This is a genomic window from Mucilaginibacter sp. PPCGB 2223, assembly GCF_001705515.1.
In the GTDB taxonomy this organism is placed as follows: Bacteria; Bacteroidota; Bacteroidia; order Sphingobacteriales; family Sphingobacteriaceae; genus Mucilaginibacter.
This window is the reverse complement of the sequence record NZ_MDJS01000001.1, coordinates 2,363,440-2,421,110: the sequence shown is the minus strand read 5'-3', so window position 1 is coordinate 2,421,110 and position 57,671 is coordinate 2,363,440. Positions and strand designations below refer to the sequence as shown.

At 46.1% G+C, this 57,671-nt stretch carries 44 protein-coding genes and 1 tRNA gene (2 of these 45 only partly in view); 22 read left to right on the top strand and 23 right to left on the bottom strand.

Annotated elements, in window-relative coordinates:
• Positions 1 to 130, bottom strand: partial view of a 5'/3'-nucleotidase SurE gene (gene surE / locus BEL04_RS10515; RefSeq protein WP_066003103.1) — the 5' portion only. The gene continues 644 nt to the left of window position 1, outside the view; only the first 130 of its 774 coding nucleotides appear in the window; it begins with the start codon at positions 128 to 130; the stop codon falls past the left edge of the window.
• A 492-nt stretch (positions 131 to 622) separates the two neighbouring features.
• On the opposite strand from surE, the gene BEL04_RS10510 reads away from it, so the two are divergent.
• Both BEL04_RS10510 and BEL04_RS10500 read left to right on the top strand, forming a co-directional pair.
• Positions 623 to 696 (top strand) — tRNA-Ala (locus tag BEL04_RS10510).
• A 178-nt stretch (positions 697 to 874) separates the two neighbouring features.
• Positions 875 to 1,348 carry a hypothetical protein gene (locus BEL04_RS10500; protein WP_175404046.1) on the top strand — a complete coding sequence of 158 codons (474 nt, stop codon included), beginning with the start codon at positions 875 to 877 and terminating at the stop codon, positions 1,346 to 1,348.
• Positions 1,349 to 1,361: 13 nt separating this feature from the next.
• On the opposite strand, the gene BEL04_RS10495 is transcribed toward BEL04_RS10500, so the two are convergent.
• From BEL04_RS10495 to BEL04_RS10475, 5 genes are all read right to left on the bottom strand, one after another.
• Positions 1,362 to 1,679 carry a hypothetical protein gene (locus BEL04_RS10495; protein ID WP_066003096.1) on the bottom strand — a complete coding sequence of 106 codons (318 nt, stop codon included), beginning with the start codon at positions 1,677 to 1,679 and terminating at the stop codon, positions 1,362 to 1,364.
• A gap of 229 nt (positions 1,680 to 1,908) precedes the next feature.
• Positions 1,909 to 2,163: a hypothetical protein gene (locus tag BEL04_RS10490; protein ID WP_066003093.1), complete on the bottom strand. Its 255-nt coding sequence runs from the start codon at positions 2,161 to 2,163 to the stop codon at positions 1,909 to 1,911.
• A gap of 413 nt (positions 2,164 to 2,576) precedes the next feature.
• On the bottom strand, positions 2,577 to 3,371 hold the full coding sequence (locus tag BEL04_RS10485; RefSeq protein ID WP_066003090.1) for an SDR family NAD(P)-dependent oxidoreductase: 795 nt from the start codon (positions 3,369 to 3,371) through the stop codon (positions 2,577 to 2,579).
• A 217-nt stretch (positions 3,372 to 3,588) separates the two neighbouring features.
• Entirely contained in the window at positions 3,589 to 4,410 is an 822-nt protein-coding gene (locus BEL04_RS10480; RefSeq protein ID WP_066003087.1) for a DUF5995 family protein, read from the bottom strand.
• 137 nt (positions 4,411 to 4,547) lie between these two features.
• The gene (locus BEL04_RS10475; RefSeq protein WP_066003086.1) at positions 4,548 to 5,576 is read right to left on the bottom strand and encodes a LacI family DNA-binding transcriptional regulator; all 1,029 of its coding nucleotides are present in this window, start codon (positions 5,574 to 5,576) and stop codon (positions 4,548 to 4,550) included.
• Between the two features lie 239 nt (positions 5,577 to 5,815).
• On the opposite strand from BEL04_RS10475, the gene BEL04_RS10470 reads away from it, so the two are divergent.
• From BEL04_RS10470 to BEL04_RS10460, 3 genes are all read left to right on the top strand, one after another.
• On the top strand, positions 5,816 to 7,414 hold the full coding sequence (locus BEL04_RS10470; RefSeq protein WP_066003085.1) for a glycoside hydrolase: 1,599 nt from the start codon (positions 5,816 to 5,818) through the stop codon (positions 7,412 to 7,414).
• Positions 7,415 to 7,483: 69 nt separating this feature from the next.
• On the top strand, positions 7,484 to 8,677 hold the full coding sequence (uxuA, locus tag BEL04_RS10465) for a mannonate dehydratase (RefSeq protein WP_066003084.1): 1,194 nt from the start codon (positions 7,484 to 7,486) through the stop codon (positions 8,675 to 8,677).
• Positions 8,678 to 8,815: 138 nt separating this feature from the next.
• Entirely contained in the window at positions 8,816 to 10,249 is a 1,434-nt protein-coding gene (locus BEL04_RS10460; RefSeq protein WP_066003074.1) for an amidohydrolase family protein, read from the top strand.
• A gap of 61 nt (positions 10,250 to 10,310) precedes the next feature.
• Here BEL04_RS10460 and BEL04_RS10455 read toward each other — a convergent pair whose 3' ends face one another.
• The 3 genes from BEL04_RS10455 to BEL04_RS10445 form a co-directional block, all read right to left on the bottom strand.
• Positions 10,311 to 11,936 carry an endo-1,4-beta-xylanase gene (locus tag BEL04_RS10455; protein WP_066003071.1) on the bottom strand — a complete coding sequence of 542 codons (1,626 nt, stop codon included), beginning with the start codon at positions 11,934 to 11,936 and terminating at the stop codon, positions 10,311 to 10,313.
• Positions 11,937 to 12,111: 175 nt separating this feature from the next.
• Entirely contained in the window at positions 12,112 to 14,082 is a 1,971-nt protein-coding gene (locus tag BEL04_RS10450; protein ID WP_066003069.1) for a RagB/SusD family nutrient uptake outer membrane protein, read from the bottom strand.
• Between the two features lie 18 nt (positions 14,083 to 14,100).
• Positions 14,101 to 17,190: a SusC/RagA family TonB-linked outer membrane protein gene (locus tag BEL04_RS10445; protein ID WP_066003068.1), complete on the bottom strand. Its 3,090-nt coding sequence runs from the start codon at positions 17,188 to 17,190 to the stop codon at positions 14,101 to 14,103.
• An 843-nt stretch (positions 17,191 to 18,033) separates the two neighbouring features.
• On the opposite strand from BEL04_RS10445, the gene BEL04_RS10440 reads away from it, so the two are divergent.
• Genes BEL04_RS10440 through BEL04_RS24755 form a run of 3 tightly spaced genes read left to right on the top strand, consistent with a single transcriptional unit; the run spans position 18,034 to position 22,128 of the window.
• Positions 18,034 to 19,122 carry an endo-1,4-beta-xylanase gene (locus tag BEL04_RS10440; RefSeq protein WP_139112977.1) on the top strand — a complete coding sequence of 363 codons (1,089 nt, stop codon included), beginning with the start codon at positions 18,034 to 18,036 and terminating at the stop codon, positions 19,120 to 19,122.
• Between the two features lie 13 nt (positions 19,123 to 19,135).
• The gene (locus BEL04_RS10435; RefSeq protein ID WP_083227847.1) at positions 19,136 to 21,967 is read left to right on the top strand and encodes a glycosyl hydrolase 115 family protein; all 2,832 of its coding nucleotides are present in this window, start codon (positions 19,136 to 19,138) and stop codon (positions 21,965 to 21,967) included.
• A gap of 59 nt (positions 21,968 to 22,026) precedes the next feature.
• Complete coding sequence (locus tag BEL04_RS24755; protein WP_175404053.1) at positions 22,027 to 22,128, top strand: hypothetical protein; 102 nt, start codon at positions 22,027 to 22,029, stop codon at positions 22,126 to 22,128.
• Between the two features lie 169 nt (positions 22,129 to 22,297).
• On the opposite strand, the gene BEL04_RS10430 is transcribed toward BEL04_RS24755, so the two are convergent.
• Together BEL04_RS10430 and BEL04_RS10425 are read right to left on the bottom strand one after the other, a co-directional pair.
• The gene (locus BEL04_RS10430) at positions 22,298 to 23,101 is read right to left on the bottom strand and encodes a polysaccharide deacetylase family protein (protein WP_066003063.1); all 804 of its coding nucleotides are present in this window, start codon (positions 23,099 to 23,101) and stop codon (positions 22,298 to 22,300) included.
• 47 nt (positions 23,102 to 23,148) lie between these two features.
• Positions 23,149 to 24,168 (bottom strand): glycoside hydrolase family 43 protein, encoded by a 1,020-nt coding sequence (locus tag BEL04_RS10425; RefSeq protein WP_066003626.1) that lies wholly within the window; start codon positions 24,166 to 24,168, stop codon positions 23,149 to 23,151.
• 472 nt (positions 24,169 to 24,640) lie between these two features.
• Between BEL04_RS10425 and BEL04_RS10420 the strand changes: the two genes are divergently transcribed.
• Positions 24,641 to 25,390, top strand: coding sequence for a hypothetical protein (locus tag BEL04_RS10420; protein WP_066003062.1), 750 nt, complete (start codon positions 24,641 to 24,643; stop codon positions 25,388 to 25,390).
• Between the two features lie 10 nt (positions 25,391 to 25,400).
• On the opposite strand, the gene BEL04_RS10415 is transcribed toward BEL04_RS10420, so the two are convergent.
• The 4 genes from BEL04_RS10415 to BEL04_RS10400 form a co-directional block, all read right to left on the bottom strand.
• Positions 25,401 to 26,999, bottom strand: a complete 1,599-nt coding sequence (locus BEL04_RS10415) for a hypothetical protein (RefSeq protein ID WP_066003061.1) — start codon at positions 26,997 to 26,999, stop codon at positions 25,401 to 25,403.
• Positions 27,000 to 28,880 (bottom strand): glycosyltransferase family 2 protein, encoded by a 1,881-nt coding sequence (locus tag BEL04_RS10410; RefSeq protein WP_066003059.1) that lies wholly within the window; start codon positions 28,878 to 28,880, stop codon positions 27,000 to 27,002.
• A gap of 72 nt (positions 28,881 to 28,952) precedes the next feature.
• Complete coding sequence (locus BEL04_RS10405) at positions 28,953 to 31,037, bottom strand: cellulose biosynthesis cyclic di-GMP-binding regulatory protein BcsB (RefSeq protein ID WP_066003057.1); 2,085 nt, start codon at positions 31,035 to 31,037, stop codon at positions 28,953 to 28,955.
• Positions 31,038 to 31,066: 29 nt separating this feature from the next.
• Positions 31,067 to 32,416 carry a sensor histidine kinase KdpD gene (locus BEL04_RS10400; protein WP_066003055.1) on the bottom strand — a complete coding sequence of 450 codons (1,350 nt, stop codon included), beginning with the start codon at positions 32,414 to 32,416 and terminating at the stop codon, positions 31,067 to 31,069.
• A gap of 174 nt (positions 32,417 to 32,590) precedes the next feature.
• Between BEL04_RS10400 and BEL04_RS10395 the strand changes: the two genes are divergently transcribed.
• Together BEL04_RS10395 and BEL04_RS10390 are read left to right on the top strand one after the other, a co-directional pair.
• Entirely contained in the window at positions 32,591 to 33,625 is a 1,035-nt protein-coding gene (locus BEL04_RS10395) for a glycoside hydrolase family 5 protein (RefSeq protein ID WP_175404045.1), read from the top strand.
• Between the two features lie 61 nt (positions 33,626 to 33,686).
• Positions 33,687 to 34,667, top strand: coding sequence for an acyl-ACP desaturase (locus tag BEL04_RS10390; RefSeq protein ID WP_066003047.1), 981 nt, complete (start codon positions 33,687 to 33,689; stop codon positions 34,665 to 34,667).
• Between the two features lie 73 nt (positions 34,668 to 34,740).
• On the opposite strand, the gene BEL04_RS10385 is transcribed toward BEL04_RS10390, so the two are convergent.
• From BEL04_RS10385 to BEL04_RS10365, 5 genes are all read right to left on the bottom strand, one after another.
• Positions 34,741 to 35,496 carry a DUF4846 domain-containing protein gene (locus BEL04_RS10385; protein ID WP_066003045.1) on the bottom strand — a complete coding sequence of 252 codons (756 nt, stop codon included), beginning with the start codon at positions 35,494 to 35,496 and terminating at the stop codon, positions 34,741 to 34,743.
• A 7-nt stretch (positions 35,497 to 35,503) separates the two neighbouring features.
• The gene (locus BEL04_RS10380) at positions 35,504 to 36,265 is read right to left on the bottom strand and encodes a M15 family metallopeptidase (RefSeq protein ID WP_066003043.1); all 762 of its coding nucleotides are present in this window, start codon (positions 36,263 to 36,265) and stop codon (positions 35,504 to 35,506) included.
• A gap of 28 nt (positions 36,266 to 36,293) precedes the next feature.
• The gene (locus BEL04_RS10375) at positions 36,294 to 37,175 is read right to left on the bottom strand and encodes a helix-turn-helix domain-containing protein (RefSeq protein WP_066003042.1); all 882 of its coding nucleotides are present in this window, start codon (positions 37,173 to 37,175) and stop codon (positions 36,294 to 36,296) included.
• Positions 37,172 to 37,594: a nuclear transport factor 2 family protein gene (locus BEL04_RS10370; protein WP_066003037.1), complete on the bottom strand. Its 423-nt coding sequence runs from the start codon at positions 37,592 to 37,594 to the stop codon at positions 37,172 to 37,174. Before BEL04_RS10370 ends, BEL04_RS10375 begins: the two co-directional genes overlap by 4 nt.
• 67 nt (positions 37,595 to 37,661) lie before the next feature.
• Positions 37,662 to 38,192: a carboxymuconolactone decarboxylase family protein gene (locus BEL04_RS10365; protein WP_066003035.1), complete on the bottom strand. Its 531-nt coding sequence runs from the start codon at positions 38,190 to 38,192 to the stop codon at positions 37,662 to 37,664.
• Positions 38,193 to 38,481: 289 nt separating this feature from the next.
• Here BEL04_RS10365 and BEL04_RS10360 point away from each other — a divergent pair, with 289 nt between their 5' ends.
• Complete coding sequence (locus BEL04_RS10360) at positions 38,482 to 40,899, top strand: outer membrane beta-barrel family protein (protein ID WP_066003624.1); 2,418 nt, start codon at positions 38,482 to 38,484, stop codon at positions 40,897 to 40,899.
• A 113-nt stretch (positions 40,900 to 41,012) separates the two neighbouring features.
• On the opposite strand, the gene BEL04_RS10355 is transcribed toward BEL04_RS10360, so the two are convergent.
• Positions 41,013 to 44,420 (bottom strand): methylmalonyl-CoA mutase family protein, encoded by a 3,408-nt coding sequence (locus BEL04_RS10355; protein ID WP_066003034.1) that lies wholly within the window; start codon positions 44,418 to 44,420, stop codon positions 41,013 to 41,015.
• Between the two features lie 209 nt (positions 44,421 to 44,629).
• On the bottom strand, positions 44,630 to 44,782 hold the full coding sequence (locus BEL04_RS24265; RefSeq protein ID WP_175404044.1) for a KGG domain-containing protein: 153 nt from the start codon (positions 44,780 to 44,782) through the stop codon (positions 44,630 to 44,632).
• A 368-nt stretch (positions 44,783 to 45,150) separates the two neighbouring features.
• Between BEL04_RS24265 and BEL04_RS10350 the strand changes: the two genes are divergently transcribed.
• From BEL04_RS10350 to BEL04_RS10305, 10 genes are all read left to right on the top strand, one after another.
• Positions 45,151 to 45,444, top strand: a complete 294-nt coding sequence (locus BEL04_RS10350) for a type II toxin-antitoxin system HigB family toxin (RefSeq protein ID WP_066003028.1) — start codon at positions 45,151 to 45,153, stop codon at positions 45,442 to 45,444.
• Between the two features lie 23 nt (positions 45,445 to 45,467).
• The gene (locus tag BEL04_RS10345; protein WP_066003020.1) at positions 45,468 to 45,845 is read left to right on the top strand and encodes a type II toxin-antitoxin system HigA family antitoxin; all 378 of its coding nucleotides are present in this window, start codon (positions 45,468 to 45,470) and stop codon (positions 45,843 to 45,845) included.
• 42 nt (positions 45,846 to 45,887) lie between these two features.
• Positions 45,888 to 46,841, top strand: coding sequence for a TIGR01212 family radical SAM protein (locus BEL04_RS10340; protein ID WP_066003014.1), 954 nt, complete (start codon positions 45,888 to 45,890; stop codon positions 46,839 to 46,841).
• Between the two features lie 201 nt (positions 46,842 to 47,042).
• Positions 47,043 to 48,263: an acyltransferase gene (locus BEL04_RS10335; RefSeq protein WP_066003012.1), complete on the top strand. Its 1,221-nt coding sequence runs from the start codon at positions 47,043 to 47,045 to the stop codon at positions 48,261 to 48,263.
• Positions 48,264 to 48,274: 11 nt separating this feature from the next.
• Positions 48,275 to 49,264, top strand: a complete 990-nt coding sequence (locus tag BEL04_RS10330) for a 3-oxoacyl-ACP synthase III family protein (RefSeq protein ID WP_066003010.1) — start codon at positions 48,275 to 48,277, stop codon at positions 49,262 to 49,264.
• A 1-nt stretch (position 49,265) separates the two neighbouring features.
• Entirely contained in the window at positions 49,266 to 49,961 is a 696-nt protein-coding gene (locus BEL04_RS10325; RefSeq protein WP_066003006.1) for an SDR family NAD(P)-dependent oxidoreductase, read from the top strand.
• Between the two features lie 16 nt (positions 49,962 to 49,977).
• Complete coding sequence (locus BEL04_RS10320) at positions 49,978 to 51,234, top strand: acyltransferase (RefSeq protein ID WP_066003005.1); 1,257 nt, start codon at positions 49,978 to 49,980, stop codon at positions 51,232 to 51,234.
• Between the two features lie 20 nt (positions 51,235 to 51,254).
• Entirely contained in the window at positions 51,255 to 55,163 is a 3,909-nt protein-coding gene (locus BEL04_RS10315) for an acetylxylan esterase (protein WP_175404043.1), read from the top strand.
• Positions 55,164 to 55,237: 74 nt separating this feature from the next.
• On the top strand, positions 55,238 to 56,110 hold the full coding sequence (locus tag BEL04_RS10310; protein WP_066003001.1) for a hypothetical protein: 873 nt from the start codon (positions 55,238 to 55,240) through the stop codon (positions 56,108 to 56,110).
• 27 nt (positions 56,111 to 56,137) lie between these two features.
• Entirely contained in the window at positions 56,138 to 57,520 is a 1,383-nt protein-coding gene (locus BEL04_RS10305; RefSeq protein WP_083227845.1) for an acetylxylan esterase, read from the top strand.
• A 2-nt stretch (positions 57,521 to 57,522) separates the two neighbouring features.
• On the opposite strand, the gene BEL04_RS10300 is transcribed toward BEL04_RS10305, so the two are convergent.
• Positions 57,523 to 57,671, bottom strand: the 3' portion of a protein-coding gene (locus tag BEL04_RS10300) for an SRPBCC family protein (RefSeq protein WP_066003622.1). The gene runs 328 nt beyond the window's last position; the window shows 149 of its 477 coding nt (coding positions 329–477); its start codon lies off the right edge, out of view — the gene reads right to left on this strand; it ends in the stop codon at positions 57,523 to 57,525.

Genomic DNA, 57,671 nt, shown 5'->3' with positions numbered 1-57,671 from the left:
CTGATTGCGGGCTGTCGGGCGCAACTACTACTACATGGCCTATGCCCTGCATGGTTTCGGTAAGCGCTTTTATACCCGGCGCAGTTATGCCATCATCGTTTACTACAAGTATGGTAGGTTTGGTTTTCATATAGGGCAAAGGTAACGATCAGGAGCCCTTGCAGAACAAATAATTTTTTATCCAGGATTTTCTGTTTATCCTGGCAGTTCTCCGTACTGCTGAGAATGATATTTATTAGCTTTTAACAAGTTTTTTTCAGGTGGGATATAACTGCAGTATGATCTGTCTCTTATAAAGCCATCGTTTTGAAAGTGTTAAATATTTGTTAAAATTTTTACGAAAGTCATACTAAAATAGTAGACTATTTATAAAATTGTTTTGTTTGTGACAGTTTTATTACAAAAAAAATTTGCACCATGTTTACATAAGTGTTACTTTTACACCATCAAATCAACAGCAATGTTGATTGTTTTAGAAAAGTCTTCTCATAATTTAGGTTTATAATTGGTTAGTAAAAGCCTCCTGCCCATCAGGAGGCTTTACTGTTTTACAGACAACCGGTTTTTTATTAAACAATAATTTGTACGGAAAGACTTTTTTATTACTTTTGCCACCCGCAACGGGGGATTAGCTCAGCTGGCTAGAGCGCTTGCATGGCATGCAAGAGGTCATCGGTTCGACTCCGATATTCTCCACTAAAAAATTAAGGCTTTACGATTTTTTCGTGAAGCTTTTTTTATTTTAGATCATGGATAAATCCGCGCATTAATTAAACTAACAATTTGTTAATCAGCGTTGCAGGCAACCCCGCGGCCCAAAATGCAGTATGTACCATTGATCAATAGCTTATTAAGTACAACAAGTAATATGCTTATGCGAAAATCGATAACAATACCCGTTTTGCTGACCGTTGTATGTGCTTTTGTGGCTTGTAAAAAAACAATGCCCGATCCCTCTTCCTCAGGCACAACTGGCAATAAAATTTCGGGTACGTGGAGGCTCGACTCCTTGATCTCTGTTTTTCGCGATACTACAGGATATGTCAGGGGTACACAGTTGTACCCTATGCAACCCGGTGTTGTTTCTTATTTTCAATTCAATAACGATGGCACCTGGAGCCAGGCGTTCACTTTTGGTAATACGGCTCCCGATCTGACCGCAAGCAGCGGTACTTACGTCCTAAAATCGGATACCACTTTTGAGATGATCGCTGCGAACAACCAGGTTTTGCCTTGCAAAATAACCCGGCTAACCCCTGCAGCGTTTACCTTTCACCGCACTACCTCAACTTTATTTGATGGCATAACGCCCGGTACTATCGAGCGTATATTTATACTTAAAAAGTAGGCGATATCATTTCTTACACCAACGCAACCACGCCGAATACGAGGATCATCAACGCTACAAAAAAATAGATGACCGATATGCCAAAAAAGGTCGACCATCGCAGCCAGTTTACAAATTGTTTGCCCATTTGAACGATGGTATCGTCGGTATCCTTGATAATCAGGTAACTACTCTCTTTGGTTTGTTCGGTGCGGGCCTTTTTCTCCTGTTCGTATTTAAGATGTTCAGGTTCGAGTTGTGCACCGCAGTGCGGGCATTTTGCATCTACTTTACCAGTCCAGTTGCTCCATTGAGCGCAAACAGGACATTTTATTTCGCTTAGCTGGCTCATGATTGAAATCAATTATATTAAAAAACAAATCCGGTTCGGGTTATAATTTATAACGCCGTAGTGGTATAAAAGATTTAATTAGTTCGAACTTTATTTAGGTCAATTGATATTGGCTGTAAGGATTATATATTAAATATAAGCAAAAAAGCCGGGAACAAAGCCGCAATTTTTTAATTTTTATGGCGGGGGTTAAACGCCGGGCCAGCTTGCTATAGCAAAAATATAAGTCTTAGGAGTTATCAGGCGAGGTTATGATCGCTTCGCCGGCGGCGTTAATGGTAACGCAGCAGTTGCGTACGGAGATGTGGTGCTTAAACCGTTCGATGTCTTCCATCCAGTCGCGCGAGGTAAATACCGGGGCTTCGATATTTACCGATTCTACCAATACTTCCTGGCCGTCGAGTATCAGCCGCCAGCATAGCGTTTGTCCGTCACTGTCAGTATTATAGCGTATCTGTGCAAGCGTAACTTGTTTATCAGTCATTTATCCGGCTGTTGGTTTATAAAAATGGGTCAGTAAGCAAATGTATTTAAAATGCTTGCAACCACAAAACGGCACAGCGGTCACGGATGCTTTAAGCCCCTGAATTTATGCGATTTCGAAAAACTCTTGTCGCCTGATTCTATTGTCCCGCACATGGGTATTTATGGGTATTTCAACAGTATTTCCGGTTTTATCCTCTTCCATTAGCTCCAAATGCACTTTTTCAGTATTCCATACCCATCGGGCACATGGGTACGGCATGGGTATTAATGGGTATACCCATGTGTGTTGTGAAGGTGTAACGCATTCAGCTTCGAATGCTTTGGCTAAACATACAATATACGGATTTTTTGGGAGAAATAACAAAAAACCCGCAGTTTTTTAGGCCTGCGGATTTTTAATAAACAAGATTTTTACAGTATCGACCGGATCAACCCGCCCTCAACCCGGATAGCTGCCCCGTTGGTAGCCGAAGCCAGAGGGCTCACATAATACGTTACCGTATTGGCCACCTCGGTTACCGTAGCAAAGCGCTGCAGGAGCGATGTGGGCCGCAAATTTTTAAAAAAGTCGGTTTCAACCTGGGTGGTTGACGTGTTACCCGATTTGGCCATATCTTCGATAAACCCTTCCACTCCGCGCGAGCGTGTGGGCCCCGGCAATATCGAGTTTACGGTAACGCCTGTCCCTTTGGTCAGTTCGGCCAGGCCGCGGCTCACGGCAAGCTGCGCAGTTTTCGTCATGCCGTAATGGATCATCTCGTCGGGGATAAACACCGCCGATTCGCTCGATATAAAAATGATGCGCCCCCAGTTTTTGGCCAGCATTTTGGGCAGCAGGTGGCGCGAGAGCCGCACGCCGCTCATCACGTTCACATCAAAAAAACGAAACCAGTCTTCGTCGGGGATATCGGTAAAAGCCTTGGGCTCAAATATCCCGGCGTTATTGATCAGGATATCCACATCGGGCAGTTTGCCGATCAGTTCGTACACCTCTTCGGGTTTCGAAAAGTCGGCTGCGATGCCCCTTACATCAGCTTCGTTGCTCACCTGTTTTAATTCGGCAACCGCCTTATCGATACTGGCGGGTGTGCGGCCGTTGATGATCACCGAAGCGCCCTCGCGCAATAAACTTTCGGCAATGGCAAAGCCTATGCCCGCCGTCGAACCGCTGATAAAAGCAGTCTTATTTTTTAGTTCGAGATTCATAGCTATTTGATTTTTTTCAAAGGAAAAGCAAAATGTTTGGATAACATACGGCAGCCTTTAAAGTTGACAATGAAGGGACTTTTTTGGGGTTGTTAACAGAGGGATGGTTGTTATTAGTGCTGTCCAAAGTCTCTGACTTCGGATCTGTATGCGTCGAGTCTCAGACTCGTGTCATAGGGCATCGAAGTCGGGGTGCTTTGATGAGCGGGGGCTGGCCTCAACCAGAGACAGACACCGGAGCTGCCGGGAGATTTTTACCCACAGTAAAATGCTGCTTTTTGGTGCCCGATAATGCCCTGATGATTTTTACAGGATTCTTCCACTCAAAAATATGGATGACCCACACGGTAAATGCCAGCAGGCCGGTTTGCCCGATAAGGCTTTTGCCGACCTGTAGGATATTTTGATCGCGTCCGCGAATAGCCTGTTCCCAATCGTCACCCGTTTTGCCATACAGTTCTTCGGCAAAGCACCAGGCTCCGTCGCGCGCATTTTCGATACTGAACTGGATGAGCACCGAATTTGTATTACCCGCATGCAGGCCCAATAACGACAGCAGGGGCGAAACCTGGTCCAACTCTGCCAATACGCCGTTTGTTAAGCCGCCGATAATCGTGTTCAGAATATCAAAATCATGACGGATATCCTGCAACGGCGCACTGCCGACAGTTTGTGCAGTGGCAATACCCAGATCGAGGTTAATATGTGCGCTCATACCCAGTAACAAGTGCTCCAATATCAAAACCGACGACTTTTGCGCCGATTGAAAAGCCAGTTTCCACGATGCCGTAGGCTCTTGCTTTTGCTGCCATTGGTAGTATGCATCGAGGTAACGGTTAGCAAAAGTTACATCCAACTGCTCCATACGCGGCCCGTTTTGAAACTGGTTATTGGCTATACCCAATTTTACCGCCGCCGTAACTTTTAAATACAAGGTTGCAAAATACCCAAGCCGGCTACCAGGTTGCTGCTCGCATTGGGCAATAATAGTAGTTAGCTTTTCAATAACTTCATCGATGGTAGTAGCAGTTGTAAACATGTTGGGCTGTTTAATACTGTTAAGATAAGTATTTTAGATATGAAATATATATTGTTTGAAGTATGTCGAGCTTCAGAGCCGCAGCATAAGGCATCGAAATCTGAGACTTCGATGAGCGGAATAAATGCTATAGTTTATCACCCCCTCACCGACGACCCCCGCACCAACAACTCATGCCTTAATATAAGGCTATGCGTCAGTCGCAAATTATCATTCTGCGTCAAATGGTCAATTAAAATCTTGGCAGCAACTTCGCCCATTTCGTAGCCTTTGTAGTTAACGGTGGTGAGGTTAGGTTCGATGATGCAGGCTGCCGGGTCGTTGTTAAAACCGGCAAAGGCTACCTGTTCGGGTATTTTGATACCGGCCCGTTTGAGCACCAGCATGCAGTTGATGGCGCAAATATCGTTAGCGGCAAAAACGGCATCGGGCATAGGTTGCATTTTCAGGATATGTTCGCCGGCTTCCTGGCCCGCTTTGGCGCTCAGGTCGTTTATAATGAGCAGGTCATCGTCTGCAGGCAGGCCGCTATCCAGCAAAGCTTTTTTATAGCCGTTGTAGCGCTCGGCGTACACGTTGCGCAGGCCGGTGGCGCCTATGTGCGCTATGCGCTTGCAGCCCTGGTCGATCAGGTGGCGGGTAATATCGTAAGCTGCCTTAAAATTATCGATATGGATATTAGGGCAGGTGCGGTGCTCATAAATCCGGTCGAAAAAGATGACCGGGATGTTGCGGCTGAGGAAGTTTTCGAGATGGTCGATGTTATCGGTATCATAAGCAAGCGAAATCAGCAAACCATCCACCCGGTTGTTATACATGGTTTTGCTGTTGCTGATCTCTTTCTTCATCGTCTCGAGCGATTGGCTGATGATCAGGTTGTAATTAGCCTCGTTGGCAATCTTCTCCATCCCGGCAATCACGTCCGACATAAAGGTACTGTTCAGCCGCGGCACAATCACGCCTATGGTGTTGCTGCGCTTGGTGCGCAGGTTGCTGGCAAAGGCGTTTGAGCTGTAGCCCATGGCCCGGGCGGTTTCAACAATCTTTTTTTTGGTTTTGGCATTTACGCCGGGCATATCGTTCAGGCTGCGGCTAACGGTGGCGGCCGATAGGTTCAGCTTGGCGGCTATATCGTAAATCGTGATCTCTTTGGCAGGTTTGTGCATACAGGAGCTTGGCAGGTATCGGCAAAAATCGATTACAAAATATCGACTGCCGATGCGCTATTAAATATAAACTAATTTAACTAAATAATCAATTACAGGCAAAATATTTTTAGGCAATCGATTACTTAATTTCGATTATTGTCTCTATTTTCACCCTGGCTAAGATCAGTAAATCTAAATTAAGTTCTTTTTCTGATTTTTCGGTTTTTGTAATTTAAATGCTACGTAACGGTCAGTTTATGAATAGTTGTAAACCTTTATTTATTGCCCTGCTGCTGGCGGTTTGCCAACCGGCTTTCGCCCAGCAAAACCGGGTAATTACAGTAGATGCCGGGCAGGCAAAAGGCGCCTTTAACCGCAGTTACAATTTCTGCGTAGGAGCGGGGCGCGCCAACGAAGGCCTGCGCGCCGACTGGCAACGGCAACTGCGGTTAACGCGTGCCGGGTGCGGTTTCAGGTACATCCGCTTCCACGGTTTGCTTACCGATGATATGGGCGTTTACCAGGAAGACCGGAGAGGCAACCCGGTGTATAACTTTCAGTATATCGATGAGCTGTTCGATTTTCTGCTCAGCATCAACATGAAGCCTTTCGTCGAGCTGGGCTTTATGCCCAACGCCCTGGCCAGCGGCAACAAAACCGTTTTCTGGTGGAGGGGCAATATCACCCCGCCCAAAGATTATCAGAAGTGGAACGGCCTCATCAAACACCTGGTGGATCATTTTACCGAACGTTACGGTGCGGCAGAAGTTAAAACCTGGTACTTCGAGGTGTGGAACGAGCCTAACCTGAAAAACCTTTTCTTCAGCGGCGACCAGGCCGATTATTTTAAGCTTTACCGCGAAACGGCCAATACCATCAAATCGGTTTCGAAAGATTACCGCGTCGGCGGGCCGGCAACTGCGGGCAACGGCTGGATACCCGAAATGATCGGCTTTTGCGCGGATAATAAAGTGCCTGTCGATTTCATCAGCACACATACTTATGGCGTAAAACAGGGCTTTTTAGATCAGACGGGTACTACGGGCGTCATCGTCAGCCAGGATAAGGATGCTGTCGCGGGCGATATGCTCCGCGTAAAGCAACAGATTAAAAGCTCGGCCATGCCCAACCTCGAGCTGCATTATACCGAGTGGAGCGCGTCGTACACCCCGTCCGACCCGATACACGACAGTTATTTTGAAGCGCCATATATTTTAGATAAGATCAAAAAAGCATCGGGTGCGGTCAACTCCATGTCGTACTGGACGTTTACCGATATTTTTGAAGAGGCCGGCCCGAGGATGACGCCTTTCCACGGCGGTTTCGGCCTGCTTAATTACCAGGATATTAAAAAACCGGCTTATTACGCCTTTGAGTTTTTAAACAGGCTAAGCGATACCGAACTGAAGAATAACGATGAAAACAGCATTGCCTGTCGCGATAAAAATGGCAACGTGCAGTTATTGCTCTGGGATTTTACCATCACCCACCCCGGCGATTCGGTAAACGACCAGGTGTTTTACAAACGCGATCTGCCCGCCAAAACGCTGGGCAATGCCAGGATATCCGTCAAAAACCTAAAGCCCGGCACTTACAAAATGTATGTATATAAAACCGGTTACCGCGCCAACGATGCTTATGCTACTTATTTCGATATGCATTCGCCATCGCAATTAACTAAACAGCAGGTGCTGCAAATTAAACAGGCCAATAACGGCGCTCCGGTGGTTACAACGGTAAAAGTTCCGGCCAATGGTGTATTTGAAAAGGAATTGCCGATGCGGGAGAACGATGTGTATTTAGTGGAGTTGAAGAGGTTGGCCCCACCCAACCCTCCCCTGAAGGGAGGGCTTTAAAATGTGAACTCGCCTTTCATAAAGTCTCCCCTTCCGGGGGAGATTTAGAGGGGGCTTATTACCAAGCATATGTTACCCAATTTAGAACAAACCTTCCGCTGGTTCGGGCCTAACGACCCGGTTACCCTGGCGGCTATCAGTCAAACCGGCGCTACCGGTATAGTTACCGCCCTGCACCACATCCCCGCAGGCGAAGTATGGAGCATTGAAGAGATCAGCGAACGTAAAAGCATCATCGAAAAAGCCGGACTGGTATGGTCGGTGGTCGAAAGTGTCAATATCCACGAAAGCATCAAAACCGCGGCACCTGAGCGCGACGGCTATATCGAAAAATACATTACCACTTTAAAAAATCTCGCGAAGGCGGGCATTAAAACCGTGTGCTACAACTTTATGCCCGTGCTCGACTGGACCCGCACCAACCTCGATTACCGCTTAGCCAACAATGCTTCGGCCCTGCGTTACGATGCGCCTGCGCTGGCCGCTTTCGATTTGTACATCCTGCAGCGCCCCGAAGCTTTTGATGAGTTTACCCCAGCACAGCAACAGGCCGCCAAAGCCTATCTGGATAGCATCAGCGAAAGCGAAAAAAACTATCTCACCAATACCATTATGGCCGGCCTGCCCGGCACCGATGAGGTCTTTACCATTCCTGAATTTAAAGAGCACCTGAAAAAATATGCCCAAACCGATGCCAAAGTGCTGAAAGCCAACCTGGCCTATTTTCTGAAAGGGATCATCCCGACTGCCGAAGAACTGGGTATCAAAATGTGCATCCATCCCGATGACCCGCCGTTCCCGATACTGGGCCTGCCGCGCGTGGTTTGCAATGAAGAGGATTTGCTCGACGTGGTAAACTCCTGCCCATCGCCGTCTAATGGTATTACTTTTTGCACCGGTTCGCTGGGCGCCAATCCTGAAAACGATCTGCCGGCAATGGCAGCCAAACTGGGTAAACATATTCACTTTTTGCACCTGCGCAACGTACAGCGCGAGGCCGACGGCAGCTTTTTCGAAGCCGATCATCTGGGCGGCAGTACCGATATGTATGCCGTAATGCGCAATGTAATTGAAGAGCAAAAGCGCCGCGCCGATAGCGGCGAAGGTATTGTAGCCATACCCATGCGGCCCGACCATGGGCATAAAATACTGGACGATGTGAATTACAACACTTATCCGGGCTATTCGGTCATCGGCCGGTTAAGAGGCCTGGCCGAGCTGCGCGGGCTGGAAATGGGCATTAAGCGGACGCTGTACCAATAGGATTTCGGATTTCGAATTAACTGCGTTGAGGGCTTCGCCGTTTTCGATTTCGGATTTATTCGAATAGTAGAATGCAGATGGGAACTGTTACCATACATTTATTATCCTAAATTTATAGGTGAAATTATTTGTATCCGTATGAAAAGAGTACTATTCGCCTGCCTTACGTTATGCATCATTCAGTGTAGCGCTTTTGCCCAAACGCGCAAAACGGCGTATTCGCTCGTAGTCAAAAACGCCACCATTGTTGATGTTGCCGGTAATAAAACTATCCCGCACCGGTTGATAGCTATATCCGGCGACACTATTAAAGCGGTGGATGACGATAAGATGCTGGCCAAATACAAAGCCGCAAGGTACCTCGACGCTCATGGTAAATATGTGATGCCCGGCTTATGGGATATGCATGTGCACTTTAGGGGCGGCAATGCCATGATAGCCGATAATAAAGCGCTGCTGCCCTTGTTCCTGGCCTATGGTGTAACCACCGTGCGCGAGTGCGGTGGCGATATGACCCCTGCGATATTATCCTGGCGACGGGATATCGGGCAAGGCTTGCTGGATGGGCCGCATATTTACACATCGGGCCCAAAGCTCGATGGGCCGAAGCCTACCTGGGCCGGCTCGCTTGAAGTGCAGACGCCCGAACAGATTTCGAAAGCCCTGGATTCGCTGCAACGCATACCATCCGACTTTGTAAAAATATACGACAGCAAGATATCGCGCGAAGCCTACCTGGAGATCATCGCGCAAGCACACAAACGCGGTTTAAAAACTACGGGGCACATGCCCTTTACCACAAAACTAACCGATGGGGCCGCCCTTGGCCTCAATGGCTCGGAGCATTTGTATTATGTGTTTAAAGCCTGCTCGGCTCAAGAAGACAGTATTACCGATGCCATCATCAAAAGCCAGGATACCCCGCGGCCTATCGGTTTATTTGCAGCCTTACCGGCACTTTATAGCACGTATAGCGATGCAAAGGCTGCCGGGTTATTTAAATATCTTGCCCGGCAAAATTTTACCATCACGCCAACGCTGTACATCTCAAAAACTCTGGGCGAGATCAAGGAAACCGATCATAGCCGCGATAGCCTGCTGGCTTATATCAGTCCGCAGATACAGGCTACTTATCAGGGCCGCGTCAGCAGCGCTAAGCGTGCATCCGATGAAAGTACGCAGTTCACTAAAAAATTCGAGGCCAAATGTGCGGCGATGGTTCCGCAGATGTACAAAGCAGGCATTAACATCATCGCAGGCTCGGATTGCGGCGCATATAATTCGTTTGTGTATCCCGGCGAATCGATACACGGTGAGATCAAGCAATTGGTAGCATCGGGGTTAAGCCCGGCTGAAGCTTTGACAACCGCAACGATCAATGGCTCCAAATTTATGGGGGTAAGTAATTTTTACGGCAGCCTGCAGCCCGGCAGGTGCGCCGATATGATCGTGTTGGATGACAACCCGCTTCGGGATATCAATGCTATCGACCGTGTCGATATAGTTATTGCTAACAAAAAGGTTTACACCAGAGCCGATTTGGCTGCTTTGCTGAAGACCGTTAAGCACTAAAAAAACAACCCGGGCCGCCAGTCGGCGCCCGGGTAACCAAAAACTAAACTAAACCTTATCGTTATTTCCCTTTCAGGGAAAGTAAAACGCTGTAATAAGCCGGTTTCTTGGCATAAGTCGCATCAAACAGCAGAGGGAAATCGGGCGATGATGCGGTGTTGATCCAGCTGTCGGTATCAGCCACACCCCAAACCGTGATGCCGAACTGCTGCGCCTTGGGTACAATGCGCTGGTACGAGTCGACCACATATTTGTACAAGGCCGCCTGTTGTGTTAACTGTGCAGGGCTGGCGGTAAAGCCGGCTGTCTTGCCGGTGTTGAGCGCCAGGTCGAGCTCAGATATACGTACTTTTAAACCTGTTGCGGCCAGTTTGGTAAAGGCATTGTCGATGCCGGCTTGCGTGGTATTCAGGCTGATGTGCATTTGCGTGCCGATACCGTCGATCCTGGCGCCTTTGCCCTGCAGCTCTTTAACGTAGGCTATCAGCGAATCGAGCTTGGTATTGCTGTATTCCAAATTATAATCGTTAATAAACAACAGTGCGTTAGGGTCGGCGGCTTTGGCGTATTGGAACGCTTTTAACCCAAAATTACGCCCCAGGTAATCGGCCCAGAAAAACTGACCGTTGCCTGCCTGTGTGTTTGCGCTGGTGCGCAGGTTTCCGCCATTATCACTGATGGCCTCGTTCACCACGTCCCAGGCTTTAATTTTACCGGCATAATGAGTTACAATGCCGGTAATGGCACGCTTCAAAGCCGTATCAACATTGGCCGCGACCTGTGCCGGCGGCAAAGTGCTCGTGGTATTAGCAGCAACAACTATATTATCGATGTTATAAGTGCCGGCAGTGGTAAAGTTGAGCCTTACCTGCGGCGCGGTTTCGGCAGAGTTGAGGGTGATGTTCCAGCTGTATTTTGTCCATGTTGAAGTTGTTGTAAAGGTATTATCGCCATCATATTGGGTACCCTGCATTACTACTTTAACCGCGCCGGCGCCTTTAATGTACATGCTTACATTATACGATGAGCCGCCTGTGCCGGTAAAAGCATCATTCACGGCCTGGATGCTGTAGCTGTTTGGGCCGGGCGTAGTAACTACGACTTTAAGCGATTGTGTGCCATCCTGCGCGGTCGTATTATCAGCCGAAAATGTAGCCGCGGCTCCGCCGGTGCTGCTCACCTGGGTAAACCAGTTGGTACTGATGCCGCTTTCAAAACTGCCGTTTTTTATGAGGTTGGTGCCTGATGTTGTGGTGCCGCTTGTGAGGCTGTTCAGGTAATTGGTATTTTGCTGCGAGTGCCAGCACAGGGTATGGCCAAATACCTGCAAGCCGGCATTGGTGCACAGGTTGTAAAAATTGTCGGCAGTGGTAAAGTTAAGTGAGCCGTCATTCTGCATTACCGAGGCATTTTTTAACTCATTACCAAAGGTTACCCAACCGGCCTCCCTTTTGACCGTGTTCCAATAACCGGAGTTGGTCGATGCCAGGTTGTAAGTAGCCGCAATGCCGATGTTCATGGTTGTTGAGCCTTTGAGCGTACCTGTGGTATCAGAAGTGGTTGTTCCGGTTGTGGTGCCGGTGCCATTGTCTGTTGCGCCCGGATCGTTTTTTTTGCTGCACGATGATGCCATGATCGTGATCCCTGCCAGTGCTGCAATAGCTGCTTTTTTGATATTGTTTTTCATGGTTTTGGATAGATTTAGCAACAAGTTGTTCCCCCGCCGCTATATGCTTGGATATAGGTCGTCAATAGTTTAACGATTAAAAAAATTGGGGAAGAAAACGGGTTAATGCCCGAAAAGAAAAAGACAAGGGGTGAGGGTGGGTCGCCCCTTGTCTTTTTTTAGAAATGATACCTGGTTAATAACCGTTGTTCTGCGGGTATGCAGGGCCGGTTAATACAGCGTTGATCAGCTGCTGCGGTATAGGCCAGCGCATGTGATATGGCTGTACGTTTGCAGCGCCGTTAGGATTATACATTTGGTTACGGCGTACCAGTTGCTGGGTGCGCGCCAAATCGTACCAGCGGCGCGGATCGCCATATAATTCGCGCGAGTATTCCTCTAATATCAGGTCCATACCGCACAAACTGGTGGTAGTGGTAGTATTGTTAGGAATAGCCAATTGCGCTAATTGAGCAGGTGTTAAAAGCATCGCAGCAGCATTGGCGGCATTAACCGCTGCAGCATTTGCCGGGGTTACGTGAGCCGCGTTGGCAGCAACCAACGATGCGTCGGCAACGGTGCGGTATGCGGCCCGCTGTCTAAGTACGTTTAACGATGTTGCCGCGTTTGCCACGTTGCCCAGCATATAATTGGCTTCGGCATTCATCAGGTATACTTCCGAAAAGCGCATCATGATGATCGGGCGGCTCGACAAGTCAAGGATCCCCGTACGCCTTGGGTCGTCAAACTTTTTAACGGTTGGGAAAACAGCACTTGTATACTGCTTTGGCGTAATAATTAATCCTTTAAATGCATCGCGGCGGGCCATCGTCACATCGGCACCGGGCATCAATATGGCAGTATCGCCATCTAATGGTACGATAGACGCATTTTGACCCGGAGAAGTAGCACCGCCGGGCAAACCAGATGAGGTACAAATGAGCTTACCCTTCGAGGTAACGCGGTCGCTTTGCAGTCCGGCAGTTACATTGGGGTTGGTACATATCCAGTAAGTTTGGAAAGTAGCATCATAACGCGTATCATGTACCTGGTCGGCAAAGGCTACATCCATGGTGTAGGGCTTGTTCGGGGCCAGTCGTATAAACGGGCGACCATTAAATACATCGCGCACCATACCTGCACTGCCACCCATTTTTTGTGGTACAGCGTCGACGCCGGGAACGTTGTCTACACCCGGGCCCACATAGTTAAAGCGTTGCAAAACATAAAGTTGATTGATACCGAACCCGCCATTTCCCTGTTGTGTATAATTGGAATATAACGGATCGGAAATGCCATAATCGATGGCAAACATGTTTTCTTTACCGTAATCGTTAGCGGGCTTGTGCGCGTCAAAGTAATCCTGCCATAAATCCAGTCCATAGGTGGCTTTATTGGCGATAAGCGCTGCGGTGAGGTCGGCAGCTTTTTGAAAATCAGTAGGCTGTTTCGCCTCTGTGTAACCCCTGGTAAGGTAAGCTTTGGCCAGGTAAGCGTTAGCAGTAGCTGCCGTAGCGCTTTTCCCGACGCCTGCTGCCGAAAACGGATTTGTGCTGGTAATAGTATTGGGCAAACCCGCTGCTGCATCTGTAAAATCCTGTATAATCAAGTTATAGATGTCAGTAAGTTGTGCCGGCGCATCAGACGAAACCGCCTGGGTATTAAAAGTGGTATGTAACGGGATACCGCTTTTTTGGGTGGCGGTAACACCGCCATAAGTTTGCACAAGGAAGAAATAGATGAAGCCACGTAAAAACTTGGCCTGCGCCACAAATTGTGTGCGGGCAACAGGGTCGGTAATAAGCGCGGAATTTTGAAACACACCGTTAAGCGTATTGATATCCACATACAACCCGGTGATATCAGGCGTGTTTGAAGAGGTAATGCCTTTGAACGAATTATATAAAGGCGCAGTATTGCCGGCGCTGCCGCCAGGGATGTTTTCGTCTGTGCCGTCATAAAACCATACAATCCCTTCACCCGAGAAAGTCGATCTCAAATCCTGGTATACACCGGTCACCGCGGCCTGTACGCCCCCTGCGGTGCCAAAGTAATCAGGGTAAAGAGCTGAGCGGGGCTGCTCTACCAATAGTTTTTTGCAGCCTGTAGCTGCCGTAAGTCCTACTATCGCCGCTAATATAAAACTGCTTTTATTTAATATTTTCATGTCAATTTTTATCTAAAGTTAAAACCTTGCGTTAATTCCTATAATAAAGTCACGCGTTTGCTCGCCTGCGCTTAGGCCCACGCCGCGGAAAAAACCGCCACCCTGGTTTGCACCTCCAATATTGCCACTTGCTGAAACATCGGCGGGGTTATTGGATGCGCCGCCAGTGTTATTATAAGTATAGTTAGATTCCGCATCGGGCACAGAGAAACCATGTTTCGTAACAGGCGCGTAAATAAAGAATGGATTGGTTACGTTCGCGTATATCCTTAACGAACTCATACCTACTTTCTTCAGCAGGTTGCCGGGTACGTTATAACCCAGGTTAATGCTTTTCGCCCTGATAAACGATCCGTCATAATATTGCAAGGTAGAATAATACGGCACCGGTGCATAAGAGTTGGGTTCGGGGAAAGCATTGGTAGGGTTGGTAGGTGTCCAATAATCAATAACCGGCTGGTTATGGCGCCCCTGGTTAAGGAACTGCCAACCATTGGTTGCCGAGTTTGATGACGACACATAAGGCACTACGGTAGTAAAGCCCATACGGCCCTGGATCACGATATTCAGGTCGAAGTTTTTGTAGCTGAAGCGGTTGGTAAAACCGAAGGTATAGTTAGGATTAAAATGGCCGATGATCTGATCGTCGTTAGCATCGATCTTTCCGTCGCCGTTTAAGTCTTCAACTTTTATTGACCCCGGTTTCTGGCCGTAAACTGCAGCTTGTGCCGCCTCGCTGGTTTGCCAGATGCCTAATTTCTTCACATCATAAATAACATTAAGCGGCTGGCCTACAAACTCGCCTGCGCCGATATTAACCAGTCCGCCATTAGGCAGGCTTACTATTTTCTCGCGGCTAAAGGCGATGTTAAAGTCGGTCGACCAGTTAATGCCTCTCGCATTTTGCAAATTAACGCTGCTTAAGGTAATTTCTAAGCCCCTGTCTTCGCTTGTTCCCAAATTGGTTTGTTGCGAACGGGCGCCGGTTGTTACCGGTAAAATATTGTTCAGGATGATACCCGTAGTCGTGGTTTTATAAACCTCTACCGAACCGGTTATCCTGCTGTTCAATACGCCAAAATCTAAAGCTAAGTTATATTCTGCCGATCGTTGCCAGGTTAAGGTTGGATTAACCAGCGTACTTACCAAAACACCTTGGGCATCGCCGGCAGATATGCTGCCAAATTGGTATTTAACCGCGTTTAGCTGCCCTAATGTACTATAAGGTGCAATAGTAGTTATAGTTGAAGTTTCTCCGTATCCCCCGCGTAATTTCAGGTTATCGATAAAAGTGAACTTTTTCATAAAGCTTTCATTGCTGATCACCCAACCTAAACCTAATGAGGGATAAGTAGTACGCTGATGCCCTTCTGCCAGGGCCGAGTTGGCGTCCGAACGAATGGTGGCAGTCAGGTCGTATTTACGATCAAAGGCATAGTTCAAGCGGCCTACGTATGAAACCAGCCCCTGTTCCTGGAATGAGCCGCCAACGTTGGTGATGGTTTGGGCAAGGCCAAGGTTAGAGTTCTTGTTGGCGTCTGAGGGGATACCGGTTGCACTGATATTTGAATTTTCGGTGTGGGCCAATTCGTTGGTGAAGCCGGCAACAAAGTTCACACTATGTTTTTGCGCAAATACGTTATCGTAAGTGAGCAAATGTTCCTGATTTACACGATAAGAATAATTGTTGACAGTGCTGGCATTGGTTTTAGCAATGGTGGTAAGGTCGACACCATTTTGGCCATTATAAGTTCCTTGCAACGATTGTGAAAAATTGTAATTTACCGTATAGCGATACTTTAAATGTTTTATGGGCGTAAGCTCGCCGTATAATATATTGTTGCTAACAAAACCACGGGTATAATTATAATATTGATCTGGCAAATTACCCGGAAGCAGCGGGTTTACAAAAGTTCCGTCCTGCAGATCAGACTGTGGTGCCCCATTGATAGAACCGTCCGCTTTATAAGGATAGGTTAAAGGGCTGATATAATAAGCTTGTTGCAATTGCCCTCCACCACCGGTATTGATTGCCCGTAAGGTGGTTAAGGTGGTTAAACCAAATTTCAGGTAATCATTTATCTTATGGTCAACAGAAGCGTTTAATGATAACCGCCGGGTATAATTATTATTGCGCTCGACAGTGTTGTTGGTACGGTAGCCTACGCCAATATTAAATTGTGTACGCTCGGTACCTGCGCTAACCCTTAAATTTTGATCCCAGGTATAAGCATTTTGCAATAACAAATTAGCATAATTACTACTGATGCCTTCGGCAAGCGCTTTGCTTTCAATGGCCGAATTTGATATAAAATAGTTATTAACGGTTTGGTTATTTTGCAACAAGGCTCCTTGCGTAGCATCGGTTATTAATTGCGCAAATTGTGTACCGTTCAACATTGTCAAAGTCCCTTCTATTTTATTGACAGCATAGTAGGAATCATAAGAAGTGATTGTTTGCCCCACACGGCCGCGTAGGGTCGTAATTAAAATTACACCACCCGAAGCCCGTGAACCATAAATTGCAGTGGCAGATGCACCTTTTAATACATCTACGCTTTTAATGTTGTTCGGGTCAATGTTTTCGATAGAATTATAATAAGGCTGTCCGTCTAAAATAATCAGTGGTCCGTCTGTTCCGGGCGCGGCTCCGGTTGTGCGGTTACCTCTTAAAGTAACAACGGGTCCGTTAGGCCCGGTAACCACATCCATACCGGCTACCCGGCCCTTTAATTGCTCGAAAACGTTCGAGGCAGGTATTTCTTTTAATACTTTGGAATCTACTGTTGCTACAGTTCCGGTAACATCTTCACGTTTTAATGTACCATAACCTACTACCACAACCTCATTGAGGTTGTTTGCCCCGGCTGTAAGCACGATTTTTAAGTTATTGCTTTTTGAGGTTATGGCAACTTCCTGAGGAGTATAGCCAATAAAAGATATTACCAGCGTTGATGAGCCGGCTGGTACCTTGATAGAAAAGTGGCCGCTGATATCGGTAGCCACTCCGGCACTTGTGCCTTTAATCTTAACATTGGCGCCAATAATCGGCTCGCCCTTATCGTCTGATACAGTACCGCTGACTGTCGACTGGGCGTATATGCTCATTGAAAACAAGCAGCTACAGATGAGAACAAGTAGCGTTTTCCAGCATTTTAAGAGTTTAATTTTTCTCATAATCTGATCGTTTAATTAGTCTTTTTGTTGTGAGTTGGGTTGATTAAGTTTTTTCATCACGATTTGCCAGTGAACGTTGTACGGTCACTGTGAAAACTATCGGGTGTAAACCTTTCAATAGTCGAGGGAGTGGATGCGGTGGGTTGCGTAAATAAAAGTTTCTCCATGCAGTAATTGATCTAAATGGGTTAATTAATTGGTTCAATAAAAATTTCCTGCCAAACAAGGTTTGCTGTAATTGTACCCGTCATTGCGAAGGGCGATTACCGGAACCGAAAGCTGAACAAGAAGGTGTAATTGGTTATAACGTATGGTAAAAGTAGAAACAAATTTTTAAAAAAAACAATCGATTGCAAAAAATATTTTATTTCAAACAAAAAGCAACCGTATTTTAGAAGCGAAATGCTTTGGTTTGTGGTAAGATTGATAATTAATGATTTGATTATTTAGTAAAATATTAATAAAAAAGCTATTTTTATGGCTTTTTGATGATTTTCGAATGGTCGCCATTTTTTTAAAATTTACTGATACCGATTAAAATTGCTGGCATAACCTGACTTGATTTTGAGTGTAAATCGTACACAATTACCCAACTATTGTTGCAGCATACTCCTGTTTTTTGCCTGATATTCCTTCAAATTCAATTTTATTTGTAATCGATTGCTTAATTTGTTTATACTTGTATTGTGGTAGTTAAAGCGCAACTATCAAAGCCAATTAGCCTTTACTTTAGTCGGCCTGCCGGTACATATATGGCAGGTGTAAATAATTAAAATGATGATGAAAACCGGAACCTACGCTTTTTTGCTTTTTTTATTTTTTTATATCAACGGAGCAGTAGCTCAGCAAAAAATAGTTGATAACAGTAAGGGGTTAAAGGATTATTACAAAAACTATTTCCCTATCGGTGTGGCGGTAAATGTGCAGGCGCTAACACAGTATAAATCGCTGATCCTTTCGCAGTTTAATAGTATAACACCCGAAAACGCCATGAAAATGGCGCCAATACACCCGCAGGAGAACAGGTATAGCTGGCGCGATGCCGATTCGATCGTCAGCTTTGCACAGTCGCACGGTTTGCGCGTACGCGGCCATAACCTGTGCTGGCATGAGCAAACACCCTATTGGTTGTTTAAAGATTCGACAGGGGGCCGCGTAACCAAAGAAGTTTTGCTGAAACGCCTGCACGATCATATCCAAACCGTCGTAAGCAGATATAAAGGGAAGATATACGCCTGGGATGTGGTGAATGAGGCTATCGATGACGACAGCACCAGGTTTTTGCGTAATTCGCTCTGGTACCAGATTTGCGGCGACGAATTTATCATCAAAGCCTTTGAATGGGCCCACGAGGCCGACCCTAAGGCTATATTGTTCTACAACGATTACAATACCGAGCGCCCCGAAAAACGTGAGCGCGTTTATAAACTGTTAAAAATGCTGGTTGATAGGCATGTGCCAATTAACGCTGTAGGCATACAAGCTCATTGGTCGGTTTACGAACCAACAGTGAGCGACTTAAAGAAAACTATCGAACAATTCTCATCGCTTGGTTTAAAGGTGCAGGTTACCGAGCTGGATGTATCGATATACCCCTGGGAGAAAGAACGCCGCGCCAAACGCCCCGGAGAATCTGATACGTTAACGCCCGAACTGGAGCAAAAGCAATTGGAAAAATATACCGAGGTATTCAAAATATTCAGGCAGTATAAAAAGGTAATTACAGGCGTTACTTTTTGGAACGTGTGCGACCAGTTCACCTGGCTCGATCAATACCCGGTACCCGGGCGTAAAAACTATCCTTTATTATTTGATGTGAACCAACAACCCAAAAAGGCCTACTGGGGCGTCGTTAATTTTTAAGAGAACCTGAGGTATGAAAGTATATATGATCCGGATTTTATTGCTGATTGTTGTTTTAGGTTACTGTAAAATAAGCTATGCAGCAGGCGAAAAGCCCTATATTACTACAAAAAATGTCACGGGCAGTTTTGCATTGGCTGCTGCCGGTAAGCCCGTCAATATTTATGGCAGTAACGATGATTACCCGGGCGTTATCCGTGCGATGAAAGATCTGCAAAACGATCTGGGTTCGGTAACAGGTAATCAACCTGCATTTTCAACTACGGCGCCGTCGGGTACTTGTGTGCTTATCGGTACTGTTGGTAAAAGCAGTTTGATAGACGATCTTGTAAAAAAGCATAAGCTCGATGTACGGGATATCACCGGCAAATGGGAAAACTTTATTATACAAACGGTACAGAATCCTCTACCGGGTGTGAGCAGCGCACTGGTAATAGCCGGCAGCGATAAGCGCGGTACTATTTTCGGTATTTATGATCTTTCGGCACAGATAGGCGTATCGCCCTGGTACTGGTGGGCCGACGTGCCTGTTAAAAAGCAGGCTGATCTGTATGTATTGCGGGGCAGATATACCCAGGGTACGCCGGCCGTAAAATATCGCGGTATTTTTATTAATGATGAAGCGCCGGCCTTCTCGGGCTGGACGAAGGAAAAATTCGGCGGGGTGAACCACCTGGCCTACGAAAAAGTTTTTGAGCTGATACTGCGTTTAAAAGGCAATTACCTGTGGCCGGCTATGTGGGCCAACGCATTTAACGATGATGATAAAACCGACCCGGCGCTGGCTGATGAATACGGCATAGTAATGGGCACGTCGCACCACGAACCTATGGACCGTGCACAACAGGAGTGGAAGCGTTATGGTACCGGCCCCTGGGATTATGAGAAGAACGCCGATGTGCTGAAAGCCTTCTGGAAAAAAGGTATCGAAAATATGGGCAACAAAGAAACCCTGGTTACCATTGCCATGCGCGGCGACGGCGATATGGCAATGACCGAGGGCAGCAACGTGGCCCTGCTGGAAAAGATAGTCAAAGATCAGAGGCAGATCATTGCCGATGTCACCGGTAAGCCTGCCGAAAAAACGCCGCAAATATGGGCGCTGTACAAGGAAGTACAGGATTATTACGATAAAGGCATGCGTGTGCCCGATGATGTTACGCTGCTGCTGTGCGATGATAACTGGGGCAACATCCGCAAATTGCCCAAGCTGGGCGATCCTAAGCGTGCGGGTGGCTATGGCATTTACTATCACTTTGATTATGTGGGTGGCCCGCGTAACTACAAATGGTTAAATACAAACCCGATTGCTAAAACCTGGGAACAGATGCACCTGGCGCACGAGTACGGCGCCAACCAGGTTTGGATAGTGAACGTGGGCGACCTGAAGCCGATGGAGTTCCCGATATCGTTCTTTTTAGACTATGCCTGGAACCCCGACCGGATACCGGCCGGCGGGCTGGATAAATATACCCGCGATTGGGCAGCACAGCAGTTCGGGCCCGAACATGCGGCTGAGATAGCGTCCATCTTATCAAAATACACCAAATACAACGGCAGGCGTAAACCCGAGATGTTAAACGAAAATACTTATAGTTTAACCAATTACCGCGAGTTTGAAAACGTGGCTGCCGACTATAATAATCTTGAACAGGAAGCAGAGCACCTGTGGGAGAAAATGCCCGCCGAATATAAGGATGCTTATTTTGAGCTGGTATTGCACCCCGTAAAGGCCTGCGCCAACCTAAACCAGATGTACTATACGATAGCCAGAAATCGGTTTTATGCGCAGCAGGGCAGGGCGGCTACTAATACTACCGCTGCCGAAGCAAAAGCATTGTTTGCCAAGGATGCCGAAATATCAAGTTACTATAACCATACATTGGCTAACGGCAAGTGGGACCATATGATGGATCAGACCCATATCGGCTACACCTACTGGCAGCAACCGCCTGTTGATAAAATGCCCGAAGTAAAACAAATAGACCTGCCTGCCACTGCCGACATGGGCGTTTATGCCGAAAGTAACGCTGTGCTGGCCACAGACCAGGCCTTGCCGGTATTTTACCCTGTAAAAAATGGCAGTTACTATATCGATGTTTTTAACAAGGGTAAAGAGCCTTTTACGTATACGGTAAGCGCCGAACCTTTTATCAATATCACCAACGTAGCAGGCAAGGTTGATGAGCAAAAACGCCTGATGGTGAGTATTGATTGGGCCAAAGCACCTGCCGGGCGACATGAATACCCGGTTACTATAAAAGGTGCCGGTAAGGAAGCTACGGTAAAAGTCGTAATCGAAAACATACCTTTTGCAGGCAGCGGTTTTGTAGAAACAAATGGCTATGTGAGCATGGAAGCCATCCATTATACCAGAGCGGTGAATGGCAATAACATCAAATGGGAAGTGTTGCCCGATCACGGGCGTACGCTATCGGCCATAACTACTTTCCCGGTAACGGTGCCTGTACAAACGCTGACCGAAGCTACGCCACACCTCGAATACCAGGTAAACCTGAGCCGGAGCGGTGAAATAAAATTGATCACTTATGTTTCGCCTTCGCTGGATTATAATGCTGCCGGCGGCTTAAAATATGCTGTTTCGATTGATGGTGAGGCCCCGCAGGTGATCAATTTACAAGCCGATAATACGGAACGACAATGGGGTATAAACGCAGGCAATAATGCCAATATCCAGTCGTCGGTACATCAAATTACCAAAGTGGGTGTGCATACCGTTAAATACTGGATGATCAGCCCGGGTGTGGTGCTGCAAAAACTGGTGCTGGATTGCGGTGGTTTGAAACCGAGTTATTTAGGGCCACCCGAGAGTGCAAGGAAATAGTAGCTCATGGAGTTGTTGGTGACAACACCAACAACGGCGTAAGGTGTGCATACCGTTAAATACTGGATGATCAGCCCGGGTGTGGTGCTGCAAAACTGGTGCTGGATTGCGGTGGTTTGAAACCGAGTTATTTGGGGCCGCCTGAAAGTGCGAGGAAATAGTTTATGGTGTTGGTGACAACACCGATGACGGTGTAGAATTAAGTTAGCTCTTCGAAGTCTCCTGACTTCGAAGCAATATGATCATAGTCTTCAGACTATCGAGTGATTTCTGTAGTCAGATATTACAGGCATAATCGTTCGAAGTCAGAGGCTTCGAACAGCAGGAGGCTTATTTCCCCTGCTCCGCCTTGATATTCCTCGCCACATCCACCATGGGCGCTATCCAAATATCTTTTTCGTGAGCCTTGAGGTATTGCAGTAATTTGGCATGTGCAGTCCTGTCTTCATTAATACTATGCCCGCCGCCAACGCCATGAAACAGGAATACGCAAAGCGTATGCGTCTCCTGCGCCTTTTTTACCAGGTTGATCATATAATCTGCTGGCTGGTTCTGGATTGTAAAACTGTTGATGTTGTCCAGGTCGACCTGCGCAGCGCTTTGCAGGCCGCCGGTTACGCCACGTGCGCCGGCAAAATCTTTACGCAGGGCCGTATAAAAATCAACGCCGCCAATCTTCAGGTCGCCGCAGGGGTAGGCAAAGGTGCGCTCGTTCTTCCCGTCGATGGCTTTTAGCAGTACGTTGTTGGCGCGTATCTCATCCACAGCGCGGCCGATGGTGTATTTGCTCAGGTCGTGGTCGGGCGATACCCAACTGCGGCCTGGCTGGCTGCCATCGCAGGGGTGAAACAGGGCGTGATTGCCCAGTTCGTGTCCTTCCTTTGCCGCCTTGCGCCATAGCTCCATCCGGTTGTTGATTACCGGGGATGAGCCGATAATATAAAAAGTGCCTTTCAGCTTTACCGAGTCGAGGGCGGGTACTACGTTATCCAGGTCGATATCCACCGCATCGTCGTACGTGAGGACTACGGCGCACTGTTTATTGTTCCAAACTTTGAGGCCTTGCTGAGGTACAGCCGATATATTGGTAAACGCGAGTGCAGCAGCCACGAAACCGGCATATAGTTTTTTCATCAGGTTTATAATTTAGGTCGGGCTAAGGTATCGATTTATAAACTTAATTAACTGGCTTTAAACGGATCGATAGTCTGAATGGTGCCGTCGGCATTATGCTTCAACTCGGTAACCTTAATGTTGCGCAGGTGGGTTTTGCCCGAGAGTTCGGTATCGTGATAAAAGATGTACCACTTGCCTTTAAACTCTACTATCGAGTGATGGGTGGTCCATCCCTGTACGGGTTTCATTAGCATGCCCGCATACGTAAACGGCCCGAAGGGTTTATCGCCGATCGCATACTCCAGGTAATGCGTATCGCCGGTAGAGTAGGAGAAGTAGTATTTGCCTTTATACTTATGCATCCACGAACCCTCGAAGAAACGGTGATCGTGATCTTTAGTAAGCAAAGGTTTACCTTGTTTATCCAGTATCACCACATCTTTAACCTTGCCGTCAAAGTGCATCATATCTTTACTCATTTTTACCACTTTACAGCTTAAGGCTGGTTCGTTATCGTGGCCAAGATCGGTTTTTGAGCCGTTGGCATCGTACTTGCCGGTTGCCCAGCGCTGCAATTGCCCGCCCCATATACCGCCGAAATACATGTACGATGAGCCGTCGGTATCGGTAAATACGGCCGGGTCGATGCTGAAGCTGCCCGGTATAGGCTGAGGCTGTGCCTTGAATGGCCCGGCAGGGTTTTTCGAGGTAGCTACCCCGATGTGGAACACATCCTTTTTATCCTTTACCGGGAAGTACAGAAAGTAGGTGCCGTTTTTATAGGCGGCATCAGGCGCCCAAAGCTGGCGACCCGCCCATGGGATGTCTTTAATATCGATGGCCACACCATGGTCGGTAACCTTGCCGCCGATGTAATCCATCGACAGGATATGGTAATCGCGCATGGCAAAATGGTCGCCGTTATCGTTTTCGGGTATCCCGGCATCAATATCGTGCGAGGGGTAGATGTATATTTTGCCGTTAAAAACATGTGCCGAAGGGTCGGCCGTGTAGATGTTCGAGATCAGCGGCTCGGTCAGGAATTTCGGCTTTTGTTTTTGTGCAGATGCCTGGTAAAAGGCCATTGCCCCGGCAAGTACGGCAAGGGTTTTTTTGATGTGCTTGTTCATAATTCGGCAACAGGTGTTTTATGGTTTGATGATTTGCGCTGCGTAATATGCTTAGGTAGCAATTATATTACGTAACCGATTTCATAAAATTAATTGGCTGATACAATATTAGATAAATTTTGTTGAAATAAAAAATCAAGCAAAAAATGATTTTGACAGGATTTACTCGTTATTAATGTATATAACGGATGGGTAGCAGCGGCATACAGTTATGTAATTTTATGAAACCGATTTCATAAAATTAACACTTTGTAATAATGAGATAGTTGGAAATGGTGGATATCTTGAAATATAATTAACTAAAATGAAATTTAATATCTCAATTTTTTAACAAATTGATAATAATATAGCGCTAATGATAGTGGTTTTTAAAAATATGGCGGTTTTTATGAAAATGTTAGCTACCTTAACCGTTATTTTTGATTAAATGACAGAGCCCCGGAGAATTGAACCCTTATCGAACGCGTCGACCGTAATTGCGGGCATTGTTATTTTATTGATTATTGCTACTGTTTTTTTGAATGACGGCTGCCGCGATAAGGTGCACCGTATTTATAATATGATACCTCCGCGCAAGGCCAAACTAACTATATCCCTGCAAAACGGGCCCAATGATTTCTTAGCATACCAGGCCCTGGTATTTGATGGTAAGGATTCGCTGACTACCGATAACGAAGGCGAAGTGGTTATTGATGACCTGCCTTTGGGTAAGCACGAGTACAGCATTATGTACGGCGACTCGGTGCACCACTATACGCTTAACCTGAAAAAAGACTCGCTGATCATCGTTAACCCGCGTATGCAGGGACACGATGTTGTGCAGGGTGATAACAACCGGTATGTTGCCCCGATGATACAGCAGCAACAGGATAAAACGGTAAGGTATGATGAACAATGGTTTACCGTTGGCCGGTCGGTGCAGTTTGGCCCCATCTGCGTAAAGCTGCTCAAAATGGATAACAGCACTAATACGGTATATGTAAATATTTGCCACACTTCGGGCAATTTTACCTGCCAAACCACTATTGCCGATAATACCGAGCTAAGCCGGGATAACTGGATACGGTTTATAGACGGAGGGTATAATTACAGGCTGGTGCTTAACCGGATAGACAGTACCGCGCAGGAAAAAAAGAATCTTGCGGCCTTTGTTAGCTTAACCCAAACAGCAAGATAATTCTTTGCGCTTAGCGGATCAGCGATTCATCAAACTCGTGGCCGTTTACCCGGATGCGGTACATGGTCCAGTTATCCGATTCGTAAACTTTTTCTAATGTAAGGCTGTTGCGTGTTTCCATCGTCAGCTTATACTTAAAATTGAGTTGTGTGTACCCGCCAACGCTGTTTTGATCTCCTGCCAATAAAACATAGCTCACATAGGTCGACGGGTTTTCGATAGCGCTCAAAAAAGCGTCCTGGTAAGGCAGGGTAATATTTTTGAGGCTCTTTACATAAGCCAGTATCGGGTAAGCATTAACGTCATCAATCAGTATCGACGATTTCCGGGGCAGGTGGTTGATGAAATCGGCCATTTGTTTATACTCATCAAAAGTTGTCGGCTCGTTGGTATCGTTGGTTTTTTGAAAAGTGGTTACAAAGCTGTTTTCCGATTGTATCATCGAATCGCGCAGGAAAAAATAACCGGTAAATACCTGTACAATTACCAATAGTACGATAATTACCTTGTACACCTTTCGCCGCGCAATTACCTGGCTCCTGAATACCAGGGCGAGATAAGCCAAAACGATAAACATCAGGTAATACTGCATGGGCAAAAAGCTGGAGTTTTCTTCGTGGATCTTTAAAAATTCGACCAGCGCAAAAGGGATGAGCAGGGTTAAAAAGTGCTGGGTGTTCGACCGGAAGAAGTAAGCGCCCAGCAATATAAGCGGGCAATAAACCAGCACCCTCACCGACGTTAAAAAACTAACCTCGGGTATGCTGTAATTGGTTACCGAAGGCGAAACCGTTTTCTCAAATTTATCAACCAGTACATTCCAGGTAGCGTAGGGGCTATCGCTGAAATAATTAAAATCGTTGGCGTGGGCCTGGTTCAGTAATTTATAGCATAAAATAGCGATGAGCGGCAAAATAAAAATGATCACATACATGGCGAACGTTTTGTTCATCAGTTTGCGGCGCAGCGAAGGGTTATTAAAGCTGAGGAAGAGCCTGAAGATGGATTGCTTTTCGGCCAGGTTCAAGCTTTGTATGGCGATAGATATAATCAGGGGGATGAAGAACAGCGTCATCCAGATAAACTTATAGTCGCAAAAAAGCAATATCACCAGCAAAATACTGGCTATGGATATATGGAACGTGGTGTTGGAGATGTAAAACCTGAAGATGTTATAAAAAAACAGGAAGAAAAATATCATGGTGGCATAAATGCCTTTGCCCGAGCAACCCATGTAAATAAAACCCGGATGGAAGATAAACAACAGCAGCAGGATCAGTATCAGAAAGTTGTCTTTAGTAGTTTTAATAACACCGAGGCTGATAATAAAGAACAAGGCCGCCGTGCCTAAGGCCGAAGCTATAACAGGCGCAATAAGGTAGTTAAGCTGGGCAAAGGGCAGCACGCCATAAAAAGGGATCATGGGCGATGTTAAACCGATGGTTTTTAAGCGCAGACCGGTGCCCTCGAAAACGATGCGCGCCTTTTCGATATAGAACAGCGACTCGTGGTTGTAATACCCTAAGTGCTGCAGGTTAATGCCCAGCACCAGGTAAAACACCGCAAGGGTAACGCTCGAAAAAAACAGATATAATACCCTGCGCCTCATTTACACCGTTGTTTTAGGTTGGGTGACAGTGCCTGCCGTTTTGCTTAAACCATGGTTGGTTTTCTCCCAGTAAAAAGGTTTAACAATTAACTGGTAAAGACCTTTATATGCCGATATGGAATGCATTAACCAATAGATGGGATTGGCCATCGAAAACAGGATCAGCTCGTAAAAACGGCGTTTAAATACGGCCATCATGTTAACATAGATCATGAGCACGTTACCGATGATGAGGTTGAAAATGGATATAAACAACACCCAATCAGGAAACAGGGCGCGTATCCAGGTAAAATCGAGCACTACATAAGCCAGGAATATACCTAACAGAACCGGGTAGATCAAGAAGGTTATGGGTGTTGCGCCGATAAAAAAGTTAAAGCCCAGGAAGCCGCGCAAGCCTATGCGTTTGTATAATTTTACCGGGTTGCGCATGTGGATAAGATAGGTTTGCATGTACCCCTTTATCCAGCGCGAGCGCTGACGTATCCAGTTAAAGAAATCGTTATTGGCTTCCTCGTAAGTTGTAGAGTTTACGATGGATACTTTATAACCTTTTGAATAGGCGCGCAGGCCAAGGTCGGCATCTTCGGTAACGTTGAACGGGTCCCAGGCTCCCAGTTCGATCAGTTTATCCAGCTTAAAGTGGTTGCTGGTACCGCCAAGCGGGATGGGGATATCCAAGGTATCGAGGCCGGGCAGCATATAGTCAAACCAGTACGAGTACTCGAGGGTAAACATACGGGTAAGGAAGTTCTCGTTACGGTTAAAGTAGTTTAACGCACATTGGATGCAGATATAGTTCTCGGGCAGTTTCTCAAATAACATGATCACCTTTTTCAGTTGATCGGTATCGGGTATGTCCTCGGCATCATAAATGGTAAGGTATTTACCGCGCGAAAAATACAGGCCGTAGTTACATGCCTTTGGCTTGGTTTTAGGCATGTGAAAGGGCACCACCACTACATCGAATATGGCAGGGAAGTTCAGATCCTTTACTGCGTTGAGTGTTTTACTGTCGTCTTCCTCAATCAGCAATTTAATGTCCAGCTTTTCGCGCGGGTAATCGATGCTCTGCAGGTTCCATATCAGTTTTTTAATCAGTTTATCTTCTTTATAAACCGGTAATTGTATGGTGTAGATAGGCAGGTCGTCGTCTACAACATGCCTAACCTCGTCGCGGGTAACCGCCTGGTGCAGCTCAAAGCGCGACCCCAGCAAAGCCAGAAACAGCTTAAACAGGATGCTGATCAGGAAAAACGAGCTTATGCCGATATTGAGCAGGATGGATGTCTGCGAAAAGTTGAAAAAAAGCGCTACCACCATCAGCGCGATAGAAGCGAAGATAAAAATGAGCTGCCCGGTCGAAAACGTGATAAGGGCCGAGTTGGCAGGGTCGCTTTTCATCAGCTCGAACACAGCATCCTTTACATAACTTTCGCCGAGGAGTTTGTGGCTCAGCCAAACGATGTCCAGATCGGATGCGAGGATGATCTCGGGCTCCAGGCCGTATGTTTCGTAAATAAAGTTAATAAACTCACGGTCGGTAGGGTCGGCCATGAGGGTTACTACACGGTTATTTTCGATGCGGATAGGCAGGGCGAAGAAGTTGGTGATAAACTTCAGGTCGAGCTTCTCGAGCACCTCATCGTCGACGGCTTCCTCGCGTACTTTATCGTTAAACACATAGCCCGCATTGCTTAGGCAGCCTTCGTAGTTTTTGCGCGAAATATAGCCGAAGGTTAACGCTATTTTGATGAATGACAAACCCGAGCGTTTTGAAAAATCGCTGATCTTTTCCAGGTCGGCATAGGTGATCAGGTGATCTTTGATTAAAAGATCGCAAACCGGGGCCGTATCATTAATTGAAGTAGCTAACGCCATTTTTAACAAAATAGGATGTGCGTTTATGTGTTATAAAATACAATGCAGCATATAAATAATGGTGCACGGGCCTTATTCGCTGAATGAATCCTGCGATTTTTGAACCCTCGACCGCACATACAGAAACGATACGAGTATCAACACCAGTATCACCAATAAAATGTACAGGTTATACGCCTCCCAGAATTTGGCGAACGAGCCTTTCGAATCGGTATACTCAAGGTTGTCGCTGTCTTTACTGATGTTGAACAGGTATTTGTTCGAAGCATCGGAGATACAGATGTTACTCGATAAGGTGGATAGCTGGTCGGTAATGGATTTGGCTGCCGACAGGAAGGCCTGGTCGAGGTTTTTGCCCGTACCGGTAATGATGAGTGTACCGTTATTGCCGCGACCGTAAAATATCTGCGCCAAACCGTTCGATACGGTATCGTTCAGCTCGTACACTACTTTGTTATTTTCGTTGTTATAGAGCCTGAACTTACGGTTGAACTTGATAGGCGCATCCGGGAACTCGCTCATGATCTCATCGTCTTTTGAGAGCAGGGCGATAATGTTGTTTTTCTTTAACAGCGATTTATCCAGCCTGTCCGAATAAACAAAATCAGGAAAGTTGTCGGCGTGCAGGTTGTTGTTCAGCTCGTAAATAATTTCGCCGATGGTAGCGGCTGCATATTTTGCAATACCGCGGGTTAACACGATGGATGTTTTACCGGTGTTGAAAGCTTCGGGATACTGGTAAAAGCTCAGGTTGTTGGCAATAAAAGGTATTTTGGTTTGCAGGTACGACTGGCTTACGTTGATCTCGCCAAAGTAATTGATAAAGCTGTTTTCGCAATTACCGCTGCCCGGATAGAAGCGGAACTCGGTTTCGAGCGTATTGAACTTTTGCAGCTCGTAACGGTTGATGACAGCAGTCGTATTTAATTTACCCGATGGATCGAGCTTTTCGGTACTGATCAGCACCCCGTTGAGGTAAATATTAAAGAAACCGCGGTCGCTCAGGTTAAGGTTACTGTAGTTACCTACTATTTTTACCTCAATCTCCTTGGGTGTAAAGCTAAAATCGCTGTTTTTAAACTGGTAGCTGGTTTTTAACGAGCCTATACCTTCCATCAGGGTGGTTAAGCCGCCCATATCCTTTAACGCCAGGCGCGATTTGCTTTCGTCGATGGTTTTAACATTGGTGTTTTCGGCTTTGTTGATCACCAAAAAGTCGCCAAAGCTCGATTTGATCACGTTGCTGTTAGCCAGCGTGGTAATGGTATTGTTGAAACCATCCTCGTCGTATCCCGAAATAAACAGGGTTTCGGTAGGTATAGTTTGCATGGCTACCGATTTAACAAACGATACGCCGTATTTGGTCATCACATCGCGGTATAGGGTATCCATTTTTTGGATAACCGCTTTGTGCAGGTATACTAAGCCCTGTCCTGCCTCGGGTTTAACTTTGATAACTTCGCGTTGCGCATCGGTTAGTTTCGACCAGTTGCCCACCACAATATAGTTGGTTAAGCTGTCGGGCATTTTGCTCGATTCGTAAACGGATATATTTTTGATCTGGGTGCGTTTAAGGCGCGCGTATGCCCATCCAACGGCTTTCAAATCGGTAAGCGACGGGTTGCTCGGGTATACAATGGCAGTTTTGGTATCAAAGCAGTTTGAAATATTAACGTTGTTAAAAAAATTGCTGTTTGATTTAATGAACGAGAAGTAAGAGCTCGCTTTAACCTTTACCCACATGCCCGGGTTATCAATGTCCTTACATTTATCGTCGGATACGCTGAGCAGCGTGCGCAGGCCCAGTTTAATGTAGCGTTTATCTTCGGTTAAGTAATCCTTATTTAACATAATGGTAAACCGCAATATCGAATCTGAGCCGATACGTGTACTGTAAACCGGTTTATCGTTCATTAAAATGTTGATATACGAACGGTTTTTGAGCAATACCTGCGATGGTTCGATAAACAAATTCAACCTGCTTCCGTTTATCTCCACCGTAGGGTCGATACGCACGAAATATGATGCAGAGCTGCTTACTCCGCTGATCACCTCATCGTTGTGGCCCAACGATTTAAGCGAAACTATGCTGGTTTGTGCCGAAGATACCTTACCCAGGAACAGCAGGAATGCAAACAGAGTTAAAATTCTATTCATTTTTTTGTTAAAATTATAATATAGGGTTATTAGCTTATTACGTTAAATTCTACTCTAAAATAGTTTCCGTTATCATCGCTGCGGTAGGTAAGCTCACCGCCCATTTCGCTCGTCATCAGTTTGGCAATAGAAAGGCCCAGGCCCAAACGGCTTTCAAAGGTGTTCGACGCATCATTGAGCGTTTTCAGTTTGTTGAACATGGCATCCAGCTCGTCCATACCGATAGGCATGCCTTTATCAATAATCTCGAACACAAATTTTTGATGCTGAAGCGTGGTAGCGATCCTGATCTTATTATTGGTTTGCGAAAACTTAATGGCGTTCGACAGCAGGTTTTGAAACACCTGGCCGGTAAATACCTTATCCAGGCGCACATTAAGGGGCAGCTTCAGGATATTGTCTATCAGCTGGATGTTTTTCATCTGTGCTGTTTCAACAAGGCCCTTAACTACGTGGTGTACTTCGGTATTGATATCGAATATTTCGAGGTTGTATTTGATCTCGGGCGATTCGATCTCTTTCACGTCCATCAGCTTGCCCAGCATGTATTGCATCTTTTCGGCCGATTGACCGATAAAATCAATAAATTCGCGCTGGTCGGAGCTTAAACGGTAGTCCTCCTCTTTGAGCATATTATTGCTCATAATGATGGAACCGATAAGGTTTTTCAGATCGTGACCCGCTATATTGATGAAGCTGTTTTTTTGCTCATCCATACGGCGCAGGCGCTCGTACTGTTCATCGATGATGCTGTTCTTTTGGATAATATCGCGATATTGCTCCTTAAGCTGGTTGTTCGATTTTTCGATCACGATGGTTGATTTTACCTCGCGCTCCAATACTTTATACCGGGCGTTGGGTATCAAACACGATATCACCGAAATAATAACAAAGAACTGGCCACCGTTTGTTACGAAGATATCGAGGTTATAATCGTTATTGGCCGTTTTGAAAAAGATGCCCAATAAGATAAGAGACAGTAACGATTGGATGACCGAGTTTACCGGCTCCCAGAAAACCTGTACGTTAAAAAACAGCACAATGGCAGCGTAGCTTAAAAAATAAAGATTTAACTGGGCTACGTTAACCATGGTACACAGTAACGAGGCGATGATGGATAACAGGAAGAACGCAATATGGAGCAGTATACGGTAATTGTAATTATTGCGCTGAAACAAATTATACAACATGTATATTAACATGATGATAATAATGCGCGCGATAAAAAACTGGACCCAATAATTAGATACGTAAATAAAATCGAGGATGCTGAACAGCGGGAACACGAAGATAATTGTCCAGATAATGTTATTGGTCAAATACCAGGCTTTTTTTGCCGTTTCTTTGGATAGCTCTTCTTTATCTAATTGAACAAACATCGGGTATTATTATTATTTAGTAAGGTTGAACAAATGGAAGTATTACTGCCTAAAATTATAAAATTAATGGATAAATGCTTAAAATGTTACAAATATACTTGTACTACCCTTGCACTATTGCTGTTTGTTCTAACACCATGCATACCATCGCCTATCAATGCAAAAACTAAACCAATGTATAACGACGATCGCGAATGGTTGTTTAAACGGGCGGCAAGACTAAACAACGGCATCAATATTTCGTGGCTCGAGCAAACCTGGAGCCGCAAAATAGTAAGCGATACCTTTGTGCAGCGGAGCGATTTTGTGCTGTTAAAAAAATTAGGTTTCAGGGCGGTGCGTTTGCCCGTCGCATTTACGTATTTTAACGATAAACAGATTGAGCTTACCGAGGTTTTTAAACGTATAGACCTGGTGCTTAAATTGTGTAAAGAGTATGGTTTTAGCCTGATAGTCGACTATCATAACGGCAACCTGAAAAACGACAATTACCTTACCGAAACGCCTAAAATAATTGATACGTGGCAAAAAGTAGCCAAATACTATATTAAGGAAAGCCCCGACCGCTTGTTTTTCGATATCTATAACGAACCCGTTGTTACCGACCAGGTATGGAAGGATGCAGCCTACAACATTGTTACCGGGATACGCAAGGTAGATACCAAACGCACCTTGCTGGTGGGGGCTTCAAACTACAACAGTATTTACGAACTGAGCCGCTTTGAAAGGCTTGCCGACGACAATATTATCTACGCTTTTCATTTTTACGAGCCATTTTTTTTTACGCACCAGGGTGCCGAATGGATAGGCAATGAAAGTGCGACCACCGGGGTGGCTTTTCCTTATAGTGAGGAAAATTTTCCAAGGTTAAACCCCAAAGCAAAGAATACCTGGGGCGAAACCAAATACTACGAATACCGGAACGATGGCAACGAACAATCGTTAATGGATAAATTAAGCAAATATGTTAAGCCCTGGAGCGATAAATACCGTGTGCCGGTGGTTTGCAGCGAGTACGGTGCATATAATAAGTATGCCGATTTGGACAGCCGCTGCCGGTATATTAAAGCTATGCGCAAAACGCTGGCTGCCTTGAGCATCCCCGGTATGATGTGGGAGTACAACGATGGTTTTTCGATTTTTAACGGCCGGCCTTCGTTACAAAATTTGCCCGGTTGTATGCAGGATGCTATAGGTTATCATAATTAAAACCAGTCTAAATAGCGTTATTCGGTTTTAATATTTAACTTTGCCTGATAACACCTGAAATATGAATTTTTTTGTAGAGCAGCGGCGGGAAGTAATGCAACATATCGAGAAATATATGCTCGAAAAGATGTTCGACTTTTTGAAACCTGTTGACGAGATATGGCAACCATCTGATTTTTTACCGGATTCGACCAAACCATCGTTTTTTTCGGATATTAAAGAGCTCCAGCAAAATGCTGAGGGGATTTCGTACGATCTGCTGGCCGTATTGATAGGCGATACGATTACCGAAGAGGCCCTGCCAACTTACGAATCGTGGCTTACCATGGTCGATGGTGTAACCAAGGGAGAAGAAGGCGGCTGGATGAAATGGACACGCCACTGGACAGCCGAAGAAAACCGTCACGGCGACCTGCTTAATAAATATTTATACCTTACCGGACGGGTTGATATGCGCGCCATGGAGGTATCTACCCAATACTTAATTGCCGATGGTTTTGATATAGGCACCGGCAGCGACCCTTACCGCAATTTTATTTATACCTCATTTCAGGAACTGGCTACCAATATCAGCCACCGCCGGGTGGCCAGCCTGGCCAAAAAGGATGGTGATACTTTACTGTCGAAAATGTGCGGCGTTATAGCAGCCGATGAAATGCGCCATGCCCGCGCCTACAAACATTTTATTTCGAAAATATTCGAGGTGGATGCCAGCGAGGCCATGATAGCCTTTGAGGATATGATGCGCAAAAAGATTGTAATGCCGGCCCACTTTTTACGTGAGGTGGGTTTAAAGATAGGCCAAACCTTTGGCCATTTTACCGATGCAGCGCAGCGTTTGGGCGTTTATACCGCGGTCGACTATGTAGACATACTGAAAGACCTGATAGAAGACTGGCACATTGAAAGCATAGGCGACCTGAATGAAGCCGGCGAAAAGGCGCGTGATTACATCGTTAAACTACCAGAACGCCTGTTGCGCATTGCCGACCGGATGAAAAACCCGGGTTTGGAGTACAAATTCAGCTGGATAAAGGCTTAGTTAGTCATTAGCTCATTGGTCATTAGTTGATTTCTCGTCGCTGCGCTCGCTCGAAACGACATTTTTTAAGTCTCTACTTAAACCTTTTCAAATACTTCGGGTTAATCAATTCCCCATAAGGGATACCGGCCGGTTTATCCAAACTAAACCAGGGCGAAGTGTATTTGAGCACCTGGATATCCTGAGCGGGCATGAAGCTTTGCGCCAGTAAAAACACCTTTTGATGGGTGGCGTTTTCGGCTACATCCATCACTACAAAACAATGCCCGGGCGAACCGCCGTGGATAAATATATCGCCGGCTTTTAAGTCGTCGGCGCTGCTTACTTTTTTTAGTTCCTTATCCAGCGACAGCGTACCCGCATAGGCGAAAACCAGCTGCATATAGTTCATAAAAGTCGGGTAGCTATAGTCCTTTCGGGCTTTTAAAACCCATTTATCGTTATGGTAACGGTAACCGTCGGCATAATGAATATAATCGCAGTTAAAACCACTCACAAAATGAAAGGCTATTTCGGTGTATCGCTTTTGGCGGTACAGGTACTCGCCGCGCAGGCGCATCACGGCGTCGGCGCATTGCTGCAGGTCTTCATGGCCTACGCTTATATCTACCACGGCCGCGGTATAAGGGTCGGTGTTGGCGATGGCGCCGGTGTAAGTATAGGTGTGGGCGCCTGCGGGCTTTAACGGCAGGTTTTGCAGGTAGCTGCCAAAACTGCCCGGCTCACTGCTCTGCCGGATATAGCCGGCCGGCACCGTGAAACGTGTGATGATAGTATCATCGTCCGGGTGTAGTAATAAGAGCAAAGCAAAATACAGCAGGTTTTTCATATCTGTTTTAATTGATCAGCTCAGGTCGGTATTCAAAATGCATCGTATCAAAATGGTACCATTTGCCTCCCCATATAAAACCGTATTTTTCAAAAATATCCACTATGATCTGCGGTATCCTGTTTTTGTATCTGATAACCGCATCTTCGTTTTTGCATTTGCACTCCCATTGCCAGTATTCGGAGTAGTCGGTGTTGAGGTCAATGGTCATACCGAAACTGTGCATGCTGTGGCGGTTGGTGCCGGCAATGGGCCGCCAGTTAAACGTACCGCCAATGTTGATGAGGTACTTTTGCAGCTCGGGGTGTTCGTCAAGCTCTTTTGATATCTCAGTCAGCTTTTTATCGACACCGTTTACGGTAGTTACCCTGATTTTTTTACCGACCAGTTTTGGGCACCAAGTAATTTCGGTAAGGTTTTTACGTACAGCGCTCTCGCTGCCGCCATACATTTTTAAAAAGAAAGCCTCGTTACGAATACGCCCCGGGTCGGCGTAGCGTGCAGGTACGCCCCCGGGTTTGCCGGTTTGATAAGGCTGTACGAACATATCTTCCAGGTCGGGCGCATCGAGCAGTTGCTGAGGCGTTTTGTTTTTTATGCCATCATCCCAAAGCATGGTGGTTTTATCTTTAAAGATGATGTGGTTATCGGCAAAACCTGTGATAAAATCGGCATAAGCCTTGATGAGTTTTTGAGCCGCTGCTGGGGTTTGTGACCTGGCGGCGATAGTGACGAATAATAGAAATACGAATGAAAGAGTTCTGCGCATGAATAGCTTTTGGAATACAAAAGCTAATTTATGTATTCGCACGTGCAAAACCTACGGTATCGCGGTACAACTGTGGCGATATATCGGCATTATTTTTAAAAAAACGGCTGAAGTAATGTTCGTCTTCGTAGCCCAGTTCGTAAGCAATTTCCTTAACCGATTTGTTGCTCAGGTACAACTCGCGTTTAGCTTCGATAATGATGCGTTCGGCTATCAGATCGGACAAGGTTTTGTTAAAATGTGTTTTGGTGATCCTGGCCAGCGCCCTGGGCGTTATGTTCAGCAGTTCGGCATAATCGCCTGGCGAGTGGTGGGTTTTGTAATGCTGCTCAATATAGTTTTTTAAGTTTTGTAAGATGAAAGGCTCTTTTGCCATGTTAGCGCTGCCTTGAGTATCATTGTGCTGATCCGTTTTTAAACGCGAAGCCGTGATCAGAAATATTTTAAGATACGAGAGCAGCAGTTCGTGCTGTGCCAGGGCGGCATTCTGTATCTCGGTTTGCATCTGGCCTAACAGTAAGTCAAAAGTATTTTTCGACTGTTCGTTAACCCATACAAACGGCGGCTGGTAAATATTGTTGAACAGCACTCCGTTGCAGGCCACTTCGGGCTGATGTTTATGAATGCAAAAAAAGTCAGGGTGAAAATTTAACACGGTCCCTTGCACCGGCTCATCGGTAGCGAACATAAAGGGCTGATAAGGGGTAAAGCCAAAAAGAGTTCCCGGAGCAAAGTAATACTCCGAAAAATCGGCTTTTACTTTACCTGCTCCTTGCTTTATCCAGATAAGCGAATAATAGTTGAGGCGCTGGATATGATCGAAGTGGCTATTATCCGCAAAGGCAAAAAGCTTAAAAGCAAGGTTGCCATTATGCGGATCGATCAGTGTAAATGTGTTTGCTCCGGTCATTTTAACTCGCGCTCGTGTTCTTCAATGGCCAGGTCGTTAATGCTGGCAAAGCGTTTGGTCATTAAACCGTTGGTATCAAATTCCCAATTTTCGTTGCCATAGGCCCGCCACCATTGCCCGTTTTCGTCCTGGTATTCGTATTTAAACAATACTGCCATGCGGTTTTCGCGAAAGCCCCATAGCTCTTTTTTGAGTTTATAATGTCGCTCTTTCTGCCACTTTTCGGTTAAAAAAGCGATGATCTCGTTGCGCCCATTAATAAATTGTGTGCGGTTACGCCATTGGCTATCAACGGTATAAGCTTTTGAAACCCGGGCGGGGTCTTTACTGTTCCAGGCGTCTTCGGCCAATTGCACTTTTTGCAAGGCGGTTTCGAGCGTAAAAGGCGGGAGCGGGTGTCGTTGTTCTTCGGTATTCATTTTTGATGATCTAAATTATGAAAATAAGCTAACCCGGTAAAAAGGCTGGCTTATTATGGCTTTTAAATTATATGGCCGGTGCTACCGGGAAATCGACAGGTATTTGGGTAAGGTTGTGCAGGTAGTTCATAGCTATCTTATCGCTGATTTGCAAGACCAGGTCGACAAGGTTTTCTTTGGTATACCCTATCGTAAAAAACGCATCGACATTTTCGGCGCTTGCCCTGCCGCGGTTTTTGGTGATATCGGCCGCCAGTTGCAACAGTGCATTTAACCGGGCATCGCTGCTTTTGCCTTTGCGGATGTCGATCACCTGCTCGTCGGTAAAGCCGTTCATCTTACCTAAAACTGTATGTGCGCTTTGGCAGTAAATGCAGCCGTTTACCTGGCTCACAATGAGGTTTACGGCTTCTTTTTCTCTGTTGGATAAACTTGTTTTGGCATTTTGGTAGGCCAGGTATTTAGCCAGGGCGTTATCCGAATAGGCGATTGTTGCATAAAGATTGGGAACAAAGCCTAAGGCTTTTTGCAGGTTATCAAAAATTGCCTGGTTGGTTGGTGCTACTTCGTTGCGGGTGGGAACTGTGAATGTTGTCATCTTTTTTAATTGAAAATTGCTCGTCGTTATTGACGTTACAAAGGTGCAGTGCTATAAAATCCGGTAAAATGGATGATGGTAGCCAACACATGGACGATTTTGCACTATGATCTTAAAAAAGATAATAAATGTTGTAACGTTTGATTTTTTCGAACGTCTTAAAGGTATTCTCATCCCAAAGGGAGCTTAAACTATTTCAACAGTTAAATAATGTTAAACACGCTCAATAAATTACGATAATAACCTATTATTGGGCATAACCACACTAAGCATTGAACCTGCTTATTTTATGAAAAAAACCTTACTACTCATGCTGGCCGTTATTGCCGGCCTGCATGTCATGGCACAATCGCCCCAAACCAAAAACGTAACCGGCACTGTTATTGATTCGGTGAAAAACCAGCCGCTTGGCTTTGTAACAGTTACTTTGGTCGACGCAGCTACCAACGCACAATTAAAAAGTACTTTAACTAACGATAACGGCAGCTTTGAAATAAAAGGCACAGGCGATAAAACTTATAAAATCATCTTAGCCTTTATTGGCTATAAAAATAAAACCGTTACCGTCGGCGATAAAACAGATCTGGGGAAGATCTTGCTTTCGATGGCCGGCAAGCAATTGAACGAAGTATCCATCAATGAAGCCAAGCCGATCATCAAACAGGAGGTTGACCGCATTGGCTACGATGTACAGGCCGACCCCGAGAATAAAGCGATGACCGTTTTGGATATGCTGCGCAAGGTACCGATGATATCGGTCGACGCTTCGGATAACATCAAACTGAAGGGCAGCGGCGACTATAAGATATTGATCAATGGTAAGGAATCGTCGCTCATCGCCAAAAACCCTTCGGATGTATTTAAGGCCATGCCGGCAAGCAACATCCAAAAGATAGAAGTGATCACCACGCCTCCTGCAAAGTACGATGCCGAGGGCCTGGCGGGTATCATCAACATCATCACTAAAAAGAATGCCGATAACGGTTATAACGGTAACATAAGCGTACGTTACAATAACGTTTGGGGGCCCGGTACCAATCTTAATTTTACCGTAAAAGAAGGTAAGATCGGTTTCGGCGGATATGTTGGCTATAACCGGCAGAACAAAAACGCTACAACACAGGGTAATACCAATGATGTACTGGTGCCAACCCTCAACCAAACGCAGGCGCTGACCAATACCCGCGATGGCGATAACGTGTACGGCAGCGGCGAACTGAGCTATGAAATAGATACGCTTAACCTTTTAACGGCATCTTTCAGCCATTACAATGGTACCAATAATAACAGTAACGACCTGTTCTCGACCGAGTATAACGGCAGCAACGCGCTCATACAGTCGTATCACCTGGGCAGTAATAACGCTTCGGTATACAGCGGGTACGATTTTGGCCTGAACTACCAGTTAGGCTTTAAGCATAATAAAGATCAGTTGCTCACGCTTTCGTACAAATACAGCCCGTCATCAAACAGCCAGGACAACGACGCCATATACTCGCAGGTTTTTAGCCCCGGCATAAGCCTGAATAATTTTAAGCAGCATGATAAATCGGGATCGAAAGATCAAACCTTCCAGCTTGATTATGTGCAGCCTTTTAAGGTTTGGAGTATTGAGGCAGGCGCCAAGGCCATTTTACGTAACAGCTACAGCGATTTTGAAAACCTGCAGCAAAGCACGGCCAACAGTGAGTACGTGATCGACCCGAAGCAGACCAATAACCTCGATTACCGCCAGGATGTGTACGGCGTATACAACTCGTACCAGGCCAAGCTCACCAACTGGGTATTTAAAGGCGGCCTGCGCATTGAGCATACCGTAATCGATGCCAACTTTGTATCGTCGGCCGGAACGACGCTCGATCGCAGCTATAATAACCTCGTGCCTTCGGTATCCATGCAGCGCACGCTAACCAAAACCAGCAGCCTTACTCTTGGTTTTACCCAGCGTATCAACCGCCCGGGTATCTGGCAACTGAACCCCTATATCGATAAATCGAACCCCAAGTACGTGAACGTGGGCAACCCCGACCTGCAGCCGGTTAATAACCACTCGATCGAATTAAGTTACAGCAACTTTGCACATGGCAATATCACCATAGCTACCAACTATGCCTTTGCCAACAATACCATACAAAACGTTACCAATTTTAACCCGGCCGATTCGGTAACCACTTCAACTTATCAGAATGTGGGCACCAACAAGCGCCTGGGTTTCGATCTGAACGGCAATTACCCGATCACCAAAAAACTCAATATCAACATCAACGCCGAACTGGTGCACGTGTGGCTGTCGGGCGTTTACAACGGTCAGTTTTACGATAACCGTGGTAACCAGGGGCATGTATTTACCTATACCAGCTATAAATTTGGCGATACTTTTAATATGGGGATGAACATTGGTTACGATAGCCGTTACGTGTTGCTGCAGGGCGTGGATAACGATTGGTTCGGCTATTCGGTAAGCGCTACCAAGGATATCCTGAAAAAGAAAGCCACGATATCGATATACGTGAACAACCCTTTCGAAAAATACAAAAGGCTTGACTTTTTTAGCAGCGGGCCAAATTTTGTACAAAGCAATTACAACAATATCCTATCGAGGGCGATAGCCATCAGCTTTCAATACAAATTCGGCAAACTCGACAGCCAGTTGAAAAAGAACCAGCGCGGTATTAATAATGATGACGTAAGCAGTGGCGGACATTGATGGTTATAAGAGTATCAAGTAGTTAGTATCAAGTAGTTAGTATCAAGTATCAAGTATCAAGACTCTTGCTATTCGAAGTCTAAATACTATGTACTAACTACTTTGTACTAAAACTACATATTCCGCCTGTACTGCCCGCCAACCTCGTAAAGCGCGTGTGATATCTGCCCCAGCGAACAATACTTGCAAACTTCCATCAGTTGCTCAAAAATGTTCTCGCCGGCTACGGCTGCGTGTTGTAATTGTTTAAGCAGCTTGGCCGAGTGGCCTTCGTTACGTTGTTGAAATGCTTGTAGTGCGCTGATCTGGTATTGCTTCTCATCTTCGGTTGCCCGGATCACTTCCGCAGGTATAATGGTCGGCGAACCGTTTTTATTAAGGAAAGTATTTACGCCAACGATCGGGTATTCGCCGGTATGTTTCAGGGTTTCGTAGTACAGCGATTCTTCCTGGATCTTGCCGCGCTGATACATGGTTTCCATAGCGCCGAGCACACCGCCCCGGTCGTTAATGCGTTTAAACTCGGTGAGCACGGCCTGCTCGACAAGGTCGGTCAGCTCTTCGATGATAAAGGAGCCCTGTATCGGGTTTTCGTTTTTAGCAAGGCCCAATTCGCGGTTGATGATGAGCTGTATCGCCATGGCCCGGCGTACCGATTCTTCGGTAGGCGTGGTGATGGCTTCGTCGTAAGCATTGGTATGCAGCGAGTTACAGTTATCGTATATCGCGTAAAGCGCCTGTAACGTGGTGCGGATATCGTTAAAGTCGATCTCCTGTGCGTGCAGTGAGCGGCCGCTGGTTTGGATATGGTATTTGAGCTTTTGCGAACGATCGTTACCCTTGTATTTGTTTTTGATGGCCTTGGCCCAGATACGGCGCGCAACACGGCCGATGACTGAATATTCCGGGTCGATACCGTTGCTGAAGAAGAACGACAGGTTAGGGGCAAAATCGTCGATATGCATGCCGCGGCTCAGGTAATATTCCACGTAAGTGAAACCATTTGAAAGCGTGAAAGCCAGCTGGGTGATCGGGTTTGCACCCGCTTCAGCAATGTGATAGCCGGAGATGGATACCGAATAAAAATTACGCACCTTTTCGCTGATGAAATATTGCTGGATATCGCCCATCATGCGCAAAGCAAACTCGGTGGAGAAGATGCAGGTATTTTGCGCCTGGTCTTCTTTTAATATATCGGCCTGAACTGTGCCGCGAACGGTTGAGATGGCATAGGCGCGAATCTTTTGGTAAACATCAGCAGGCAGAACCTGATCGCCGGTAAGGCCTAAAAGTAATAAGCCTAAGCCGTTGTTGCCTTCGGGTAAACCGTTGGAGTGATATGTTGGCCGGGCGAGTTTCCTGTCGTCGTAAAGTTCTTTGAATTTAGCTTCAACCAAATGTTCCAGCTTGTTTTCGCGGATATATTTCTCGCATTGCTGATCGACGGCCGTATTCATAAAAAAGCCAAGCAGCATCGGCGCTGGTCCGTTAATGGTCATGGATACCGAAGTAGCGGCATGACAAAGATCAAAACCCGAATACAGCTTTTTGGCGTCATCGAGGGTGGCAATGCTTACGCCCGAGTTACCGATCTTACCATAAATATCCGGGCGAACGTGCGGGTCTTCCCCGTAAAGGGTAACCGAATCGAACGCTGTTGAAAGCCTGTGTGCAGGCTGGCCTAACGATACGTAATGGAAACGCTTGTTGGTACGTTCGGGGCCGCCCTCGCCGGCAAACATGCGGGTAGGGTCTTCACCCTCGCGCTTCAGCGGGAACACGCCTGCCGCATACGGGAACTCACCGGGCACATTTTCGGTGAGCAGCCAGCGCAAAACATCACCCCAGGCCTCGTATTTCGGCAGGCTTATCTTTGGTACTTTTAATTGCGACAGCGAAGTATAGTACAGTTCCTGTTTGATCTCTTTATCGCGCACCTTAAATATAAAATGCTCTGCCTTGTATTTCTCTACAGTTTCGGGCCATTCGCGTAGTAAACGACGGCATTCGCCATCGAGACTCTCTTCCAGATGCTGATAGATATCGTTCAAAGCCCCCTCTAAATCTCCCCCGGTAGGGGAGACTTTTTTTGAAGCCCTCCCTTCCGGGGAGGGTTTGGGAGGGGCTGTTAGTTCCATCACTCCCTTGACCTGGAACATTTGCTGCGCAATTTTGCATTGCTGGTTCACCCACTCGTTATAAGCCTGGCTGGCTTCGGCAATTTCTGCGAGATAACGGGTACGGTCGGGGGGGATAATGTAAGATTTTTCAGCCTCTTCGGTTACCAGGTGACGGGTGTTAAAGTCGACGCCGGTTTTGGCTTTGATGGTTTTGATGAGCGCCACAAACAGCGCGTTCATGCCCGGGTCGTTAAACTGCGAAGCCATGGTGCCGAATACGGGCAGGTCCGCATCTTTAGCATCAAACAACTGGTGGTTGCGGCGGTATTGTTTTTTTACATCGCGCAAAGCATCCAGGGCGCCGCGTTTATCGAATTTGTTGAGCACCACGATATCGGCAAAATCGAGCATATCGATCTTTTCCAGTTGTGTGGCCGCGCCGAACTCTGGTGTCATCACATAAAGTGAAAGGTCGCAGTAATCAGTGATCATGGTATCCGATTGGCCAATGCCCGAAGTTTCGACAATGATCAGGTCGTAACCGGCGGCCTTGCAGATATCTATAGATTCCTGCACGTATTTGGATAGCGCCAGGTTAGCCTGGCGCGTTGCCAGCGATCGCATATACACCCGCGGGCTGTTGATCGAGTTCATGCGGATACGATCGCCCAGCAAAGCGCCGCCCGTTTTACGTTTAGATGGGTCGACCGAGATGATAGCCAGCGTTTTGTCCGTCTCCATCAGGTAACGGCGCACCAGTTCATCTACCAGCGACGATTTGCCCGCGCCGCCGGTACCGGTAATACCCAGAACAGGAATAGCAGCCCGTTCTGAATCTCCCCCCGGAGGGGAGACCTGCAATGCCGGCTGAAGACCATTCTCGGCATAAGTGATCAGGTGGGCTATTGCTTTTGGATCTTTTTCAGGGAGATGCCTTAACTCACCGTTTAACTTTACCACAGTAGCACGGTCGCACTGCTGCAGCATATCGTTGATCATGCCTTGCAGGCCCATTTTACGGCCGTCATCGGGCGAGTAGATACGGGCGATGCCGTAATCCATCAGCTCCTTGATCTCATCCGGCAGGATAACACCGCCGCCGCCGCCGAATATTTTGATATGCCCTGCGCCGCGCTCCCTGAGCAGATCGTACATATACTTAAAATACTCCAGGTGCCCGCCCTGGTACGAGGTTAAGGCAATGCCCTGCACGTCTTCCTGTATGGCGCAGTTCACCACCTCGTCGACCGAACGGTTATGCCCCAGATGGATCACCTCGGCGCCGCTCGACTGCAAAATGCGGCGCATAATATTGATGGTTGCATCGTGCCCGTCGAATAAAGAAGTAGCCGTAACAAAGCGAATTTTATTTTGCGGTATATATACTGTAGCAGTATCCATGCGGTGTAATTGGTTGGTAATGCAAAATTAACCAAAATACTTTGAAGCGAGAAGCAAGAGGCAGGAAGCAACAATTATGACACGAAAATTCGGGGTATAAAAAAATCAAGAACTAAGAGGTAAGATCAGGACAGTATCTTGAATCTTGACTCTTAATTCTTGATTCTATTCAAAAATCCAGCAATCACTGCTGTAAACCGTCAATTAAATTATCTGTGGCTCTTATCGCTGCTGCTGTTGTTGCTGCGCGATGCCTTGCCGCCTTTTGAGGCGGTTTCTTTCAGTTTTTTATCGTCCATATTAGCAAAATTCCCTTTTGAACTGTTGCTCGAGTTTCCGGTCGAATTTTTTGTAGTTGCCATGACTTTTTAATTTAATATTAAATAATCTGTTAATTACTTTAACCATAGTGAAAATTGTGCCAGTCGTGATCTGTTACATAAATTAAAGAATCTTCAATTTTTATGATGTTGATAATCTGTTTATTGCGAATTTAATAATTAGAACTAACATTTTTGGCATGTTGCCTTTTGTAAACGGTGTTTATAAAAAATTACACTATAGTTAAATTAGTAAAAGTTGTTAATTTGCCAACTTTTATTTACCTTTGTTTCAACCCTCGGATAGAAAAGGGACATTATTATAGCGAAGTGAAATACAGAGAGAATTAAGAAAGTAAAAACAAACGCAAAAAGGAGGTTGAAAATGTTAAACAAAAACATTAAAAAGGATGGAAATCATTCACCAAAAGAAATTGCAGGATTTTGCGAAGAAGCACGCCGACGCGATTAATAGTATTACAACCTGGAGAAAAGTTGTACAGGAAGCAAATTGGAAACAGGGCACAGATATTTTAGCCGATTTTCCAAAAGCAAAACTTATCCCGAGTAAAAGGGCTCGTTTCAAAATCGTTGGTAATAAATATCGCCTTATAATAGAGGTAGATTATGAAGACGCAATCGTTGATATTCGGTTTATAGGTACCCATGCTGAATACGATAGAATTGATGCAAGTTCTGTTTGATTGGGAAAAAAAATTAAACAGTTATGAAAGAAAACCCACAATGGTTTTTAATTGAAACCGAACAAGAGTATGATGATGCACTTGCAAGATATGAGGTTATAAAGTATGCAACAGCAGGAGAAGAGCATAAAGAAAAGCTCCTGCTGGTGCATCTTATAGCTGAGTATGAAAATAAACTTTGGGATTTACCTGAGGTTGACCCGGTAGAAATGATCAAGATCCGTATGGAAGATTTTGGTTATAAAGCTGCAGATCTTGCAGCCGTTTACGGTGATAAGGGTACAGTTAGTAAAGTTTTGAATTATAAGCAACCCTTGTCATTAACTATGATACGTAAATTCAGTAAACTTTTAAGATTACCGGCTTCTGCTTTAGTTGTGGAATATGACTTGATACAATAGTCAAAAGCCAAAATCCACAAATCATTCCGTATCTTTGCGCCAATGCAAAACGAGGTAACGGCTGTAGCCGAGGGATTTAAGAACTACAATAACTATGGCGCCTGGCTGCGCAAAAAATACAATGGCCAGCGCGTGTTTAAAGTAATTGTGGATGGCGGCTTTACCTGCCCCAACCGCGATGGCTCAAAGGGTTTCGGTGGTTGCACCTATTGCAATGTCGATTCGTTCACGCCATCCGTATCGCGCGAAACGCCTAACCTGCGCGAGCAGGTGATCAAAGGTATGGAGCGCGCCCGCACAGGTAACAAGGCCGATAAGTTTATCATTTACTTTCAGCCCAATACCAATACTTATGCGCCGGTGCATTACCTTAAGATGCTGTACGACGAGGCGCTGAGCATCGACCCCGAAAATATCGTCGGCCTGTCGGTTGGTACACGCCCCGATTGTATCGATGCCGAAAAGATAGCGCTGCTCGAAAGTTATACCGACCGTTTTGATGTCGACTTGGAGATGGGCATGGAGTCAATCTACGACGAAACCCTGGGCCAGATCAACCGCGGCTGTACCCATGGCGAACTGATCAGCGCTTTAGAGCTCCTTAAAAACTCAAAGCTGGACGTTTGCGTGCATACCATCTTCGGCTTCCCCTGGGAGAGCAAGGAAATGATGCTGGCTTACGCCGACGAGATCAACCGCTTTGAGCAGATCAAATTTGTTAAGTTTCATCACCTGCATATTGTCGAAGGTTCCATTATGGGCGTAAAGTATAAGCGCGAACCGTTCAAACTGTTCAGCCTGCCCGAGTATGCCGACTTTTTATGTGAACTGCTTCCCCGCGTGCGCCCGGATATCGTTATCCAGCGTTTATTTGGCCTGTCTGACCGTGAGCTATTGATCGCCCCAAACTGGCAGCTCAAAAAATCGGAGATCCAGCATTTTATCGATGAGACTATCCGCCAGCGTGGCGTAGTGCAAGGTTCGGCGTTGTTGTAAAAGGAGCGATGGCTTGTGCGATTCCTTCCCTGGGGAAGGTGTAGGAAGGGATTCATGCAAGCGCTATCAAAATGCCCCTCCCTGCCAATACACAAGCTGCCGCACCCCTCCCAATGGGAGGGAATTAAAAACCCTTTTGGTATCGGCTTTGCAACTGTATGCCTGAAATAATTGATCATCGTACCCGAAAAATTATAGGTTTTGTCAAAAAAAACGCTGCCGAATTATATACCAGCGCTAACAGGCGTACGGGCATTGGCTGCCTACCTGGTATTTGTTTCACATTTTTATTATGTGTTTGGGGAAAGTATTCCTCAAAGTGTGCAACGTTTTTTCCGCGAGTTCCACATCGGGGTTACAATTTTCTTTGTTTTATCGGGGTTTTTGATCGCTTTCAGATATTTTGATAATTTTTCTTTAGATAAAGACTGGTTCAAGCAATATCTCAAAAACCGCGTGGCGCGCATTTACCCGATGTATTTCCTGCTCACCATATGCGCCTTTGTAGTAGCCTATTTTACCCACGATCAGGAAGTTAACGGCGGCTCTGAGCACCCGGTAGGCATCTTTTTAATGAATATCAGCTTTGTACGTGGCTTTTTTAACGATTATAAATTTAGTGGGATAGCCCAGGGCTGGTCGCTTACGGTTGAAGAGTGCTTTTACTTCTCAGCGCCTTTGATGTTCTTCGCCGCCAAAAAATGGGGCAGGTTCTACCTGCAACCCGTTTTGATCACCGGCTTTGGCTTTATTTTGGTACTGATCTTCCGGAATGTGAACTGGTATGGCTTCTTCGGCAACTTTACTTTTATGATGCTGAATACCTTCCTGGGGCGTTGTTTTGAGTTCTTTGCCGGTATTATGCTGGCATTGTTTGTTAAAAAGAATGGTTTTAACAGGGCCAATCGGGTACCGTTTACCTATATCGGTTTTTTTTTGATATTCTTTTGTATCTGGCTCATGTCGGTAACCCCGGTTCTGCCCGGCGATACTTTCGGGCAGCAAAATCCGCTGGGTATTATCACCAATAATTACCTGCTGGCTGCGGCCATCACCTTGTTCTTTTACGGTTTGCTTACCGAAACCAGTGTGCTGAAAAAAGTATTGGCCAATCCGTTTGTCGAGTTGCTGGGCAAAAGCAGTTATATATTTTACCTGATACACCTGGGTTTTATGTACAACTTGCTGCACGGCGGGTTGAACAGCCTGAACGAATGGATATTCGGCCTGTACGATAGATGGGGTGTTGACTGGATATCGCCATTTCAGAGCGACCAGGTGAACCTGGTGCTTGTTTTTATACTGCTGAATGCAATATCGATACTGTTATTTAAAAATATTGAAGAACCCTTGAACCACTATATACGCCGGTCGGATTTTCTGATTAAAAGCAAAAGCCGCCCTGCCGAAATACTTAATTAATTTAAACGAATATGGGAATAGCCATCAAAAGTTTGAGCCATTTTGTGCCCGATACCAAGCTGACCAACGATATGCTGGCTGAGCGGCTGGGCATTGAAAGCGATTGGATCGCCGAAAAAACCGGCATCATGGCCAGGCGCATCTATCACGATGGCGCTACCTCGGATATGATTGTTAACGCAGCGAATATCTGCCTCGAAAAAGCGGGCATGAAGCCAGCCGATGTAGAATGCATCATCGTAGCGACCATGACGGCCGATTTCCTCTGCCCGTCGACAGCGGCTGTTGTGCATCACAAATTAGGCACGGTAAACGCCTGGGGCTTTGATGCCATGGCAGCCTGCAGTGGTTTTTTATACGGTTTGCAGATAGCTACCGCGGTGCTCAACTCGCGCCAGCATAAAAATGTGTTGCTGTGCGCTGCCGATAAGATGACCAGCATCATCGACCCGATGGATAAAAAAACCTCGCTTATTTTTGGCGATGGCGCGGGTGTTGTGCTGCTGGAATATGTGGATGACGAACATAACGAGATCATCGATACCATCTGCAAGCTAAACAGCACCGACCTGATGAGCGTTAGCGCGCTCGACGGCGGCAGCAAAAATCCCATTACGCCCGATACCCTGGTGCGCTGCGATCAGTTTATGAAATTCACCTCGCGCGGGATATTCAGCGGTGGTGTGGCGCTGTTTAAAGAGGTAATCACAGAGGTGATGGAGAAAAATAAAGTTACTTTTGATGATATCGACTACATTGTTCCGCACCAGGCCAACAAGCGTATGCTTGAGAAACTGGCCGAAGAACTGGGGCAACCGATCGAAAAATTTATCATCAATATCGAGCATATCGGTAATACCAATTCGGGTTCGGTACCTATCGCTTTGTCTGAAGCTTTCGCCGATGAGCGCATCAAACCGGGTATGAAGATCATCGTTGCCGGTGTTGGCGCGGGCTTTACTTACGGCGCATCAATTTTATCCATAAAACACACCAAATAAGATGTATTTAATCACCGGAGCATCAAAAGGCATTGGCCATTATATACTCGAAAGATTGCTGGCTACAACCGACGAAAAGATCATCGCGCTGTACAACAGCACTCTGCCCGATCTGAAACATCCTAACGTAGAGTGGTGGAAGGTCGACCTGTCGAACTTCAGCGAGATCGAAGCGGTGATCAACAGCAGGGCCGATGAGTTGCATCACATTAAATTCATTAACTGTGCGGGTATTAACCATAACGCGGTAACTCATAAGTTTCCGGAGGAGCAATGGCTGAACCTGATACAGGTTAACCTGACATCGACCTTCTTTTTATGCAAGCTGCTGCTGCCTTTTATGCGTAAGGAAGAGTATGGTAAAATCGTTTTCGTATCGTCGGTAGTGGCGCAAACAGGCGTGGTTGGCTCATCGGCTTACGCCGCAACCAAAGCCGGCCTGTGGGGGCTGATGAAGACCATTGTACAGGAGAATGCCAGCAAACATATCAGCTGTAATACGCTTAATCTGGGCTATTTCAATATCGGTATCATCCGCGAAGTGCCCGAAAAAATGCTCGAAGAGATCAAAACCCGTATCCCCAATAAAGCATTGGGTAACCCGGAGGATATTTTTAAAACCATACAACTGCTGATGGAGGTAGAATACATCAATGGCAGCTGTATAGATATTAATGGTGGATTGTATTTGAACTAAGGAAAAAAGAATTATCATGTCTGAAAAAACAAAGCCCAAGTTTTTCCCCGCGTTAACAGGTGTACGCGCCCTGGCCGCCATTATGGTTTTTACTACCCATGCCGGTTATATCATGACGGCGAGCCTGGGCCCCGGCTTTCAGCGTTATTTTAACGAACTGAGCATCGGCCTGCCTATGTTTTTTGTGCTGACCGGCTTTTTGATCACCCTGCGTTACTACGATAATTTTGAGTTTACCAAACAGTGGACGAAAAAATATTTGATCAGCCGCGCTGCGCGCCTGTACCCCATGTATTTTTTGTTTACTACTGCGGCATTTATTTATTACTATTTTAACCGCGGCCAGGCTTTAATCGGCGATCCGAACCACCCCTGGTTCACTATGTTTTTAAATTATACCTTCTTACGTGGTTTTTTCGACGACCTGAAATTTACCGGCGTAGGCCAGGGCTGGTCCATCACTGTGGATGTGGTGTTCTATCTCATCACACCTTTTGTTTTCTGGCTGGTGAAGGAAAAGAAATTCGCTTTCCAGCAAACATTGGTTTTCCTGCCGCTGGGCTTTTTAATCGTATTGATCTGCCGTAATTTTAGCTGGTACGGCTTCTTCAGTAACTTTACTTTTATGCTGTACTACACCTTCTTCGGCAGGTGTTTCGAGATATACATGGGCATGCTGCTGGCGTTGAACTATCAAAAGATCAATATTAAACCCGGCAGCAAAAAGTTCACCTATATCGGTTTTATCCTGATGTTTGTTTGCGTATACTTTTTTACCCTGATACCGTTAGGAAAGGATGAGCAGTTCGGCATCAAAACCCCTACCGGTATGATACTGGATACCGTGCTGTTATCGCCGGCCATTATCATGTTTTTCTTCGGTCTGATCAAAGAAAAAACAACGTTACAGCGCATTTTATCTTCAAAATTTGTACAGTTGTTAAGCAACGCTTCGTTCCTTTTTTATCTTATCCATTTGGGTTTCCTCAATAACTTTTTACACGAAGGTATTAACTGGCTGAACGATTGGACTTTTGCATTTTACGATAAGCACGGGCTCGACTGGCATTCGCCGTTTGAATACGACCAGTTAAACATATTTTACGTGTTTTTTGGCTTGTATGGCATATCTGTGTTTTTATATAAGTTTATGGAAGAGCCGCTCAATAAAAAAATACGCAATTACCTGTTTTTGAAGATCAACAGGCCGTTACCGTCGACCGTTAACGAGCAGGCTTTGCCTGTTGTGGAGAAAGAAAAAGTGCTGGAGTAAAAATGGATTAAAAAATGAATGTGAGAAAGATATACCTGATATTGACCCTCTTGCTATCAGTACCTGGCATTACAGCGTTTGCGCAAAGGCCAAAGCCTAAGCCAAAAGCACCTGTGGCTGCCGCCGCGAAGGAAGAGATCGTGATCACGGAACATGCGGCCGACAGTGTATCGATATTTAAACCGGGCGACAGTGTTCGGTACAGTATCGATCTGAAAAGCACCTATAAGGAACCGCAGGAAGGTAAGATTACTTACCACATCATGGATCTGAAAAATAGCCTCATCGCTAAACGGTCGTACCCGGTAACTATACCTTCGCAAGGCTTTACCCAGGTGCGCATTGCGATGCCGGGCCAAAAAGCGGGTTTCTATAAAGTGAATTTTACGCTCAACGTTACCGACGACGACGATACCGTGCGCCGTGTGTTTGGTGTAGATACCACCAATATCCGCAGCGAATGGAAAAAACCTGCTGATTTTGACCAGTTCTGGAAAAATACCAAAGCCGAGTTGGCCAAAGTACCGCCCGAATTCAAGATGACCGAACATCCCGAAATGGGCGGCGGTAACGACCAGGTGTACCTGGTGGAGATGAAATCGCTGGGTAACATCACCGTAAGGGCATGGCTCACTTTACCTAAGGACAGAAAACCCGGCCAGAAATTCCCGGTAACGGTAGGCTTGCCCGGCTACGGCGGCGAAATGCGTCCCTTCAGGGGGATATTCCCGGGCCTGGCCTATATCGGCTTAAACGTGCGCGGTTTGGGCAACAGCCGCGATGTGATACACCCCGCCCGAGATGAATTTATCACTTACGGTATCGAAAACAAAAATACCTATATATTCCGCGGTGTGATGATGGACTGCGTGCGCGTGATCGACTTTTTGTTCAGCAAACCGGAGTTGTTCGATACCAAAGCCATTTACGCATCAGGCGGTAGTATGGGCGCTTACCTGGCACTGGCGCTGGCCGGGCTGGATGATCGCTTAACGCTCATCTCGGCCGATAACCCCGGTTACCCTGACCTGCGCTTTATCGATAAAACCTGGGACGTTTTTCCGATCAATACCATGAAGGATTATGCAAAGCACAAAGGGCTTAACTATCCTGATTTTCTGAACACCTGGGATTATTTCGACCTGAAGAATTTTGTAACCGGCATTAAATGCCCAACCATAGTAGGTATTGGTTTGCTGGATAATTTTATCCCGCCAACGGCCGAAATGGCAATGTATAATAATATTACTGCGCCCAAAAAGATCTTCATCTTCCCCAATATCGCGCACGATGTCGGCCCCTCGATGGGCCGCTGGGTAGGTTCGTGGGTATTTACCAAACTACAGATCTATAACAAATGGTTTGCTTATAACAAACCGCCCGAAGCTGTCAAAGTGCTGCCACCGCCACCGCCCGACCCCAATGCCGAGGTGATCGACGTGAAGGAACATCCGGCTAATAAGGATGCCATTTTTACCGGTAACGAAGCCATTACCTATAACATGACTTTGAAGAGTAATTTCAAGTCGGCACAAAACGGTAAGCTGTCGTATATCGTAAGCACGCCCGAAGGTAAGCTGGTAGCGCAGAATTCTGTTGCGGTAAGCATCCCGGCAAAATCGGAAAAGACGGTAACCTTCGATATCCCAGCACAGCCGGCCGGTTTTTACAAGGTTAATTTTGCGATCAACACCGGCGATTATGACGATACTGTGCGCCGCGTGTTTGGTGTGGATACCAATAAGATACATACCGAAAAGCACAAGCCTGCCGATTTTGACGCGTTCTGGACCGAAGCCAAACGCGAGCTCGCACAGGTAAAGCCAAATTTTAAAGTGACCGAAAAACCCGACCTGGAGCACAGCGACCTGGATAAGGTTTACCTGATCGAGATGCAATCGTTGGGTAATATGACCATCAGAGGGTATATGAGCCTGCCTAAAGATTTGAGACCGGGCCAGCGCCTGCCGGTAAGCTTATACCTGCCGGGTTACGCGGCTCAGGCCGTACCGATGCAGGGCACGCCCGCCATGGCTTTGCTCAGCCTCAGCGTACGCGGGCAAACCCTGAGCGACGATGTGCTCAAACCCGATCGTGAAGAATACATCACTACAGGTATAGAAGATAAGAATAAATACATTTTGCGCGGTGTGCTGATGGATTGTGTGCGTTTGGTTGATTTTGTATCCAGTCGCCCCGAGCTTGATTCGACCGCTATTTATGCTGCCGGTGCAAGTATGGGTGGCTACCTCTCGATGGCGCTGGCCGCTATCGATAAACGCGTAAACATTGCCAGCGCCAATAACCCGGTGTTCGCCGATTTCAGGAGCCTGGCGGTAACCAGCGCCAATAGTTTCCCGATGGGCGAGATATTGCTGTATAACAAAAAGGCCGGGTTGAAGCTCGACCAGGTGTTGAATACACTCGATTATTTCGACCTGAAGAACTTTAGCGATAACATCAAAGTTAAAACCGTGGTGGGCATTGGCTTGCTGGATAATATGGCGCCGCCAACCGCCGAGCTATCCATGTTCAACAACATTCCGGCCAATAAAAAGCTGTTTGTGTTCCCTAACCTGGCGCATGATATCGGTCCGGAAGTGGGCAACTACGTAGGCAAATGGGTATACGATAACCTGAAAATATACGAAAAATGGAAGCAGTGGAATAAGGATGCCGAAGCGCAAAAAGCCAAGGAAGAAGCAACGGGCAGCAATTCGATCGCCGTCATCGAACATCCTACCAATAAAGAAGCCATATATAAACTGAACAGCAGCATTACGTACAATGTCGACGTAAAGAACAATTACTTTAAAAAACAGGAAGGCATATTAAGCTATTACGTTTACACGAACGAGGATAAATTTGTTTATAAGGATTCGGTTAAAGTAAACCTCGACTCGCGCGAGACAAAAAAAATGCACGTAGAGATACCGCCGCAAAAAACCGGTTTCTATAAAATCAACTTCGCTATTAACTCAGATGATTATGACGATACGGTGAAAAGGGTTTTTGGTGTCAATATCGAAGCCATCCGTTCAACCTACGGCAAACCTGCCGATTTTGACGATTTTTGGGCGCGCACCAAAAAGGAGCTGGCCGCCGTTCCGCCAAACTTCAGGATGACCGAGCATAAGGAAGAAGAAAAAGAAGGTGAGCAGGTGTACCTCATCGAAATGCAATCGTTGGGTAACCTTACCGTCAGAGCATGGTTAACCCTGCCTAAAGATCGCCATGCAAAAGAGAAGTTCCCGGTATATGTTTCAATGCCGGGGTATGGTAACGCTATGGTGCCTATACACGGCGGATCGCAGTTTGCATCGATTGCGCTTAATGTGCGCGGACATGGTAATAGCCGCGACGTGATCCATCCCGACAGGGAAGATTATATCTCTTACAGCCTGGAAGACAAGGATAAATACATTTACCGCGGCGCGATAATGGACGGCGTGCGCCTGATGGACTTTATTTATGCCCACCAGGAGCTGTTTGATGTATCGTCGATATTTGTTACGGGGGGTAGCCAGGGTGGTTATTTAACACTTTGTTTAGCCAGTGTCGATCCGCGGGTATCTATTTGCGAGGCCGAGAACCCGGGTTATATCGACCTCAAAGTTCCGTACTACACAAACAGATGGCCGATTACCGTGTTTCATGATTATGCCGATGCCAAAGGCGTTAAGTTTGAAACATTGATGGATAACTTCGAGTATTTCAATCTAAAAAACCTGGTGAGTAATATCAAATGTAAAGTTGTTTTGGGTATAGGTTTGCTCGATCCGCTGGTGCCCCCGACCAATTCGCTGATCATGTATAATAACATCAAAACGCCAAAACAATTGTTCATCTATCCTAATTTAACACACGAAGTTTCGCCCGAGTTGTTTGCGTACAAGATGAAGTGGATGACGGATAATTTGGGCCTGTAAAGACAGTTTAAATTGAATTTAATGTGCATCTTTAAGCACCTTTTATGTTTAAACTATTATTTTTATAAAAAAGAATGAATCGTAGTCGGGCTACTTTACTAAAGCAATTATTTAAAACACCGGTTTTGCTATCGGCGTTTTTATCGATAGTGTTGTTTTTTGGTGCGATGCAGGCACGGGCAGGCGGCCGCCCGGTTGGTAAGCACCGTTTGTTCGTCATCGCTACCTCTTCGTATTTTTTTAATGATCAGTATTGGGATGAGAATGGGCAAACCAAATCGTACGATAATAATGGCAAATATTCTACTTTCTCGCTTTCGTTAAGCGCCGAGTACGGTTTTTCGCGCCGGGTGTCGTTGATGGTGTCTTTACCTTATACGGTAAATTTCTTTAAAAATACGGTCAATTCAACAACAGTGGGCTCGCTTGGCGATGCTTCGGTAGGCATGTCGTATTATATTGCCAATATTGCTTACCGTACTTATTTTTCGGTGCAAACTAACTTTTTGTTCCCGGTTTACCATAATACCGATTCGCTAAACCACGGTTACGGCGATGTAGGAGCCAATGTGCAGTTCCTGGCTTCGGGCGATTTTAAGATCGGCGAGAAGGACTTCTCGTTCTCGGGCACGGTGGGTGCAAGCCAGTACTTTGGCTCGCTGGCGCCGCTGCAGTTGAGCTTTAGCGGCACCTTGGGTTTTACCATATCCAAAAAGAACCAGGTATCGCTTACCGAAACTACTGCATCATCATACAGCCCGTCGAAAGCGTTCGACCCGACAAGCCCCGTACCGGCCAAAGATTTTACCTATAGCGAGCTTACCGTTACTGTTGCGCATAATATTTCGCGCAACAAGAGTTTCTTTTTTAGCGGCACGCGTTTTCTTTTCGGAAAAAATACCGGTATTGGTAACACACTTTCGTTAGGTTATGCGTATAAGTTTTAACACTACCTTACTATTATTGTGCAAAGGATGAGACTATCCGGAAAACTGTTTTTATTGTTCGCTTTTATACTGGGTAGCATGGCCGCCAGGGCTCAATACATCTTGCCCGAAAACTTTAACAGTGTAAAAGCCGCCGATACGGCAAAAGAAAACAGCAGCGAGGATGAAGGCGAGATACTGATCAAGGTTAAGCCAGGCGCATCCGATGGTATCTTTAAAAATTCCGACGATGTAAGCTATACACTCAGGGTTGATAATTTATACAAGGTTACACAGGATGGTAAACTGACCTGTTATGTAACCACCGACATGGGCGACAAGGTGTTTGAGAACACGCTTAACGTGCACATGACAAAAAAAAGCAGCGACAATTTTAAGTTTAAGATAGATTGTAAGCAGGATTACGGCTTTTTTAAGGTCAGTTTCATCTTCCACCTGTCATCATACGATGATACTGTGAAACGGGTTTTTGGGGTGAACGCATCAAAAATAAACCCGCCGTTGCATAAGCCTGCCGATTTTGATATTTTCTGGAAGCGCACCCGCGATTCGCTGGCCAAAATAGCACCGCAATATAAAGTTACCGAAGAGCATGCGCTCGATGTGAACAACAAACGGGTTTACCTGGTCGAGATGCACTCGTGGGGCGATAAGGTAGTACGCGGATGGCTCACCATACCCATCACCAAAAATAAAAAGCCATTGCCGGTTAAATACAGGCTGCCCGGATACATTGTGGCCCTCGAGCCAAGTTTGGATGATGATGATTTTGTAGAGTTTAACTTTAACGTGCGCGGGGGCGGTAACAGCAAAAGCGCTATCGATACCCATGGCGAGTATAACCTGTACAATATCGAAAACCGCGATGAGTACGTATATCGCGCGGTGTATATGGATTGCGTACGCGGCCTCGACTTTTTATACGCGCACGCTGGTTTAGGCATCGATACCAGCAAGATCATGGTCGACGGCTCGAGCCAGGGTGGTGGTTTGGCTATTGCCTTAGCCGCGATGGATAGGCGTATTAAAGTAGCTACTGTACAAGTGCCTTTGTATGCCGATTTCAGAACTGCTTATGATATCACGGCTTTGAACCCCAAATCGCAAACGCCGGTAGGCATGATCGTAAATTATGTGCGCACACACCCTAAATTCAACAAAGAAAAATTATTCGATGTGTGGGATTACTACGACCCGCTCAATTTTGCCCCCGATGTAAAATGCCCGGTGTTAATGGCCATCGGTTTGCTGGATGAATTCTGCCCGCCACGCTGCAGCCTGGCCATGTACAACAAATTGACCAACAAACGTAACGAATGGTGGTCGAGCCCCGAAAAAACGCATGAGGTTGATGAGTTGTATTATACCAAACAATTCCTGTGGTTCCAGGACATATTCAGGTTGGATTGATTCTACCGTTCCCGATAAACTCCAAACATTTTTTCAATCTGCTGCTGGCGATAGGCAAACACCTTTTTGAGCTTTCGGGCAACGAACAACCGGTTGGCTATGCGGCCGATGATACCGTAGGGGATAGCGTAGGCTAAAATATCCGTCATAT

Excerpts from the sequence above, each read along its gene's own strand:
- BEL04_RS10320 (WP_066003005.1), top strand. The coding sequence starts at position 49,978 with ATGTCTGAAAAAACAAAGCCCAAGTTTTTCCCCGCGTTAACAGGTGTA.
- BEL04_RS10450 (WP_066003069.1), bottom strand. The coding sequence starts at position 14,082 with ATGAAAATATTAAATAAAAGCAGTTTTATATTAGCGGCGATAGTAGGA.
- BEL04_RS10405 (WP_066003057.1), bottom strand. The coding sequence starts at position 31,037 with ATGAATAGAATTTTAACTCTGTTTGCATTCCTGCTGTTCCTGGGTAAG.
- BEL04_RS10360 (WP_066003624.1), top strand. The coding sequence starts at position 38,482 with ATGAAAAAAACCTTACTACTCATGCTGGCCGTTATTGCCGGCCTGCAT.
- BEL04_RS10480 (WP_066003087.1), bottom strand. The coding sequence starts at position 4,410 with ATGTTTACAACTGCTACTACCATCGATGAAGTTATTGAAAAGCTAACT.
- BEL04_RS10440 (WP_139112977.1), top strand. The coding sequence starts at position 18,034 with ATGATGATGAAAACCGGAACCTACGCTTTTTTGCTTTTTTTATTTTTT.
- BEL04_RS24265 (WP_175404044.1), bottom strand. The coding sequence starts at position 44,782 with ATGGCAACTACAAAAAATTCGACCGGAAACTCGAGCAACAGTTCAAAA.
- BEL04_RS10420 (WP_066003062.1), top strand. The coding sequence starts at position 24,641 with ATGACAGAGCCCCGGAGAATTGAACCCTTATCGAACGCGTCGACCGTA.
- BEL04_RS10430 (WP_066003063.1), bottom strand. The coding sequence starts at position 23,101 with ATGAAAAAACTATATGCCGGTTTCGTGGCTGCTGCACTCGCGTTTACC.
- BEL04_RS10445 (WP_066003068.1), bottom strand. The coding sequence starts at position 17,190 with ATGAGCATATACGCCCAGTCGACAGTCAGCGGTACTGTATCAGACGAT.
- BEL04_RS10345 (WP_066003020.1), top strand. The coding sequence starts at position 45,468 with ATGAAAGAAAACCCACAATGGTTTTTAATTGAAACCGAACAAGAGTAT.
- BEL04_RS10410 (WP_066003059.1), bottom strand. The coding sequence starts at position 28,880 with ATGGCGTTAGCTACTTCAATTAATGATACGGCCCCGGTTTGCGATCTT.
- BEL04_RS10415 (WP_066003061.1), bottom strand. The coding sequence starts at position 26,999 with ATGAGGCGCAGGGTATTATATCTGTTTTTTTCGAGCGTTACCCTTGCG.
- BEL04_RS10425 (WP_066003626.1), bottom strand. The coding sequence starts at position 24,168 with ATGGCCTTTTACCAGGCATCTGCACAAAAACAAAAGCCGAAATTCCTG.
- BEL04_RS10380 (WP_066003043.1), bottom strand. The coding sequence starts at position 36,265 with ATGCGCAGAACTCTTTCATTCGTATTTCTATTATTCGTCACTATCGCC.
- BEL04_RS10325 (WP_066003006.1), top strand. The coding sequence starts at position 49,266 with ATGTATTTAATCACCGGAGCATCAAAAGGCATTGGCCATTATATACTC.
- BEL04_RS10470 (WP_066003085.1), top strand. The coding sequence starts at position 5,816 with ATGAATAGTTGTAAACCTTTATTTATTGCCCTGCTGCTGGCGGTTTGC.
- BEL04_RS10375 (WP_066003042.1), bottom strand. The coding sequence starts at position 37,175 with ATGACCGGAGCAAACACATTTACACTGATCGATCCGCATAATGGCAAC.
- BEL04_RS10310 (WP_066003001.1), top strand. The coding sequence starts at position 55,238 with ATGAATCGTAGTCGGGCTACTTTACTAAAGCAATTATTTAAAACACCG.
- uxuA (WP_066003084.1), top strand. The coding sequence starts at position 7,484 with ATGTTACCCAATTTAGAACAAACCTTCCGCTGGTTCGGGCCTAACGAC.
- BEL04_RS10355 (WP_066003034.1), bottom strand. The coding sequence starts at position 44,420 with ATGGATACTGCTACAGTATATATACCGCAAAATAAAATTCGCTTTGTT.
- BEL04_RS10340 (WP_066003014.1), top strand. The coding sequence starts at position 45,888 with ATGCAAAACGAGGTAACGGCTGTAGCCGAGGGATTTAAGAACTACAAT.
- BEL04_RS10475 (WP_066003086.1), bottom strand. The coding sequence starts at position 5,576 with ATGCACAAACCTGCCAAAGAGATCACGATTTACGATATAGCCGCCAAG.
- BEL04_RS10485 (WP_066003090.1), bottom strand. The coding sequence starts at position 3,371 with ATGAATCTCGAACTAAAAAATAAGACTGCTTTTATCAGCGGTTCGACG.
- BEL04_RS10435 (WP_083227847.1), top strand. The coding sequence starts at position 19,136 with ATGAAAGTATATATGATCCGGATTTTATTGCTGATTGTTGTTTTAGGT.
- BEL04_RS10305 (WP_083227845.1), top strand. The coding sequence starts at position 56,138 with ATGAGACTATCCGGAAAACTGTTTTTATTGTTCGCTTTTATACTGGGT.
- BEL04_RS10490 (WP_066003093.1), bottom strand. The coding sequence starts at position 2,163 with ATGACTGATAAACAAGTTACGCTTGCACAGATACGCTATAATACTGAC.
- BEL04_RS10460 (WP_066003074.1), top strand. The coding sequence starts at position 8,816 with ATGAAAAGAGTACTATTCGCCTGCCTTACGTTATGCATCATTCAGTGT.
- BEL04_RS10455 (WP_066003071.1), bottom strand. The coding sequence starts at position 11,936 with ATGAAAAACAATATCAAAAAAGCAGCTATTGCAGCACTGGCAGGGATC.
- BEL04_RS10365 (WP_066003035.1), bottom strand. The coding sequence starts at position 38,192 with ATGACAACATTCACAGTTCCCACCCGCAACGAAGTAGCACCAACCAAC.
- BEL04_RS10400 (WP_066003055.1), bottom strand. The coding sequence starts at position 32,416 with ATGTTTGTTCAATTAGATAAAGAAGAGCTATCCAAAGAAACGGCAAAA.
- BEL04_RS10330 (WP_066003010.1), top strand. The coding sequence starts at position 48,275 with ATGGGAATAGCCATCAAAAGTTTGAGCCATTTTGTGCCCGATACCAAG.
- BEL04_RS10350 (WP_066003028.1), top strand. The coding sequence starts at position 45,151 with ATGGAAATCATTCACCAAAAGAAATTGCAGGATTTTGCGAAGAAGCAC.
- BEL04_RS10395 (WP_175404045.1), top strand. The coding sequence starts at position 32,591 with ATGTATAACGACGATCGCGAATGGTTGTTTAAACGGGCGGCAAGACTA.
- BEL04_RS10370 (WP_066003037.1), bottom strand. The coding sequence starts at position 37,594 with ATGAATACCGAAGAACAACGACACCCGCTCCCGCCTTTTACGCTCGAA.
- BEL04_RS10500 (WP_175404046.1), top strand. The coding sequence starts at position 875 with ATGCGAAAATCGATAACAATACCCGTTTTGCTGACCGTTGTATGTGCT.
- BEL04_RS10385 (WP_066003045.1), bottom strand. The coding sequence starts at position 35,496 with ATGAAAAACCTGCTGTATTTTGCTTTGCTCTTATTACTACACCCGGAC.
- BEL04_RS10390 (WP_066003047.1), top strand. The coding sequence starts at position 33,687 with ATGAATTTTTTTGTAGAGCAGCGGCGGGAAGTAATGCAACATATCGAG.
- BEL04_RS10495 (WP_066003096.1), bottom strand. The coding sequence starts at position 1,679 with ATGAGCCAGCTAAGCGAAATAAAATGTCCTGTTTGCGCTCAATGGAGC.